This is a genomic window from Flavobacterium sp. TC780 (assembly GCF_056783245.1).
This window is the reverse complement of sequence record NZ_JBXBAV010000093.1, coordinates 1-42,876: the sequence shown is the minus strand read 5'-3', so window position 1 is coordinate 42,876 and position 42,876 is coordinate 1. Positions and strand designations below refer to the sequence as shown.

40 protein-coding genes and 6 pseudogenes are annotated in these 42,876 nt (G+C 31.9%); 24 read left to right on the top strand and 22 right to left on the bottom strand.

The annotated features are described in order from the left end of the window. From sppA to AC1RYN_RS09940, 4 genes are all read left to right on the top strand, one after another. The coding region (gene sppA / locus AC1RYN_RS09955; RefSeq protein WP_481806852.1) for a signal peptide peptidase SppA at positions 1 to 826 on the top strand (826 nt) is incomplete at its 5' end. Positions 827 to 1,461: 635 nt separating this feature from the next. Then, complete coding sequence (locus AC1RYN_RS09950) at positions 1,462 to 1,671, top strand: hypothetical protein (RefSeq protein WP_481806851.1); 210 nt, start codon at positions 1,462 to 1,464, stop codon at positions 1,669 to 1,671. A gap of 100 nt (positions 1,672 to 1,771) precedes the next feature. Continuing rightward, positions 1,772 to 2,080, top strand: a complete 309-nt coding sequence (locus tag AC1RYN_RS09945; RefSeq protein WP_481806850.1) for a hypothetical protein — start codon at positions 1,772 to 1,774, stop codon at positions 2,078 to 2,080. Positions 2,081 to 2,465: 385 nt separating this feature from the next. Continuing rightward, entirely contained in the window at positions 2,466 to 3,899 is a 1,434-nt protein-coding gene (locus AC1RYN_RS09940) for an AsmA family protein (protein WP_481806849.1), read from the top strand. A gap of 44 nt (positions 3,900 to 3,943) precedes the next feature. Here the strand turns inward: AC1RYN_RS09940 and AC1RYN_RS09935 are convergent, their stop codons facing one another. The 4 genes and pseudogenes from AC1RYN_RS09935 to AC1RYN_RS09920 all read right to left on the bottom strand — a co-directional run bounded on the left by AC1RYN_RS09935 (position 3,944) and on the right by AC1RYN_RS09920 (position 10,109). Next, on the bottom strand, positions 3,944 to 5,809 hold the full coding sequence (locus AC1RYN_RS09935; protein WP_481806848.1) for a trehalase family glycosidase: 1,866 nt from the start codon (positions 5,807 to 5,809) through the stop codon (positions 3,944 to 3,946). Continuing rightward, positions 5,799 to 7,018: pseudogene (locus AC1RYN_RS09930) on the bottom strand (MFS transporter). The gene AC1RYN_RS09935 and the pseudogene AC1RYN_RS09930 overlap by 11 nt, the downstream one beginning before the upstream one ends. Positions 7,019 to 7,462: 444 nt before the next feature. Further along, on the bottom strand, positions 7,463 to 8,857 hold the full coding sequence (locus AC1RYN_RS09925) for a TonB-dependent receptor domain-containing protein (RefSeq protein ID WP_481806847.1): 1,395 nt from the start codon (positions 8,855 to 8,857) through the stop codon (positions 7,463 to 7,465). Positions 8,858 to 8,936: 79 nt separating this feature from the next. After that, complete coding sequence (locus AC1RYN_RS09920) at positions 8,937 to 10,109, bottom strand: carboxypeptidase-like regulatory domain-containing protein (protein WP_481806846.1); 1,173 nt, start codon at positions 10,107 to 10,109, stop codon at positions 8,937 to 8,939. A gap of 157 nt (positions 10,110 to 10,266) precedes the next feature. Between AC1RYN_RS09920 and AC1RYN_RS09915 the strand changes: the two genes are divergently transcribed. Then, positions 10,267 to 11,295 carry a LacI family DNA-binding transcriptional regulator gene (locus AC1RYN_RS09915; RefSeq protein ID WP_481806845.1) on the top strand — a complete coding sequence of 343 codons (1,029 nt, stop codon included), beginning with the start codon at positions 10,267 to 10,269 and terminating at the stop codon, positions 11,293 to 11,295. A gap of 174 nt (positions 11,296 to 11,469) precedes the next feature. Here AC1RYN_RS09915 and AC1RYN_RS09910 read toward each other — a convergent pair whose 3' ends face one another. After that, a complete protein-coding gene (locus AC1RYN_RS09910) occupies positions 11,470 to 12,264 on the bottom strand; it encodes a DUF2797 domain-containing protein (RefSeq protein WP_481806844.1) in 795 nt (264 codons plus the stop codon). A 243-nt stretch (positions 12,265 to 12,507) separates the two neighbouring features. Between AC1RYN_RS09910 and AC1RYN_RS09905 the strand changes: the two are divergent. The 3 genes and pseudogenes from AC1RYN_RS09905 to AC1RYN_RS09895 all read left to right on the top strand — a co-directional run bounded on the left by AC1RYN_RS09905 (position 12,508) and on the right by AC1RYN_RS09895 (position 15,232). Beyond that, positions 12,508 to 14,017: pseudogene (locus AC1RYN_RS09905) on the top strand (GH3 auxin-responsive promoter family protein). Further along, entirely contained in the window at positions 14,017 to 14,742 is a 726-nt protein-coding gene (locus AC1RYN_RS09900) for an EF-Tu C-terminal domain-related protein (RefSeq protein WP_481806843.1), read from the top strand. Before AC1RYN_RS09905 ends, AC1RYN_RS09900 begins: the two are co-directional and overlap by 1 nt. Before the next feature lie 250 nt (positions 14,743 to 14,992). Beyond that, a complete protein-coding gene (locus AC1RYN_RS09895; protein ID WP_230604309.1) occupies positions 14,993 to 15,232 on the top strand; it encodes a hypothetical protein in 240 nt (79 codons plus the stop codon). A 174-nt stretch (positions 15,233 to 15,406) separates the two neighbouring features. Here the strand turns inward: AC1RYN_RS09895 and serB are convergent, their stop codons facing one another. From serB to AC1RYN_RS09865, 6 genes are all read right to left on the bottom strand, one after another. Beyond that, on the bottom strand, positions 15,407 to 16,636 hold the full coding sequence (serB, locus tag AC1RYN_RS09890; RefSeq protein WP_481806842.1) for a phosphoserine phosphatase SerB: 1,230 nt from the start codon (positions 16,634 to 16,636) through the stop codon (positions 15,407 to 15,409). A 269-nt stretch (positions 16,637 to 16,905) separates the two neighbouring features. Next, positions 16,906 to 17,349: a VOC family protein gene (locus tag AC1RYN_RS09885; RefSeq protein WP_481806841.1), complete on the bottom strand. Its 444-nt coding sequence runs from the start codon at positions 17,347 to 17,349 to the stop codon at positions 16,906 to 16,908. A 17-nt stretch (positions 17,350 to 17,366) separates the two neighbouring features. Further along, complete coding sequence (locus tag AC1RYN_RS09880; RefSeq protein WP_481806840.1) at positions 17,367 to 17,813, bottom strand: SRPBCC family protein; 447 nt, start codon at positions 17,811 to 17,813, stop codon at positions 17,367 to 17,369. Positions 17,814 to 17,823: 10 nt separating this feature from the next. After that, positions 17,824 to 18,231, bottom strand: a complete 408-nt coding sequence (locus tag AC1RYN_RS09875; RefSeq protein WP_481806839.1) for a VOC family protein — start codon at positions 18,229 to 18,231, stop codon at positions 17,824 to 17,826. A 163-nt stretch (positions 18,232 to 18,394) separates the two neighbouring features. Next, positions 18,395 to 18,799, bottom strand: a complete 405-nt coding sequence (locus tag AC1RYN_RS09870) for an SRPBCC family protein (protein WP_481806838.1) — start codon at positions 18,797 to 18,799, stop codon at positions 18,395 to 18,397. A 37-nt stretch (positions 18,800 to 18,836) separates the two neighbouring features. Continuing rightward, the gene (locus tag AC1RYN_RS09865; RefSeq protein WP_481806837.1) at positions 18,837 to 19,244 is read right to left on the bottom strand and encodes a VOC family protein; all 408 of its coding nucleotides are present in this window, start codon (positions 19,242 to 19,244) and stop codon (positions 18,837 to 18,839) included. Between the two features lie 159 nt (positions 19,245 to 19,403). Between AC1RYN_RS09865 and AC1RYN_RS09860 the strand changes: the two genes are divergently transcribed. Further along, positions 19,404 to 20,351 (top strand): GlxA family transcriptional regulator, encoded by a 948-nt coding sequence (locus AC1RYN_RS09860; protein WP_481806836.1) that lies wholly within the window; start codon positions 19,404 to 19,406, stop codon positions 20,349 to 20,351. A gap of 81 nt (positions 20,352 to 20,432) precedes the next feature. Here AC1RYN_RS09860 and clpX read toward each other — a convergent pair whose 3' ends face one another. From clpX to AC1RYN_RS09830, 6 genes and pseudogenes are all read right to left on the bottom strand, one after another. After that, the gene (gene clpX, locus AC1RYN_RS09855; protein ID WP_481806835.1) at positions 20,433 to 21,665 is read right to left on the bottom strand and encodes an ATP-dependent Clp protease ATP-binding subunit ClpX; all 1,233 of its coding nucleotides are present in this window, start codon (positions 21,663 to 21,665) and stop codon (positions 20,433 to 20,435) included. A 77-nt stretch (positions 21,666 to 21,742) separates the two neighbouring features. Continuing rightward, positions 21,743 to 22,417 (bottom strand): ATP-dependent Clp endopeptidase proteolytic subunit ClpP, encoded by a 675-nt coding sequence (gene clpP, locus AC1RYN_RS09850; RefSeq protein ID WP_035617906.1) that lies wholly within the window; start codon positions 22,415 to 22,417, stop codon positions 21,743 to 21,745. A 168-nt stretch (positions 22,418 to 22,585) separates the two neighbouring features. Then, positions 22,586 to 23,911: a trigger factor gene (locus AC1RYN_RS09845; protein ID WP_481806834.1), complete on the bottom strand. Its 1,326-nt coding sequence runs from the start codon at positions 23,909 to 23,911 to the stop codon at positions 22,586 to 22,588. 119 nt (positions 23,912 to 24,030) lie between these two features. After that, on the bottom strand, positions 24,031 to 24,375 hold the full coding sequence (locus tag AC1RYN_RS09840) for a phage holin family protein (RefSeq protein ID WP_481806833.1): 345 nt from the start codon (positions 24,373 to 24,375) through the stop codon (positions 24,031 to 24,033). Positions 24,376 to 24,549: 174 nt separating this feature from the next. Next, a pseudogene (locus AC1RYN_RS09835) lies at positions 24,550 to 25,315 on the bottom strand (alpha/beta fold hydrolase). Between the two features lie 2 nt (positions 25,316 to 25,317). After that, a pseudogene (locus AC1RYN_RS09830) lies at positions 25,318 to 26,029 on the bottom strand (pyridoxine 5'-phosphate synthase). A gap of 115 nt (positions 26,030 to 26,144) precedes the next feature. Here AC1RYN_RS09830 and AC1RYN_RS09825 point away from each other — a divergent pair. From AC1RYN_RS09825 to murI, 8 genes and pseudogenes are all read left to right on the top strand, one after another. Further along, positions 26,145 to 26,830: pseudogene (locus tag AC1RYN_RS09825) on the top strand (acetoin utilization protein acuB). Between the two features lie 57 nt (positions 26,831 to 26,887). Then, positions 26,888 to 27,772 (top strand): NAD kinase, encoded by an 885-nt coding sequence (locus tag AC1RYN_RS09820; protein WP_481806832.1) that lies wholly within the window; start codon positions 26,888 to 26,890, stop codon positions 27,770 to 27,772. 172 nt (positions 27,773 to 27,944) lie between these two features. Continuing rightward, the gene (porG, locus tag AC1RYN_RS09815; protein ID WP_481806831.1) at positions 27,945 to 28,628 is read left to right on the top strand and encodes a type IX secretion system protein PorG; all 684 of its coding nucleotides are present in this window, start codon (positions 27,945 to 27,947) and stop codon (positions 28,626 to 28,628) included. Positions 28,629 to 28,632: 4 nt separating this feature from the next. After that, a complete protein-coding gene (locus tag AC1RYN_RS09810) occupies positions 28,633 to 29,370 on the top strand; it encodes an isoprenyl transferase (protein WP_481806853.1) in 738 nt (245 codons plus the stop codon). After that, a pseudogene (locus AC1RYN_RS09805) lies at positions 29,303 to 32,034 on the top strand (BamA/OMP85 family outer membrane protein). Before AC1RYN_RS09810 ends, AC1RYN_RS09805 begins: the two are co-directional and overlap by 68 nt. A gap of 36 nt (positions 32,035 to 32,070) precedes the next feature. Next, entirely contained in the window at positions 32,071 to 33,084 is a 1,014-nt protein-coding gene (locus AC1RYN_RS09800) for an OmpH/Skp family outer membrane protein (protein WP_481806830.1), read from the top strand. Between the two features lie 19 nt (positions 33,085 to 33,103). Beyond that, positions 33,104 to 33,601: an OmpH/Skp family outer membrane protein gene (locus AC1RYN_RS09795; RefSeq protein WP_229991342.1), complete on the top strand. Its 498-nt coding sequence runs from the start codon at positions 33,104 to 33,106 to the stop codon at positions 33,599 to 33,601. A gap of 148 nt (positions 33,602 to 33,749) precedes the next feature. Beyond that, positions 33,750 to 34,526: a glutamate racemase gene (gene murI / locus AC1RYN_RS09790; protein WP_481806829.1), complete on the top strand. Its 777-nt coding sequence runs from the start codon at positions 33,750 to 33,752 to the stop codon at positions 34,524 to 34,526. Between the two features lie 3 nt (positions 34,527 to 34,529). Here murI and bamG read toward each other — a convergent pair whose 3' ends face one another. The 3 genes from bamG to AC1RYN_RS09775 form a co-directional block, all read right to left on the bottom strand. Next, entirely contained in the window at positions 34,530 to 35,768 is a 1,239-nt protein-coding gene (gene bamG, locus AC1RYN_RS09785; RefSeq protein ID WP_481806828.1) for a BamG family beta-barrel-assembly machinery protein, read from the bottom strand. Continuing rightward, on the bottom strand, positions 35,769 to 36,077 hold the full coding sequence (locus AC1RYN_RS09780; protein ID WP_481806827.1) for a hypothetical protein: 309 nt from the start codon (positions 36,075 to 36,077) through the stop codon (positions 35,769 to 35,771). 175 nt (positions 36,078 to 36,252) lie between these two features. Next, complete coding sequence (locus AC1RYN_RS09775) at positions 36,253 to 37,095, bottom strand: DUF4270 family protein (RefSeq protein ID WP_481806826.1); 843 nt, start codon at positions 37,093 to 37,095, stop codon at positions 36,253 to 36,255. A gap of 229 nt (positions 37,096 to 37,324) precedes the next feature. On the opposite strand from AC1RYN_RS09775, the gene AC1RYN_RS09770 reads away from it, so the two are divergent. The 7 genes from AC1RYN_RS09770 to AC1RYN_RS09740 all read left to right on the top strand — a co-directional run bounded on the left by AC1RYN_RS09770 (position 37,325) and on the right by AC1RYN_RS09740 (position 41,467). Continuing rightward, positions 37,325 to 38,158, top strand: a complete 834-nt coding sequence (locus tag AC1RYN_RS09770) for a DUF6268 family outer membrane beta-barrel protein (protein WP_481806825.1) — start codon at positions 37,325 to 37,327, stop codon at positions 38,156 to 38,158. A gap of 15 nt (positions 38,159 to 38,173) precedes the next feature. Beyond that, on the top strand, positions 38,174 to 38,476 hold the full coding sequence (locus tag AC1RYN_RS09765; protein WP_481806824.1) for a hypothetical protein: 303 nt from the start codon (positions 38,174 to 38,176) through the stop codon (positions 38,474 to 38,476). Beyond that, on the top strand, positions 38,448 to 39,170 hold the full coding sequence (locus AC1RYN_RS09760; RefSeq protein ID WP_481806823.1) for a Kelch repeat-containing protein: 723 nt from the start codon (positions 38,448 to 38,450) through the stop codon (positions 39,168 to 39,170). The genes AC1RYN_RS09765 and AC1RYN_RS09760 overlap by 29 nt, the downstream gene beginning before the upstream one ends. After that, positions 39,154 to 39,513 (top strand): DUF4907 domain-containing protein, encoded by a 360-nt coding sequence (locus AC1RYN_RS09755; protein WP_481806822.1) that lies wholly within the window; start codon positions 39,154 to 39,156, stop codon positions 39,511 to 39,513. The genes AC1RYN_RS09760 and AC1RYN_RS09755 overlap by 17 nt, the downstream gene beginning before the upstream one ends. Next, complete coding sequence (locus AC1RYN_RS09750; RefSeq protein WP_481806821.1) at positions 39,514 to 39,966, top strand: hypothetical protein; 453 nt, start codon at positions 39,514 to 39,516, stop codon at positions 39,964 to 39,966. 4 nt (positions 39,967 to 39,970) lie between these two features. Next, positions 39,971 to 40,501: a sensor histidine kinase gene (locus AC1RYN_RS09745; protein WP_481806820.1), complete on the top strand. Its 531-nt coding sequence runs from the start codon at positions 39,971 to 39,973 to the stop codon at positions 40,499 to 40,501. A 252-nt stretch (positions 40,502 to 40,753) separates the two neighbouring features. Next, positions 40,754 to 41,467 (top strand): LytR/AlgR family response regulator transcription factor, encoded by a 714-nt coding sequence (locus AC1RYN_RS09740; protein WP_481806819.1) that lies wholly within the window; start codon positions 40,754 to 40,756, stop codon positions 41,465 to 41,467. Here AC1RYN_RS09740 and AC1RYN_RS09735 read toward each other — a convergent pair whose 3' ends face one another. Next, positions 41,468 to 41,989, bottom strand: coding sequence for a gamma carbonic anhydrase family protein (locus tag AC1RYN_RS09735; protein WP_481806818.1), 522 nt, complete (start codon positions 41,987 to 41,989; stop codon positions 41,468 to 41,470). It lies immediately after the preceding gene. 28 nt (positions 41,990 to 42,017) lie between these two features. Further along, a partial coding sequence (locus tag AC1RYN_RS09730) for a PorP/SprF family type IX secretion system membrane protein (RefSeq protein WP_481806817.1) occupies positions 42,018 to 42,876 on the bottom strand: 859 nt, incomplete at its 5' end.

Genomic DNA, 42,876 nt, shown 5'->3' with positions numbered 1-42,876 from the left:
AGAAATTCAGAGTGGCGAAGGAGATGTAACCGTTATTGGTGAAGGATCTATGCGCCGTTCTTTACAGGAAGCCCGTAAAAACAAAGATGTAAAAGCAATTGTACTTAGAATTGATAGTCCAGGAGGAAGTGCTTTAACTTCTGATTTGATTTGGAGAGAAGTAGAATTAACTAAAAAAGTAAAACCTGTAATTGTTTCTATGGGTAACTATGCAGCATCTGGAGGATATTATATTGCATGTAATGCTAATAAAATATTTGCAGAAAGCAATACAATAACTGGTTCTATTGGAGTTTTTGGAGTACTACCAAATTTCACTCCTTTGGCAAACAAACTAGGAATTAATACTGAACAAGTAAAAACTCACGTAAATGCTGCCAACTATAGTCCGTTTGTACCTTTGGATGAAAACTTCAAAGCTGTAACCTTAGAAAGTGTTGAACATATTTACAAAACTTTTGTAACTCATGTTGCCGAAGGAAGAAAAATGACTTTTGATCAAGTTGATGCTATTGCACAAGGAAGAGTTTGGACTGGTTCTGAAGCCCTTAAAATTGGTCTTGTAGATAAAATTGGAGGCCTAAATGATGCGATAGCTGAAGCTGCAACTCTTGCCAAAATAAAAGACTACAGCACACAAAACTATCCTGAATACGAAAAGAAATTTAATGATATGTTGCAAGGTTTACCTTTTGCAAAATCAAAAGAGAATTTCATTAAAGAAGAAATAGGTGAAGAAAATTATTTTATTATCGAACAAGTAAAAAGATTACAAAATAAAAAAGGAGTACAAGCAATGATGCCCTTTCAAATTAATATTCAATAATTACAACTTCATCACATATTACAATCCGTTTGAGTCTAACTTAAACGGATTTTTTATTTTATATATAATCGCTTAAAGTTAACTCAGGTTTAATTTACTGGTAACACATCTTAAGCGCATCTTGTTGCTACTTTAGCAAAATATTGCAAGGTTAGTTATACAAGCTTTTAAGACATTTTACGCTAGTAGAATTTATAACAATATTACCCTGTTATTTTTTTGAATAGCTTACTCATCTCAGCCCCTCGATATGTAGTAGGCTATTTTTTTTAGATTAAACTGAAGACAAAGCTTACAAATGAATGTGCTTAAGTTTCTTTTTATGATAAAATTACAAAGAGAATCACGCATAAAAGTTTATTTTTGCAAGTAGCAGGTATAAAAACAACCTGAAATCTTGAACGTAAACAACTCAGTATATGAATGTAAAGAAAATTATAAAAATCGCAGGAATAGTAATCGTTTTACTAATTGCATCGTTGTTTGCAATTCCTTATTTTTTTAAAGACCAGATAAAAGCCAAAAATCTGAGGCTATCAATGAAAGTGTTGATGCTAAAGTTAGTTTTGTAGATGCTGATTTGAGTTTGTTTAAAAACTTCCCCGAATGCTAATGTTTCTATAGAGTAAAAACTAGTGATTATCAACAAAGCTCCTTTTGAAGGTGACACTTTAGTTTCATTAGGTGAATTGAATTTAAAAATGAGTATTAAAGAACTTTTCAAAGGAAAAGACGAACCTCTAAGCATTCAAGGTATTGATACCAAAAATGGATTAATCAATATTATATTCGATAAAAATGGTGTTGGGAATTTTGACATTGCTATAAAAAAAAGACAAATCTAAAAAAGACGAAACTGTTAGCAAACCACTTTCTTTAAAAATCCAAGGGTACAAAATTGAAAATTTTACTTTTAGATATTTTGATCAAAGATCCAAAATCAAAATGGTTATCGATAGTTTGAATCATGAAGGAAATGGGGATTTCACAGCTTCGCAGTTGGACTTAACAACTAAATCGACTGCCAAAGTCTCTTTGGATATGGACAAGATCAATTACATGAAAAATGTATCGTTGACTCTTGATGCAGTTTTAGGTATCGATTTAGAGAAAAGCAAATATACCTTTAAAGAAAACAAAGCGCTGATTAATCAATTACCATTAGAGTTTGATGGTTTTATCCAAATGGTTAAAGAGGGGCAACAATATGACTTAAGTTTAAACTCCAACCTCATCGTTTTACAAATTTCTTAGGATTAATTCCTTCTGCTTATGCATCTGGATTAGATGGTGTAAAAACTACTGGAGATTTTACTGTTGCTGGATTTGCCAAAGGATTATATTCAGATACTACAGTTCCTAAATTTAATATTGCAATTGCATCAAACAATGCTTCATTTAAATATCCGAACTTACCAAAATCGGTTCAAAACATTGTAATTGATACTAAGATTATAAATGAAACGGGGATTTTAAATGACACTTATGTAAATTTAGATAAACTTTCATTCAAAATTGATCAGGGATGTTTTAGTGCTAAAGCAAATATCAAGAACATTACTGTAAACCCTATTGTAATATGTAGCCTTGAAAGGAACGATTAATTGAGCTAACCTTTCTAAAGGCATATCCTATAAAGATGGATAAACCTTTATCTGGTATTTTAAAAGCCGATGTAACTACCAATTTTGATATGGCTTCAGTTGAAAAAAGTCAATATCAAAACATTAAAAATGCTGGTACTATGAGCTTATCTGGATTTAAATATACTGATGAGAACAACAAATCAATGAATATTAGCACTGCTTTGGTTCAGTTTACCCCAAGTACAATTAACTTAAAACAATTTGATGCTACAACTGGAAAAAGTGACCTTAGCATAAATGGTGTTCTCGAAAATTTCTATGGTTTTATGTTTAAAAAACAAGAGTTAAGAGGAAATTTCAATATGAATTCAAACCAATTGGCTGTTGATGATTTTATGACTACTGGAGAACCTGCACCAGCTAAAACAGAAACAGATTCTAAAGCAAAAGGCAAACCTGCTGAAGCAATGAAAATCCCAGCTTTCTTAAATTGTACATTAACTGCAAAAGCAAATACGGTTTTATATGACAATTTAAAACTAACCAATGTTGCTGGAAAAATAATTGTAAAAGATGAAAAAGCAACTTTAGAGAACTTTAAAACATCTATTTTTGGTGGAACTATTGGACTAAATGGAGCTATTTCTACAAAAGAAAAAGTTCCTACTTTTAATATGAATTTAGGCTTTAATCAAGTTGATATTGCGCAAACTTTTACGCAATTAGACATGATGAAAAAAATTGCTCCTATTGCAGGAATTATCAATGGTAAATTAAATTCGACTATAAAACTTAACGGAAATCTAAATGCTACCGAACTAACTCCTGATTTAAAATCAATTTCAGGAGATTTGATAGGACAATTACTTTCGACTACTGTAAATGCTAAAAATTCGACGGTATTAAATGCTTTGACTTCAAACATTAAATTCATTGATATGAATAAAGTAAATTTGAACGATATTAAAGCAGCCTTAACTTTTGACAACGGGAAAGTTAACGTAAAACCGTTTGACATTAAATATCAAGACATTAAAATTACTGTTGGTGGAACGCATGGTTTTGACCAAACAATGAACTACAACGTAAAACTTGATGTTCCAGCTAAATATCTAGGATCTGAAGCAAATGCTTTCTTAGCTAAAATGTCTCCTGCTGATGCTGCCAAATTGCAAAGCATTCCGATTAACGCATTAATTAGTGGGAATTTCTCTAACCCGAAAGTTTCTACCGATATGAAAAGTGCCGTTACAAATTTAACTACACAATTGGTTAATCAGCAAAAAGAGAAACTAACTAAACAAGGTACTACTGCTTTAACGGATTTGATTAATAAAAACACCAAATCAAAAGATACTACAAAAGCTGGCGCTGCTAATAAAGAAAAAACTACCGAACAGGTAAATAAAGCTGCCGATTTATTAAACGGTTTGTTTAAGAAAAGAAAAAGAAGAGCCTGCAACGACTCCATAAAGCCATATCATTAAATTTAAAAAGCCTAAAAATATTAATTTTTAGGCTTTTTTTATTACTAAAACAAGGTATCAGGATCTGTTAGTTTATCTAACTCCCCTTTTAATTCTGTTTTTAAAATACTCAATCCAAGCTGATATGAAGCATTCATCCAACCGAAACCTTCTTCGGTAATATAATCGAATGCCGTACCTACATTCCCATATTCGGCAAATATTTTAAGGGAACTGGTTTCTAAATTAAATTTCTCCGGAATAGTCCCATTATAGTCTACTGCATTTCGAGTAATAAGCCATAACCATTGATAAATCATTTCCTGAGCTTCATTTACATAATTATAGTTCAGTAATCCTTCCCATAAAAACATTTGATGTGGCGCCCATCCAAAAGGGTAATCCCATTGTCGCTGTGGTGAGTTTACATCTAGGTCATCTATTGCTTCTTTAGTACTTCCTGCAATTCCTCCTTTTAATTTAAATTTCGGCAATGCATTTTTAACTAAAACTTCTGCTTGTTCTTTGCTGCATAATTTTGCCCAAAGCGGATAAAATGTTGCTGCTGCATCAAATTGGTGTGGTTCATTCTTTATAAAATTATAATCGTAATAAATCCCTGCATCCTTATCCCAAAGCAATTCATTAATTTTTTCTTTTCTTAGAGCTGCTTTTTCTTTCCAATATTCACTAGAATATGTTGTGTGTTTTTCATCTACAAAATGATTATCGAACTCTGTTTCAATCAAGAAAGCAATATCGGTTTCATATTTATAAAGCAAACTATTTAAATCTATCGTGTTTAAATCAGCACAAACATTTACAAATCGATTTGTTGTATCATGACCACTTTCTCTCATACTACGATCATGCACAAAATAAGCATCTAGACTTGCATCAGTAATTTCTCTATCAAGGTATTTTTTCTCAAATTCCCTTAAAGGCAACTTATGTAACTGTGCATATTTTTCCAAAACATCATCAAAATGCCCTACCTCAACTTCAAACGGAAGTCCAATTCCTTCAGCTTTATATCGGTTTAATCCATTTGAGGTAAGTCGCTTTCCTTCTTCCATCCAAACCGATTGATATTCTTTTATCGCAGTATGAAGGTGTCTTGCTATCCAATCTTTTTTTGTTTTTTCTTGTTTTGCAATGGCGACAATTAAAGAAGTATATAAAGGTGGTTGCGTTCGAGTTAAATAATAACTTCTGTTTGCATTTAGAATTTTTCCGTAATGATCAATTTGATATTTAAAATTCTCCGCTATTCCAATAGCTAATTCTAGTTTATTATCTAACAAAAGTCCTATAGCAATAAAATAGCTATCCCAACCATACATTTCATTAAATCGACCGCCAGGAACCACAAATGGAATCCCTTTTATCTCATTATTTTCTTGTTGCAATGCCAATGCTAAAATCCCTGGCTTTTTGTTTAAAGTCAGCACATATTCTGATGAAATATCATTGGCTAGCTGAACCACTTTTAATTTAGGAATAGATTTCTCTAACTCTTTAAAATACTCAAAAGCTACAGCATCTGTAGCAGGAACATACAAATAAGAAATTGCATTTTCTATCTTTTCATCTTCTACAATTTTAGCAACTCCTTTGGCATCAATAGTCCTCGTTAATCCGTTCCAATACAAATCTTTTATTTTTCTAGAAATACGGCTTACTGGGTTCTCTATTATTTCGGAGCTATTTATTTCTGTAAATTCTGAATTGTTTTTTTTAGACAGTGCCAATTCCTGTAATAAATTAGACAGATAATAAGTTCCTTCAACATTTAAAGAATTTCCGTTTTCGTCTTCCAATAAAAAACTTTTAGGTCCTTTATCATCTACCGTAATTTTTTTATCACCATCCGTATCTTCTTGTGCCAATAACCGCTGTAACGTCTGATTTATGTTTAGTTTAAATTTCATTTTTAGTCGTTATTTTTTTTAATATAAAGAATGAGACCAATAATAATGACATTGGAATCAAGGTGTAATAAAATGCATTTTGTGGCCCTTGATTTTGGAATAACCATCCGATTATTCTTGAGCCTATTGTACCTCCCAGTGCTGAAAACACTACGATTAATCCTGTCATTGAGCTATGCAGTTTTTTAGGCAAAGCACTTAATATAACCGAATTGAGTAACGGATAAATAGGTGCAATAAATAATCCTACAAGCGGAAATGCGAAACCTATTAATGGGATTTCACTAAAGGAATGGATCGTTTTCACCTCTAGTCCTACTGCTTTTGGCAATACAAAAATTACAATAAGCATGGCACATATTATACAGAAACTCAGTACCCAAATCCAGTTTATTTTTTTGGTAATTTCACCTGCTAGAATTCGCCCAACTGCTAAAGAAATAGCTAGAATACTAGCCATCATTATGCTGTTATTTTCGGATAAGTGAAGTACTTTATCATTAAATGTTGGTAACCAAGACATGATTCCTTGTTCTATCATTACAAACAAAAAAGCACTAACTACAAAAACAATCACCAATGATTTTGCCATCAGCTTAATCATTTGTACAAAATCATCAGCAAGATTTGCTCCTTGAATTTCTACTGGTTTTTCTATTTTTATAAAAAACAAAAAACCAAATGATAGTGATGTTAACAATGCCAAAAACCAATACACATTAAGCCAAGAATCGGGATTAGCATCAGTATTAAATGCAGGAAATAAAAAATAGGCCAATGCAATTCCTATCATAAAAACACCTTCAACACTACTCATTAATGCATTATGCTCCTTTTGATTTTCCGTTACTGTGCCTATAAGCGAATAAACCGATACTTTTATTAGTGAAAAGAAACTCCAACGGTTGCAAAAAGCAATTTGGCATAATTAAACGAATTACCATAAAACATAGCAATGCAAGCAAAAGTCACCAATCCTAACCCCATAAGCATTGCTTTTTTATAACCTATTCTTGGTAAAAATGAAGCTATTAAAAATGAAACAATTGCGATTGGTAAATCCTTAAAAGCTTCTAGAATACTAGCTTGTAATTCGTTTACGCCATAATTTTTTTGCGCTTTTAAAATTACTATCCCAACGCTGTTCAGTAATATTGCAAATACAAAGTAATTGAGATATAATACTGCTGTTATTCCTGCTTTTTTCATCTTAACCTATTGATTTACTAACGAATGTAACAAAAAACCAAATGCTGTTATTAAAACAGCATTCGGCTGAACTAATTAATACTCGTCGAGTATAATAAAAAACACAATATTTTATTTATTTTAACCCGTTGGGTGTAATTATTTTAACACATAGAAACATAGTCTTTTTAGCTAAAAATAAGGCATTTCATTTATTTAAAGTGCGCAGAGTTAGCTATGCGAAAGAAATGTATTTCTTTTTGTATTCTTTTTTACACATAAAATCTATGTTTCTATGTGTTTGATTAAGCTTTTGTGACCCAGTAAAGCGAATAGACGAAGTAATTACACCCCAACGGATTTATTTTAATAAAAACTCTACATCTATATAATCTCGCAATGACGCTAAGTCGCAAAGTTTCTACAAATTATTTTCTTTGTGTCTCGGCTTCTTTACGAGAGAACCTAAAAGTTAATTGCTACAGAAAATCTAAATGCTCGTCCTAAAATTGGTCTTGCCAAAAATACATCTGTATCTGATGTTGATTGTCTAGGATTGCCTTCTGTCAAACCAATCTCGTTGAACAAATTAGTTCCATCAACAGCGAATCGTAAATTATTAACAGTGTAGCTTAAACCAGCTCCAACTTCTTTAAAGGCTGGCAAAACTTGTTTATTATCCTGATTTGTATATTTTTTATCAAAATAAGAATATTGAGCATACCCTGATAATCTTTTTGTTATATCAACCTCTGGTCTTATTACACAAAAGAATTTAGGAATTCTACGAGCAGTGTTTCCGTTAAAATTAAAAGTACTTCCATCAGTGTTTTGGCCTGTAAAATTATCATACTCTGGATTTTGAACTGTAAAATTGAAGTTCAATCTAGCAATACTATATCTTAGATTTGTTTCTACTTCTAATCCTAAATTGTTTACATCCGCAAATTTATTTTCAGATGACCCATCTGCTAATATATCTGTAAAAGCAACATTTTTTAAATTCATATGAAATAAGTTGGCATTTACCGAAAGGAAAGAATTAGTATATTTATACCCCAACTCTAATTGGTTTACAAAAGTATTTTCTAGTTTACTCAAATTTTTGGCATTGTCATAAAATGATTCTTCGATTGGTGATCTAAAACCATGGCTATATCTTAAATAAGAAGCCATATTTTCATTAAACTTATAATTCCCTGCTGCTGTATAAGAGAGTTCACTCACATCATATCTCCAATACGTATATGGATTGCCTTGTATTGTAGTTACTGCATCATCTGCTGTGTTATTATCCAAAACTCCTAAATTTTCAGCATCAAAACGTGCATTATCTCTGTATCCGGAATACACATTTTTATCGTATCTCACCCCAGCGTTAAACGTTAGTTTGTCTGTAGCTTGAATTTCGGCATCAACATAAAAATCATTTAACTTCCCTTTTGTTTGTGCATCTCTTTCTAACCACGTAATTCTTTCTATTCCATTCCATGTATGTGCTATTCCGCTTGCAGTATTGTTTACGTTTACTAATCTTGGATTATCAGTAACATCTACCAAGTAATTACTCCAATTCCAGTATTGATTTGATTTCCAATTGGAGTAATAATACCCAACTGTAAGATTCACTGGTTTTAAATCAAAATTAAAAGACAAGTTATTAGCAAAATTGTCCATTTGTTTATGAATGTACCAATGATCTGCTCTCATAATTAATGCATTTGGATCTAATGCTGCATTATTATCTACGTATGTATAACTTAAATCTCCTGTGTTTGCTGGGGCTAATTTTTGTATATCTGTTGCATAACCAGCTTGTGTCCAAGGTCCACCGCTACTATAAATTGCATTGTAATTCAAATCTATTTTAGTACTTCTGAATGGATTTTTCAGGGTAACTTTATCTGCTATTTTCTTTTTAAACTCAGCTCCAATAGCATCAACAACTGGATGAACTCCGTCTTTCTAAATCGGCTTTAAAAGTTCCTCCTCCATATTGTGGCACACTTAAACGAGAAAAGTTTGCTGAAGTCAACGTTCCATAATTTGGATCAAATCCTGCTACCCCCTCTATTTTTCCGTTATTGCTTTTTAATGGTATTGGCAAATAGAATGTATTTCTATCATCTAGTTTTTTGTAATTTAATCTCAAATATCCTCCATCATCAAACTTATACGCAAGATTCATTTTTACTTGTCCACCTTTATTTGCTGTAAAACCCGTTTTTCTTATTCCATCATCGGCTCTATAAAATCCTCCTACATTAAAAAACAGTTTATCTTTTACCAATGCTCCACCTAAATTAAGATCGGTACGAAACAATCCATAATCTCCAACAGTAAGTTTAGCTCTTCCCTGAAACTCATTTTGTCCTGTTTTCGAAATGAAATTGACAATTCCCCCTCGTGCATTCGAAGCAAAAATCGATGCTGAACCTCCACGAACGGCTTCCATTTTGCTTACTGTCTCATCAAGTCTGTACCAGTTATCTGCATTTGCAAATTGCAAAGCTCCATCTTCAAAAACGGGTAAACCATCTTCTTGGATTTGTACATATTCGTACGCTCCTGCCGATGGGATTCCTCTTGCAAAAAGGTTATTCCCTACTTCTCCTCCTGACGTTTCTACAACAAATCCTGGAATAGTCTGAAGAAGATCTGCTGTACTTATTGGTGCTCTATTTTCAATAGCTTTTGCTCCTAATGTCGTAATTGCAATGCTTGATTCTAATTTTGATCTTGGATTTGATGAACCTGTAACAACTACTTCTTTTAGACTTTGAGATTCGGCTTCTAAATGAAAATCAATTTTTATATTTTCTCCATCTTTAAGAGTAACATTCTTTTGAGTTGATTTGTATCCAATATTTGTAACAAGAATAATGTAAGTCCCACTTGAAAGATTAAAAAATGTATATCCTCCATCTGCATCTGTACTCACCGCTAGTGAAACGTCTCGGATAACGATATTCGCCCCTGGCGCTGATTGTCCGTTTTCATCGAATACTTGTCCAGAAATACTGCTTTTTTCTTGTGAAAAAATCATTGCTGGAAGAATGAATAGCAATAACATCCAGAACGAGGTTATTGTGCTAGAATTAAACTTTTTCATGATTTATTATTTGGTTAGGTTATTAGTTAGGGTAAAACTATTGCCTATTTATTTATATCAATGAAGTATTTTATCGAAAACGTTTTCGATTTAACCGAAAACGTTTTCGATTCAATAAATTTAATTAATTATCAATTAGTTTTATTACATTTATTCTATGAATGATACCAGACTTATAGACATTGCCGCTGCTTTAGGAATTTCTGTTACTACAGTTTCAAAAGCATTAAAAGGGTACACTGATATTAGCGATACTACCAGAGCAAGAGTTCTTGAAATGGTAGAAACTATGAATTACAAACCCAATGCCAATGCAGTAAATCTAAGAACTAACGAAACCAAAACTCTTGGTGTTGTTATCCCTACTATGGTACATCATTTCTTTTCGAGTGTCTTAAATGGAATTATCGACGAAGCAGAAAACAGAGGGTATCTTGTAATTATTTTACAATCTAATGAAAAGTATGAGCTGGAGAAAAAGCAGATTGCCTTGCTACAGCAAAAAAGAGTGGATGGAATTTTAATTTCATTATCCAATGAAACGGATGATTTCTCTCATATTAATGATGCGATAAAAAAGAATACTCCTGTAGTATTGTTTGATAAAATTGCCAAATTGGTAGATTGCTCTAAAGTCGTTATCAATGACCGAAAAGCTGCTTATGATGCTGTCACGTATTTAATAAATAAAGGATATAAAAAGATTGCTCATTTTAGAGGTTCTTATACTCCCCAAAATTCTATTGATCGTTTTCTTGGATATAAAAAAGCGTTGGAGGATCATAATATTCCTTACGATCCTACACTGGTTTATTTATGTGATCACAACTCCGATTTTGAAGATGGTTATGCCAATGCACAAAAACTAGTTGCTGAGCATAAAGACGTTGATGCTGTTTTTGCCATCACCGATTTGGTAGCTATTGGCATTATAAAATACCTCAACGATATGCATATTAAGATTCCAGAGCAAATTGCCGTTTTTGGTTTTAGCAATTGGTTTATGTCTACCGTAATTTCGCCAAAGCTTACCACGATTGACCAACCCGGTTACGATATTGGTCAACGTGCCGCTTCTATATTAATAAATGAAATTGCTCAAATTAAAGAACATCTTCCAGTTATACATCAAACTATCGAACTCCCAACGCTCATTATTGAGAGAGAATCAACGATAAAAAACTAATAAATACACACTTTCAATTATTCCAACACATAGAAACATAGCTTAACTTTCAAATTATAAAAAGACGTTTCACTCAAAATAAACCACATAGCACTATGTGAAAAAATCATGATTTTCTAGAAATTATTTAAATTTTAAATCTATGTTTCTATGTGTTAAATATCAATTTTAGAATTATACATTTATTGTTACTACATATCCTTCGGATCCACGGATATTAAAGACTGTACCGTCTGCAAATAATAAATACTGCCCTTTTATTCCTGTAAGTTTTCCTTGAAAAGTTGGTGTTTTATCTAAACTTAAACTCGCTACTTTCTTTGGATATTCAAGAACTGGATAATGCATTTCATACAAATCATTTTTCTCTGGAAAGAAATAATCACGAACTTCATCTGGAATCAAACTCTCGACTTTAGCTTTCTCTAAAATCAAATCAACGCTTTCGATATTATTCTGAAGCATCTTTCTCCAATTCGTTTTATCAGCATAATGGCTCTTTAATGCTACCTCAGTAATTCCTGCCAAATAACGATTCGGAACTTCTACGATTGCCAATGCTTGTGTTGCTCCTTGATCTATCCAACGTGTAGGTACTTGTGTCTTTCTGGTCACCCCGACTTTTACTTCGCTGGATAAAGCCAGATATACTATATGTGGTTGTAATTGAACTTTTTCTTCATATACCAAATCACGATCTTGGATTCCTAAATGTGCCGTACTTAATTCTGGTTTCATAATCCAATCACCAACAGCCGGACTTGAGTAAAAACAATCATAACAAAATCCCTGACGGAATATTTTTTTCTTCTTACCACAATTTAAACATTGGTAGCCTACAAAACTGATTTCAATGTCTTTATTCAATAATTGATTGACGTTAATAAAACTGTCTTCAAAAACCAAATAATATTGAATTGGGTTCCCCATTTCGGTTTGCATCTTTGTAAGTACACCTTGATATTGCATTAAATTTTAATTTTTAGATTGCTACTTTTAAATTTTAAACTCACCTCGAGGAATTTAAAGTTTTTATTGTTAAAATTCCATTTTTGAATTGGAATCTTTATCCTAAATAGAATTGTCGTTTGTAAAAAAACACTATTTTTGATACAACGACAAAGTTAGTATTTGTCTATCGATATTCAAATCTTAAATTCCTGACTTTTTGCGTTAGTAAAAAAATCAGGAATCTAAAATCTAAAATCATTCATGCCTCTATCAATAATCAATTCATTTGCCTCTTGGGTTCTTAAACAAAGAATTCATCAAATAGAGCTTTTCCTTAAATACCCAAATGAAGTTCAGGAAGAACTTCTTCATAATTTAATATTGGCAGCCGAGAATACTATTATCGGTAAACAATATGATTTTGCTTCAATTAATTCTTATAAAACTTTTTCTGAAAGGTTACCTATTGCAACTTACGAAGAGCTACAACCTTTAATTGAGCGCACGCGCCAAGGCGAGCAAAATGTTTTTTGGGAAACTCCTATAAAATGGTTTGCAAAATCTAGCGGAACTACCAACGCTAAAAGTAAATTTATCCCTGTAAGTAATGAAGCTTTAGAGGATTGTCATTATAAAGGAAGTAAAGACTTATTGTGTTTGTATCTGAATAATAATGAAGATTCAGAATTGTTTCTGGGTAAGAGCCTTCGCTTGGGCGGAAGTTCTCAAATTTATGAAAACAACAATACTTTCTTTGGGGATCTATCGGCTATATTAATTGAAAACATGCCTATTTGGGCAGAATTTAGCAGCACACCTAGCAATAAAACGTCGCTTATGAGCGAATGGGAAACTAAAATTGCTGCTATTATTAATGAAACTAAAAATGAAAATGTAACCAGTTTTGCTGGTGTCCCTTCATGGATGTTGGTTTTAATGAATCGTGTTCTTGAAGATTCTGGAAAAGGGAATTTATTTGAAATATGGCCTAATCTGGAAGTTTATTTTCATGGTGGCGTGAGTTTTTCTCCTTACAGAGAACAATACAAAAACATATTACCTAAAAAAGATTTTAAATACTACGAAATATACAATGCTTCTGAAGGTTTCTTTGCCATTCAGGATTTAAATAATTCTAGTGATCTATTACTAATGTTAGATTACGGAATTTTCTACGAATTTATTCCGATGGAGACTTTTGGGAAACCGGAACAAAAAGTAATCCGATTAGCCGATGTGGAATTGAATAAAAACTATGCGATAGTAATTACTACCAATTCTGGTTTATGGCGTTATTTAATTGGTGATACGGTTCGTTTTACTTCTTTAAATCCATACCGAATTCGTGTTACAGGAAGAACCAAACATCATATTAATGTTTTTGGTGAAGAGCTTATGGTCGAAAATACGGATCAGGCTATTGCCAAAGCATGCCAGTTAACAAATACTGAAGTTATAGATTACACTGTAGCTCCGATATTTATGCAAGACAAAGAAAAGGGCGCTCACGAATGGATGATTGAGTTTAAGAAAAAACCTGCTGATGTAGGACTTTTCCAAAAAGCACTTGATGAAACCTTGCAATCCCTAAACTCCGATTACGAAGCCAAACGTTATAATAATATGACGCTAAATCCTTTGGTGATTAATGTTGCCAGAGAAAATTTATTTTATGATTGGTTAAAAGAAAAAGACAAATTGGGCGGCCAACATAAAATACCTAAGACTTTCAAACCAAAGAGATTATTTGGAGCAGTTGAAGGGGATGTAATGAGCAATTCAAACAAATATAAACTTAGAGAACCTCAACTCGAAGCTGAAATTTATTACTTGACTGAACAAGAAGGAGGACGTAAAACCGCTGTTAACAATGGTTATCGCGGGCAATTTCACTATAATGGGAAAGACTGGGATGCTCCACAGCAATTCATAGACAAAGAAACTTGTAATCTAGGCGAGACAGTAAAAGTTTATTTACAAACATTAAGTCCTGACTTTCATATTGGACATTTTTTTGTTGGACAGGAATTTGAAACCAGAGAAGGCTCAAAAATAGTTGGCAAAGGAAAAATCACTCGCATAATAAGACCAGACTTCAATTACTGGAATGGTTCTACCTTTCTAAAGACACTTGATAAAAACATTAAGCCATATTCTGATACTAATGATTTTCTTAAGATTCGTACTGACCTTGAAAGTTGGTTAACTAACACATCAATAATTAAAAATATTGAGTTTGAAATAACAGGCAATTTAGAATGTATGATATTGATAAAATGTAAACTCATCAACAAAAACTTACAACCAAGAGAAGTTGCACATAAAATTATTGAAGGCTGGAAAACTAATTTAATTCCTTCTAATCAACTTTATAAAGTTGAAATGAACACAAGTTTTGACTGGAATAAAAATCAATTACAGACAGATAAGTTCATTTTATCGTTTGCAACTTGGCACTCAATCTTTCTAACTGGACAAATTATAGTAAAAAGATAAAAAATCAGATAGTACAATTCGTTCGCACTAGGAGGAAAAATCAAAATTAACTACTTTTTTATTGAAAGGGAAAATCCTTTGATTACAAGGGTTTTTTGCTATATTTGCTTTTCCTAAATTACAGAATCATGACATCTAAAAAACTTTTGCCCGTGCGGTATGGTGGCGGTATTGGAAACAACCGTAACACTTCTGTAAGTGTAGGACACCTTAGCTACACGGGTTTTATATTTCCTAAAATTACAGAGTTATGATTACAAACACAAACAACCTTTCAGAAGAAGCCAAAACAAGGCTTATGAATTTTTTCAGCCATATGATAGAACCAAAAGATATGGCTAAGGTAATTAGGCAAGCAAATTATCTTCTTGCTATAAGTGCTATTAGGGAAAATCAATGCCTTCAGAACGAAATGATCAACTTCGAAAACAGCTTTTATTGGCTCAATGAATTAGCCGAAGCTTTAAATCCTTATTTGAATGTAGAATAAGTTTTAATTCGCATATTTTTATTAAACCTCGATTTAAAAAAATCGAGGTTTTTTTGTTTAATTTCTAGGGTTAGCGTAAACATTCTACTTGTTTACGCGATTTTGTCAGGCTGAGCGGAGTTGAAGGGCATACGGAGCTTCGACTCCGCTCAGCCTGACATTATTGTAAATAAACTACATCATATCAATATATCGGTCATGATATCCTAATAGATATAAAACACCGTCGAGTCCTAAACTTGAAATCGAGGTTGATGCATTTTCTTTTACGGTAGGTTTTGCATGAAAGGCGATTCCTAGACCTGCTAAATTTAACATTGGCAAATCGTTGGCCCCATCTCCTACTGCTATAGTTTGATTGATGTGAATTCCTTCCTTTTCGGCAATTGCTTTTAAATATTCGGCTTTCTTCTGTCCATCGACGATGTCGCCTAAATATTTACCTGTTAGCTTACCATCTTTAATTTCTAATTGGTTGGCATGCACATAATCGATCCCTAACTCTTTTTGCAAATATTCTCCAAAATAGGTAAATCCTCCTGATAATATAGCAGTTTTATATCCGTAATATTTTAGGGCTTTCATTAAGCGATGTGCTCCTTTGGTTATTGGTAATTTTTCGGCAACGGATTGTAAAACGTCTTCGCTCAAACCTTCTAACAATGCCATACGTTGTTTGAAACTTTCGTTGAAATCTATTTCGCCATTCATAGCCGATTCTGTAATTGCTCTTACTTGCTCACCTACTCCATTCAGTTCCGCTAGCTCGTCAATTACTTCAGTTTGAATTAAGGTCGAATCCATATCAAAACAAACTAAACGTCGGTTTCTTCTATAAATATTATCTTCCTGAAATGAAATATCTACATTTAGGGTTCTGGAAATTTCCATGAAACTTGCTGTCATTGCAATCTTATCTACAACATCTCCTGTTAGTGATAGCTGTATGCATGAACGTGGATATTCTTCTGTTTCAACAACAGATGTTCTTCCTGTTAATCGTATTATAGATACAATATTTAAATTTTGATCGGATAATAATTTTGCAACTGCTGCTAATTGTGATGCTGCTAATTTTTCTCCTAGGATATTAACTATATAGCGTTGCTTAGATTGTGTTTTAACCCACTTTTCGTAATCTTCAATAGAAATTGGGATAAACTTTACCTTAACTTCTAATTCATAAGCTTTAAACAACAAGTCTTTTAGAACTGGTCCTGAAGTGGAACCTGCTTCAATTTCAAACAAAATCCCTAGAGAAAGTGTGTCATGAATATCGGCTTGTCCAATGTCTAAAATAACGGCATCATAGGTAGCCAATACTGCTGTTAATCCTGCTGTAACTCCTGGTTTATCATGACCTGAAACTTTTAATAAAATAATCTCTTTATCTTCTGTTGTCATTTTATCTTTATTGATTTAGAAGTGACAAAAATCGGCAATCTATTGTTGATAAAAAAGAATATGCTTTGTTTTCTTGTAAAGAAAAAACACAAATCAGCATGATTTATTTAAATAATTTAATCTTCTGCTCTAATGCTTAAAACAACTTGTATTGGGACAACTTTTAATAAAAAAGATTATTTAGAACAACTGAAGAAACAAGTAGGTCTTGTTCTAAAATCACCCTAAATAATCTCCTGAATTAATTACCTTTTAGTAATTATTTTAATTTAGCTACTTGGCATATTCTCATCAAAATTCACCATCCAGTTTACTCCAAACTTATCTGTAAACATTCCGAAATAAGCTCCCCAAAAGGTTTTACCCATTGGCATAAATGGATTCCCCCCTGCTGAGAGTCCGTTAAAAATTCTGTCACCTTCTTGTGCACTTTCAACATTGATTGAAACTGAAAAATTTCCTCCAAAGGTTACAGCACCTGATTGTTCGGTACTATCGCTTCCCATTAAAATAGTTTGACCGATAGGTAAACTGACGTGCATAATTCTTTCTGCTTCTTCACTGTCACTTGATACTTGAGAACAATTCTCATCTGCAGGCATATCTTTGAATTTTCCAATGTATGCAAATTCACCTCCAAAAACTGATTTGTAAAATAGAAATGCTTCTTCGCAATTTCCATTAAAAATTAAATAGGGATTTACTGTTGCCATGATATTTTTTTTTATTGTTAGTATTCTTTTTCTTCTGATAATTCTTTTGCCTTTTCTAATCCTTTCGGAAAAACATCTTTAAAATAATCTATATATTTTTCGAGCGTATCAACTTTAGCATCAAGAATAGTATAATCATTCTCTTGAGTCAATCGATACGTTTCCATTGCGCCTGTCCATGTTTTTGTTTCTTCGTCGATTGGCATTTCTTTAAAATCTTTTAATCCGCTTATATGCTTGAATGCCATATATTCGTTTGGTATTTTCTTTTCGATAATACTATTCATTCCTTCTCCATTTGGATTTAAAAAATGAATTTTATCTCCTTCGTTCCAATTGCTTACCACATAAGTACCTTCACAGAAAATACTTGTCCATTTTCGATAGGTTTCATCTGTCCATAAAATATTCCAAACTGTTTCTCTCGAAGCTTTAATCTTGATCTTAAATTCTAATGTTTCCATAATCTGTTTTTTATGATAATTTACTAAAATCCATAAATAAAGAATTCCAACGGTGTCCATCTAAATCTGCAAAACCACAACCGTACATCCAACCTTGATTCAAGCTTGGAGCTGCAAAAACATTCCCTCCTGCTTCCTGAACTTTTTTAGCAAGTGTATCTACTTCTTCTTTACTTTCAGCATCTATAGAAATTAATACCTCCGAGCTTATTTTTGTATCTGTTACTTTGTTTTGAGAGAAATCTGTAAACATATTCTCTTCAAAAAGCATTATCACAAATTTACCTTCACCAACAAGCATACAAGTTGATTTTGGCGTATCATGCTCTTCATTGAATGAAAAACCTATTTTCGAGAAAAAGGCTTTCGATTTTGCTACATCTTTTACTGGCAGATTGAGCCATATCTGTTTTGCCATTTTTTTGATATTTTAAGTTAATATTTTAAACCATATAAGTTATATAAGACAATTAAGGCTATGCTTATATTTTTACCTCAAAGGCATTAAGTCACGACGTTTTTTGCATATTTGAGAGAAGCCTTATAGTCTTTGTCTCTTTGAACCTTAGTCGCTTCCTTAATTAATTACTCTCGACATAACTTTTAAAATTATTTAGAATCGCTTGCCATCCACCACGTTGCATTTCTTCTGAATTTTCTGTCTCTGGATCAAAACTTTCTATTACTTCCACTCCGTTTGGAGTCTCTCTAAAAATAATTTCCACCTTTCTCCCATCTCCAATTACATATTCAATAGCTTCATTTTCTTTCACTAAGGTATACTCTCCTTCAAAATCAAAACTCATACTTCCATCTCTAGCTGCCATTGTAGATTTAAATTTACCTCCTGTTTTTAAATCATTCTCAGCGTATGGTGTATGCCATTCTGGTGATGCGCTATTCCATTCTTGTATGTGTTTTGGAGTTGTCCATATTTCCCAAACTTTAGCTATTGGTGCTTTTACTATACTCTTAACTGTTATCATATTTAATTAATTAAAATTATACTTTATAAATTGAACCTTAATTTTTCGGAGCTTGACTTTCATCCATGAAAAATATCTCCCAATGATGTCCATCTAAATCCAAAAAGGCTTTTTGATACATCCAACCATAATCTTTGGTTTCCATATATTCAATACCGCCAGCTTTTACAACTGCTGCAATTATTTCATCTACTTTTTCTCGACTATCAACAGATAATGCCATTAAGATTTCGGTTGTGGTTGCTGTATTGCAAATTTGTTTTTTAGTAAAAGTTTTAAAAAACTCTTCTGTCAAAAGCATTGCAAATATATTTTCTCCGATTTCTAAACAAGCTGCTTTATCATCTGTGAAATTCAAATTAAATGTAAAACCTAATTCCGTAAAAAAAGTCATACTGCGATTTAAATCTTTTACTGGAAGATTTAAGAAAATTTCTGTTTTCATTTTTATATAAATTTACAAATTATTTAAAGCAAATTTATAGTAATCACCTAGTCTTTAGACTATAATAAAAGTCATTTTTTAGGGTCATTTGAGACAAAAAAACTATTTTTGTATCAGCTATTTTAGTAAAAAAAGAGAAATAATCAGTAAAAAATTGGAATGATCGTTCCGCATGACTATAAATTATTAAGTATTGCAGCCATTCTTGAAGTCTTTGAAACTGCTAACAAATTACATCCTGAAGGTAAAAAACCGTTTGAAATATTCCTTTTTCAATCGTCTGAACAAATGGAGCAAGAAAAATTATTTAATTATAAAGTTAATTCTATCCAATCCTCTGATGAGAAACTTGGACTAGTTTTAATTCCTGCATTTACCACTGATGATATGAGAGGAATGATTGTGAAAAACAGCCATTTTATTCCTTGGCTAAAAAAACAACACTCGTTTGGGGCAGAAATAGCCAGTTTTTGTACTGGGGCTTTCTTTCTTGGTGCTTCGGGATTACTAGATGAAAAGTTAGCTACAACTCATGTTGATGCCTGTAGTGCTTTTAACCAATCGTTTCCTTTAGTAAATTTAAAACCCGAAGAAACATTAACCGCTGATGGAACTCTTTATACAAGTGGCGGATCAACTTCTTCTTTTCATTTATTGATTCTTTTAGTTCAGAAATATTGCGGAAATGAGGTTGCTGTACAAATTGCTAAAATTTTTGCCATTGATTTAAATCGCCACAAGCAAAGTTATTTTAGCACCTTTCGTCCTAATCATTTGCACAATGATGCTCTTGTTGCTCAATTGCAACACAAAATAGAAAACGAATACAGCACAATAGAAAAACTAGAAGAGATTACTAAAGACATTCCGACTAGTAATCGTAACATGACTCGAAGATTCAAACAAGTAGTTGGCATTCCTCCTATAGAATATTTGCAAAACATTCGTGTAGAAAGCTCTAAGAAGTACCTAGAGCAGACACAACTTTCTATATCTGAAATTATTGAAAAAACGGGTTATAACGATCCCAAATCTTTTAGAAAAGTTTTTCACAAAATGGTCGGAATGAAACCCATAGAATATAGAGAGAAGTTTAGAGTGAGATAAAAAAAAACCTGCTCAAATAAATGAACAGGTTAAGATGGATCTTTGATAAAGTTTTAAAATTTGTCAAAGATATTTCAAGATTTACGAAGCAATTTCTAATCGTTTCAGTAAATTTTTATTCAATGTTTCTTTGGCGTATTCTTTATCAATCTCTAATGTTTTAACATCTGAACTTGGTAAATCGTACATAGCGTCTGTTAAGATTGCTTCGCATAACGAACGCAGTCCACGTGCTCCTAATTTGTATTCTAAAGCTTTTTCTACAATAAAATCTAATGCTTCATCAGTAATCGTAAATTCTACTTCATCCATTAAAAACAATTTTTGATATTGTTTGATTAATGCATTTTTAGGCTGAGTAAGAATTGCACGCAATGTTTCTCTATCCAAAGGATCCATATGCGTTAAAACTGGTAAACGACCAATGATTTCTGGAATCAATCCAAAATCTTTGATATCTTTTGGGATGATATACTGCAATAGATTGTCTTTATCGATATTATCCACATTTTTAGATGTACTATAACCAACTGCCTGACGATTTAAACGTTTTGAAATAATACGTTCCACTCCATCAAAAGCACCTCCGGCAATAAACAAAATATTTTGTGTGTTTACCTCAACAAATTTTTGGTCTGGGTGCTTACGTCCTCCTTTTGGTGGTACATTTACAACCGTTCCTTCTAATAATTTCAATAATGCTTGTTGCACACCTTCTCCCGAAACATCGCGCGTTATTGATGGATTATCGCTTTTACGAGCAATTTTATCTATTTCATCAATAAAAACGATTCCTCTTTCGGCTTTAGCCACATCATAATCGGCAGCTTGAAGCAAACGTGTCAAAATACTCTCTACGTCTTCTCCAACATATCCTGCTTCAGTTAAAACGGTAGCATCAACAATTGCCAAAGGAACATCTAACATTTTTGCAATAGTTTTTGCCACTAATGTTTTTCCTGTTCCTGTTTGACCAACCATAATGATGTTACTTTTTTCGATCTCTACTTCGTCATCCAACTGTTGTTGCATTAAACGTTTGTAGTGATTGTAAACTGCAACCGACATTACTTTTTTGGTTTGATCCTGACCTATTACATATTGATCTAAAAATGCTCTAATTTCTTTTGGTTTCTTTAATATTAAATCACCAACTAATTTTGAGCTTCCGCTTGATTTTAATTCTTCTAAAACAATTCCGTGCGCTTGTTCGATACACTTATCACAAATATGTGCATTAATACCAGCAATTAATAAATTGGTTTCTGGCTTTTTTCTCCCACAAAACGAACATTCTAATACTACTTTTGCCATTTTTTATATCAAGTTTCAAGTTTAAGGTTCCAAGTTGCTAATGTTAACTTGAAACCTTAAATTTGAAACTATTTTTTTTATCCTCTTCTCAAAACTTCATCAATCATTCCGTACTCTTTAGCTTCATCAGCAATCATCCAGTAATCGCGTTCGCTATCTTTATGTACTTTATCAAAAGTTTGTCCTGAATGCTGAGAAATGATATTGTATAATTCATCTTTTAGTTTCAACATTTCACGTAAATTGATTTCCATATCTGTAGCAACTCCTTGTGCTCCTCCAGATGGCTGGTGAATCATTACTCTTGAATGTGGCAATGCCGAACGTTTTCCTGCTGCTCCTGCACATAATAAAACAGCTCCCATAGAAGCAGCCATTCCTGTACAAATTGTAGCTACATCTGGTTTAATATATTGCATTGTATCATAGATTCCTAATCCTGCATACACACTTCCTCCTGGAGAATTTAGATAAATCTGAATATCCTTAGATGCATCTGCACTTTCTAAAAATAATAATTGTGCCTGAACAATATTTGCGATTTGATCATCAATTCCTGTTCCAAGGAAAATAATTCTGTCCATCATTAATCTTGAAAAAACGTCTAACTGTGAAATATTCAACTGACGTTCTTCTATAATATATGGAGTCATATTAGTTGGAGTCATTGCACTTACGATTTTATCGTAATACATAGCATTCACTCCTTGGTGCTTTGTAGCAAATTTTTTAAATTCTTTACCGTAGTTCATATTTTTTTGTTCTAAGTTGTACGTTACTATATTATATATCTTATTTAATCAAAGGTCATACCTCTTTATAAACAATGCCAATATGTCTTATTTTAAATTTGAGACCTAAAAAAAGAGCGTCAAAGAAAATATTCTTTTGACGCTCAAATATACTTATTTTTTTAGAAATTATTCTCCGTAAGAAGCTGCAATAAATTCTTCGTAAGTTACTTCTTTAGTTGTTGGATTTGCTTTTTCTTTAAACAATACCAATAACTTCTCAGCTACAACTTGCTCTGAAAGTCTTTTTACTTCTTCTTGGTTTGACAATACTCTTGCAACAATTCCCTGAACTTCTTCGTCTGTTGGATTTGTTTGTCCAAATTGAGCCATTTGTTGTTTGATTGCAGTTGTTGTGAACGCTTTCAAATCTTCAAATGTAATTTGTATATTACTTTGAGCCATTGCTTTTCCTTCAATTAATTGAAAACGTAATCCTTTTTCTGATCTTGCGTATTCAACTTCAGCTTCTTCTGGAGATAATTTTTTCTCACCTACAGTTTGCAACCATTTTTTAAGGAATTCAGCTGGTAATTCAAATTTAGTGTTCTCAATTAAGAAATCTTGAACATCTGCTAATAATTTTTGATCTGCTTGTTGTGCAAATTGAAGCTCTGCATCTTCTTTAATTTTTGCTTTCAAATCTTCTAATGAAGCTACTTTTCCTTCACCAAAAAGTTTATCGAACAATTCTTGGTTTAATTCTGCCAATTCAGCTCCGTTGATAGCTTCGATAGTAAAGTTAACATCTACATCTAAACCGTGAACATCATCATGACTTACTTTTAAGTAATCCATTAATTGGTGATCATCTTCGAATAAACCTTTAGTATTTACAGTTACAACATCTCCAACTTTTTTACCGATGAATTTATCCGCAGTTTTTTTATCTTTAAAGATAGAAAGTGAAATTGTTGTAGTATTGTTGATTCCTTTTTCTTCATTTGTAAAAGTTCCTGTAATATCAGAATCAGCTACAACTACGTCTTGAGGAATTGCTTTTCCAAATTGTTTTTGGATACGCTCTACTTGACCATCGATTAATTTATCATCAGCAGTTACGATATATTTTACGATATCATTTTTAGCTTCAAGATCAATTTCGAAGTTTGGTACTAAACCAATTTCATATTCGAATACTAATTCTTCAGCATCCCAATCAAAATTTTCGTTTACTTTAGCAAGAGGAGTTCCAAGAAGATTTAATCTTTCAGATTGTACATAACGCTCCAAAGCCAAATCAACTACTTTTTTAACTTCTTCTTGTTTTATTCCTTTTCCGTATTGTTTTTCAACAAGGTCTTTAGGTACTTGTCCTTTTCTAAAACCTTTTACAGTTGCCAAAGGCATTTTTTCGTTTAATCTTTTTTGAACTTGACCTTTGTAATCCATATGAACAACGTTCAATACAATTGTCTCATTTACTGCGTTTATTGCTACTCTTTTAATATCCATCTTCTTCTTTAATTTACATAATAAAATTGGGTTGCAAAATTATAAAATTTTTGCAACCCAACCAAGCTTTTTAATATATTGATAAGAAGTGCTTTTTACAACCCTCCCACCTCATTATTTTATCTATCTTCTCCCAATATTTTATACGTAATAGACTGTAAAATAGACAGAACAATACTAAATAGTAGTGCCGTCCAAAACGAATCGACTGTAAATCCGCCAACAATTTTGGTACAGAACAAAATAATTATAGCATTAATAGCCAGCAAAAACAATCCAAACGTAATCAAAGTAACTGGCAATGTGAACAATACTAATATCGGCTTAACAAAAACATTAAGCAAACCCAATACCACTGCAACAATTAAAGCAATAGTAAAACTAGCTACATGAACGCCTGGCATAAAATGAGCAATTAGCAATACTAAGCCTGCGGTAATCAATATTCTGAGTAGTAATTTCATTTTTTTTAATTTAAAATTTTAATAAAAGTAATAAATTTTAATGATGTGAATTGAACTGCCTCTTGTTTTATCACCATAATGCACAGAGCTCTTAGGTAGCATTACAATACTACAAACAATTATCTATTCATTTTTAAAACAAATCAGAAGCAATAAATTTTACTTAATAAAATATTATTCTTTCAAAAAGGTAGTTGTTAATTCAAAAAACATTTTAGGATTTTCAGCATGAAGCCAATGTCCTGCATTTGGAATAGTTTCCAATTTTAAATTAGGAAAATACAGACGAATCGAATCAAGATCAGAATCCTGAATATAACCTGAATTTCCACCTCTTATAAATAAAGTCGGTTTATCAAAAAACCAAACCTTCCGCCAGAGGTTTTCCAATTGCATCCAAATTTTTATTAAAAGCCTCCAGATTAAATCTAAAAGCCAACTGTCCCGGCTCTTTCCAATACAAATTTTTCAGCAAAAATTGACGTGTTCCAAAATCAGAAACATATTGTGAAATAATTTCCTCAACATCATTCCTGCTTGGCTTCAAAGAAAAATCAACTGCATTCAAACCAGCCAAAATTTCCTGATGATGTTGTTTATAAAGTTTCGGACCAATATCTGCCACAATCAATTTGTCAACTATTTCTGGATGTGTTGTTGCAAAAAGCATAGCTACTTTTCCTCCCATTGAGTGTCCAAGAACATCAATTCGTTTAAGATTATTGTCCTGACAGTATTCAAACACGTCCTGAACCATGGCTTCATAACTCCATTCATCTGAATGAAAACTGCGCCCATGATTTCTTAAATCTAATACATGAACCTGAAATCCAGCTTCTACATACTGCCCTGCCAATGTTTTCCAGTTATCAGACATTCCCAGAAATCCATGCATAATAACGAATGGCTTTCCTTCGCCTTCTATTTTTGAGTACAACATATTTATTTTAATTTTCGCAAATACATATTAACCACATTATCTAAACCAAGATAAAGTGCTTCCGAAATTAAGGCATGCCCTATTGAAACTTCTAATAATCCTGGTATATTTTGTTTAAAAAATTCAATATTATCTAAACTTAAATCATGTCCTGCATTGATTCCTAAATCAAGCTCGTTAGCTAATTTTGCAGCTACTACATAAGGATCAATTCCATTTTTGTTACCTAAACCATATTGATGTGCAAAAGCCTCTGTATATAATTCGATTCTATCCGTTCCTGTCTTTTTAGCACCTTCAATAATTTCAAGGACTGGATCTACAAAAATCGAAGTTCTGATTCCATTACGCTGAAACTCCTGTATTACTTCTGTTAAATACGATTGGTTTTTTAGTATCCCAACCTGCTGAAGATGTAATAGCTCCAACTGCATCTGGAACTAATGTTACCTGATCTGGTTTACATTCTAAAACCAAATCGATAAAATTATGTTGTGGATTACCTTCAATATTATATTCGGTATATACAATTGCTTTTAAATCACGCGCATCTTGATAACGAATATGGCGTTCATCAGGACGAGGATGTATCGTTATTCCTTGCCCTCCAAATTTTTGAATATCAGTTGCAACTTTTAATAAATCTGGCACATTTCCGCCACGCGCATTACGTAACGTTGCAATTTTATTGATATTTACACTTAACTTTGTCATATAAATGGATATTAATTCTAGTAACACTATATTTGTTACGACAAAAATACAAAGTAAAGCTTAGGAGTTTTTGCTATTTTTTGATTATTTTGCATCAAATATTGCTAATTGAATTATGACAGATATTACTAATTACATTACCAATGACTTTAGAGCTATAAATAGCCAAGAAACCATCACTTCGGTGCAGGATTTCTTTGCTGACCTAAGCTTCTCTCATTTCCCTGTTTTGGAAGACGGAGTATACATTGGCTGTATAGCCTCTGACGATATTGAAACTTTTGATAGTGACAAAAAAGTAATTGATTACAAATATACTCTCGAACATTTTTTTGCTCGAAACAATATGATCTGGCTAGATGTATTGGAAGTTTTTGCTAAAAACCACACTAATTTAATTCCTGTTTTAGACGAAAACAATGTTTATCTTGGATTTTATGAAATAGGCGACATCATCAATTCTTTCATGAAACACCTTTTTTAAAAGAGCAAGGTGGAGTAATAATCGTAAAAAAAGGGCTTTTAGATTATTCCATGAGTGAAATTACACAAATTGTAGAGAGTAATAATGGCAGAATCTTAGGTGCATTCGTTTCTGATGCCAATACAGACAGTATCCAAATAACCATTAAAATTAGCTTAGGGGCAATGAATGAAATTATTCAAACCTTCCGAAGATACAATTACGAAATTATATCAGAACACCAAGAAGACACATATATCAATAATTTAAAGGAACGTTCTGATTATTTAGACAAGTACCTTAATATAAAAAAATTAGTCGATATGTCAATTAGATAATTTTCACATTATGCAATTGACAAATTATCTAATTGACACATTATTTAATCAAAAAGAATGAAAGTAGCTATCTACGGACAATACTATCTAAATAGTACAGACCCAATTATTAAAGACATATTTGTTTTTTTTACTTCGAATAATGTCGAAATGGTTATCGAAGCCAATTTCTTGAAGATGCTCCATGAAAAAAAAATAATCGAAAAAGAATACAAAACTTTTTCAACTCATACTGAATTAGATAGCAGCTTTGAAATGCTCATAAGCATTGGTGGAGATGGAACTATTTTAAGAGCCGCAACATTAATCCGTAATTCGGGCGTACCTATTTTAGGCATCAATGCAGGACGATTAGGATTTCTTGCCACTGTACAAAAAGAGAACATAGCAGCATTTATGCAATTTGTAATTGATAAAAAATACACTATATCTAAAAGGACTTTATTAACCTTAACAACAGAGCCAAAAAACGAAGCAATAGAAGATCTGAATTTTGCCATGAATGAAGTTACAGTAAGCCGAAAAGATACTACTTCGATGATAACAGTAGATACTTACCTAAATGGAGAATACTTAAATTCATATTGGGCAGATGGATTAATCATATCAACGCCAACAGGCTCAACAGGATACTCATTAAGTTGTGGCGGACCAATATTAACTCCAGATGTAAACAGCCTAGTAATTACACCAATTGCACCACATAATTTAACAGCCAGACCGCTTATAATACCAGACAATACCGAGATTAAACTTCGTGTATCAGGAAGAGAAGATCATTATCTTGTTTCATTAGATTCAAGAATAGCTTCAATAAAAAACGAATCTATTTTAACAATAAAAAAAACTGATTTTAAGATAAATATGGTTGAAATTCCCGGAGAAACTTTCCTAAAAACCTTACGCAATAAACTACTTTGGGGGGAAGACAAAAGAAATTAAACTTTTTTCAAGTATACTTTATACTATTTGTAATGTTTTTCTCGTTTTGCAAGTATCGAATATTCAGTAATTGTTGAGATATTTCGTCTATAATTCAAAAAAAGACAGTTTTAACTTATTCAGCATTGATTCGTATTGATTATTATTATATTTGCACGCAATTTTTAATTAAATGAACAAAATTTTTAATTTATTGTTATGTTTCTTTTCCTTTACAAGCATGAACGCTCAGATACATGAGGTTGGTGTTTTTTTAGGAGGCAGTAACTATATTGGAGATGTAGGAAGCACAACTTATATTTCACCAGACAAGCTTGCTTTTGGCGTATTGTACCGATGGAACAAAAGCCCAAGACATGCCTATCGCTTTTCATATACACAATCAACAATCACTGCAAATGATCTAGATTCAAGAGAAGGAGGTCGAAAACTAAGAGGATATCGTTTTGACAATACTATTAGAGAACTTTCTGCTGGTCTTGAATTTAATTTTTTTGACTTTAATCTACATGAAGACAAAAGAAAATTTACGCCCTATGTCTTTTCAGGTCTTAATTATTTCAGATATGATGAGCTATACATTCAATCTGGCGAGACAAAAAAACAAAAGAACACAGGTTCATTTGCAATTCCAATGATATTAGGTGTAAAAACAAATTTAACTAGTAATTTTGTTTTAGGATTAGAGGTTGGCGCACGATATACCTTTACGGATAATCTTGACGGCAGCAATCCAGAAAATGATAATTTAAAATCATTACGTTTTGGAGACTTAAATAATAATGACTGGTATGTTTTTTCAGGAGTAACTTTAACGTATACATTTGGAAACAAACCTTGCTATTGCCCATATTAAAAAAATGAATTTAGACACACTAGATAAAACAAACTTACCACGACATTTAGCCATCATAATGGATGGAAATGGGCGATGGGCTAAACAACAAGGTTTCTTAAGAGCTTTTGGTCATGAAAATGGAACAAAATCTGTAAAAGAAACCATCGAATCCTGTGCCAAGATAGGAATTGAATATTTAACTTTATATGCCTTTTCAACGGAGAACTGGAATAGGCCAAAATTAGAGATTGAAACTTTAATGAAGATACTTATAAATTCATTAAAGAAAGAACTTGACACATTACAGAAGAACAACATCAAACTTAATGCAATTGGAAATTTAGAAAAATTACCTAAATCCGCACAAAAAGAGCTAATGGATGTTATTGAAAAAACAAAAAATAACACAAGACTTACACTCACATTAGCTTTAAGTTACGGTTCTAGAGAAGAACTTGTAAACGCTGTTAGAATCATCAGTAATAAAGTTAAAAATAATATAATTTCAATAGACACTATTGACGATTCAATTATAAATGAGCATCTTTACACGCAAAATTTACCAGATGTAGATTTATTAATACGAACAAGTGGAGAACATAGAATAAGTAATTTTTTGTTATGGCAAATAGCCTATGCAGAACTATATTTTACTAATGTCTTATGGCCAGACTTTAAAGAAAAGGATTTATATGAGGCTATCATTAGTTATCAAAAAAGAGAACGTAGATTTGGAAAAACAAGTGAACAAATTAAATGATTTTTTAGTGTTACAAAAAAGAATAAAAATAGTACTTACCTTATTGGTTTTTGGTAGTTTTTCACAAATAAAAGCGCAAGAAAGAATTCCTTTTGACCAAGGGAGAAAATATATTCTTGCTGACGTATCTGTAATTGGTAAAATAAGCTTCAATGAGCAAACTGTTGTCACTTTTTCTGGCTTACAAAAAGGACAGGAAATAACAGTTCCTGGTGAAGAAATAAGTGGAGCCATCAAAAAGCTGGGAAAGCTTGGACTTTTTGACGAAATTTCATTCTATGTAAATAGAATTGAGAATGATAGTATCTATCTAGATTTAGACATTATAGAGCTTCCTAAATTAAACGAGGTAAAATTTGTTGGTATTAAAAAAGGTAAAATTGAAGGACTAATTAAAGACAACAGTTTAACAAAAAACAAAATTGTAAACGAAAATTTAATTACAACTACTAAGAATTATATCGAAAACAAATACAAAAAAGAAGGTTACTATAACACCAAAGTGACCATTACTACTACCGCTGACACCACCTCTACAAACCAAGTAAATATGCTGGTTCGTGTAGACAAAGGAGATAAGGTGAAAATTAGTAAAATAGAATTTGAAGGTAATAAACAATTGTCAGATGCTACTTTACGAAAAGCAATGAAGGACACCAAGCAAAAGAATCCTATTCGTATTTTTAAAGCTTCCAAGTTCATCAAAGATAAATACAAGGCCGATTTAGAAAAAGTTATCGCTAATTACAAAGAAAAAGGATATAGAGATGCTCGAATATTATCGGATACTATTGTTTACGATAAAAAGAAAAATACATTAGCCATAAAAGTAGATGTTGAAGAAGGAAATAAATACTACTTTGGTGATATCAAGTTTTTAGGAAACACTGTATATACAGACCAATTATTAAATCGTTATTTAGGTATTAAAAAAGGAGAAACATATAATGGTGTACTTCTAGAAAAAAGGATTGCTGACAAGACAAAACCTGACGCTGAAGACATTACCAATTTATATCAAAATAATGGTTATTTATTCTCTAACATTAATGCTGTAGAGGTAAGAACTGTAAATGACACTATTGATTTTGAAATTAGAGTTACAGAAGGTCCAATTGCATATTTTAATAAAATCTCTGTTGTAGGTAATGACAAAACAAATGATAAAGTAATTTACCGTGAATTAAGAACTAAACCTGGTGAAAAATATAGTAAAGATTTATTAGTAAGAACAATTCGTGAAATTGGACAATTAGGATTCTTTGATCCAGAAGCAATTGACCCAAAATTCAAGAATGTAGATGCTTCTGCTGGAACTGTAGATATTGAATATAATCTTGTAGAAAAAGGATCTAGCCAGATAGAACTTCAAGGAGGTTATGGAGGCGGTGGTTTCATTGGAACTTTAGGTCTTTCATTTAATAACTTCTCTGCTAGAAATTTATTTAACAAAAGTGCCTACAAACCATTACCAATGGGCGACGGGCAAAAAGTAGCACTTCGTTTACAAGGAAGTACTTATTTCCAAACCTATAGTGTATCGTTTTCTGAACCTTGGTTTGGAGGAAAAAAACCAGTACAATTTAGTACATCGATATCATACAGTACACAGTTTTTAAATAATTACATCACACAAAAAGTAGACAGAAGCAAAAGCTTTAACATCTTAACGTTATCGGTTGGTATAGCAAAAAGATTGTCGGTACCAGATGATTATTTCGTATTATCACAATCGATTAGTTACCAACACTATGATTTGCATAATTACAATACAGGATTGTTTACTTTTGGTAATGGAACTTCAAGAAACTTAGCATATACTATTGGATTAACCAGAAGCAATAAAGGGGTAAACCCAATATTCCCAACATACGGTTCAGAATTTAGTGTTTCTGCGAAATTGACTCCTCCATATTCATTATTTAATGGAATCAATTATGCCGATTTAGGTAATCAGAAAGAATACAAATTAAGAAATACTACAGATAGAGGAAATGTTCCTGATGCAAATGGAAAAATAGTACAAATTGGTGATTTCATTGATGCAAATGGAAACAAAGTTGAGCCAGATGATTACAAAAACGCCGCTACAGATCAAGGAAAAGTTGACCAAAAGAAATTTAATTGGCTAGAATACTACAAAATTAAGTTCAAAGCTGATTGGTATACGAAAGTTTATGGTAAATTAGTACTACGAACGCTAACTGAATTTGGTTTCTTAGGAGCATATGATCAATCTAGAGGTGTAGTTCCTTTTGAAAGATTTTATTTAGGAGGAGATGGTATGGCAAACTACTCTATGGATGGTAGAGAAACAATAGCATTAAGAGGATATGAAAATGGCTCATTAACGCCAATAAGAAATGGAGAACAAATTGGGGCAACGATTTACAACAAATTCTCATTAGAATTGCGTTATCCAATTACATTGAAACAATCGGCTTCGATTTATGTGCTTACATTTGCTGAAGCAGGTTCATCTTACCCAAGTTTCAAAGACTATAATCCTTTTGACTTAAATCGCTCTGTGGGAGCTGGTTTACGTGTATTCATGCCAGCATTTGGATTATTAGGAATTGATTTTGGTTACGGATTCGATACATTACAGGACAAACAAAACCAAGCGGTTTACGTACGCACTTTATTATTGGACAACAATTTTAATCGTATTGGTTAAAAATTTCAAATAAAATTAATGTTATGAGAAAACAATTTTTATTTATAATTTTGGCTTTGATAGTAGTAAATACAAGTCAAGCACAAACCAAATCGACAAAAATAGGATACATCGACATGGAGTATATTCTACAAAATGTCCCTGATTATAAAGAGGCTCAAACGCAATTAGAGCAGAAAGCCGAAAAGTGGAAGCAAGAAATTGAAACTAAGAAATTAGAAATCAATAAGCTTAAAGATGCTTTAAAAGCGGAGAAAGCATTATTAACGAATGAGTTAATTGATGAAAGAGAAACTGAAATTAAGTTTCTTGAAAAAGAAACATTAGATTATCAGCAACAGCGCTTTGGTGTTAACGGAGATTTAATTAGACAAAAATCAGCTTTAGCAAAACCAATACAAGATCAAGTTTTTACTGCTGTTCAGGATATAGCAGAAGCTAAAAGATATGATTTTATATTTGATAGATCATCTGACTTAACAATGCTTTTTGCAGCAAAAAGATACGATGTTAGTGACAAGGTTTTAAGAGTAATCACCAGAACCGACAAAAGAGAGCAGTTGACAAAAAAACAACTTGCCATAGAAGAAGAAAAAGAAAATAAAGAAAGTGCGATTGATGAAAGTCCTGCTTTACAAGAAAGACAAAAAATCCTAGACGAAAGAAAAGCTGCAAGAGACAAAATACTAGAAGACAGGAAAGCAGCTCAAGAGGAAAAAATAAGAATATACGAAGAAAACAAAAAAGCAATTCGTGACGCAAGGGAAGCTAAAAAAAATGGCACGGTTTCTGAAACAGTAAAAAAGGAAGGCACACCTGCAGTAACTACTCCAACCACAACAGCGGCAAAAACAACTGTAACTGATGATACAAGAGCTAAACAAGCAGAAGAAAGACAAAAGCTTTATGACGAACGTAAAAAGGCTTTAGAAGAAAGAAGAAATAAAATTTTAGAAGAAAGAGAAGCTGCCAAAAAAGCGAGAGAGCAAAAGGCAAAAGAGGACAAACAAAAACAAGGAAATACGACCAATAATTAATTAATATTTTAAAATGATGATGAAACAAATCAAAACTTTACTAATTGCTGCAATACTAGTTTTAGGAGCAAATCAAATGAATGCTCAAGCTAAGGTAGCTCACGTTGATGTAAGCGAAATTATGTCTAAAATGCCAGCAATGATAGATGCACAAAAACAACTTGAAAAACTAAGCGGTACATATGATGCAGATTACAAGAAAATGGTTGAAGAATACCAAGCAAAATTAAAAAAATACGAAGCTGAATCAGCTACAGTAACAGATGCAGTTAATGGAGAACGTTCAAAAGAAGTTCAAGATATGCAAAAAAGAATTGTAGACTATAGAGACAATGCTCAAAAAGAATTGCAACAAAAAGAATCTGATATTGTAAAACCGTTAATGGAAAAAGTGAGAGCTTCTATCCAAAAAGTTGGTAAAGCAAAAGGATACCAATATGTATTAGATGGTTCTACTCTTTTATTAGCTGACGGTCCAAACGTTACTGCTGATGTAAAAAAAGATTTAGGTTTCTAAAAAACTGCTCACCAATAAAATTAAAAAAACTGCTCACCAATAAAATGGTCGAGCAGTTTTTTTTATACATAAAAATTAATTTTATTCTACTCAAAAATCCTCGTTAAAGGCTTTTTTTTGATTCCAAAAAATACTTAACTTTGTTTTTATGACAAACAATAATCCCATAGGCGTTTTCGATTCTGGCATTGGTGGCACTTCAATTTGGAGCGCAATTCATCAATTACTTCCAAATGAAAAAACCATCTATTTAGCTGATAGTAAGAATGCCCCTTATGGCCAAAAAAACAAAGAGGAAATAGTAGCTTTAAGCAAAAAAAATGTGGATTTTTTACTCGGCATGGATTGTAAATTGATTGTTGTAGCGTGTAATACTGCAACCACAAATGCAATTAAGGAATTAAGAGAGCAATATTCTATTCCATTTATAGGAATTGAACCTGCAATAAAACCTGCAGCAATAAAATCAAACACGCACACTATTGGAATACTTGCTACTCAAGGTACTTTAAATAGTGAGTTATTTAATAAAGCAACCGAAATATATCAAGATACTAAAATCATTGAACAAGTTGGTCATGGCTTAGTACAATTAATTGAGAACGGAAATCTAAACTCTCCTGAGATGACACAACTTCTGGAATCTTATCTCAGACCAATGATTGAGGCCAATATTGACTATTTAGTACTAGGATGCAGTCATTATCCATATCTAATTCCGCAGATAAAAAAAATCCTTCCAAAACACATTCATATTATTGACTCAGGAGAAGCTGTTGCTAAGCAAACCCAAAACATACTACGTGAGAAAGTCGGATTTAATAATGAACCAGCAAATGAACCTGTGTTTTACAGCAATAGTAATCCAAAAGTTTTATCAGACATATTAGAAAATAAATATAAAGTTGAAGAAAAAGATTTCTAGTAATCATTCAAATTTCCTCCTAACAAACCATATTCCATCCAATGATAAATTGATTGATAATTTATGATAATTCTCTTTTATAAGACCATCCCCAATTTTACCTTTTTGCCCATAAGAATACGAAATATTTAGAGCCGAAAAAGTATTATACTCCAAAGGAAGGGTTAATCCTAACGAAAAAGACATATTATTGACTCTTCGGTTATCAACTTCAAGATATCCTGTATCATAATTTATTCCTGTTGCGTAACGAATACGGTCTATATATTTTCGGGCATTCTTATTACTTTTATAAGAGAGGCCTAATGCAAATCTATTTTGATTTACAAAACTTCCATATAACTCCGATTGTTTTGTATCATTCCATAAGCTCTTTTCATAATCAAAAGTCATATTCAAATTATTTTTAAAAAGCTTACTAACCCCTACTCCAATTTCTGAAGGTAAATAATAATCATCTGTATCTGAGTCAGCATTAGAATCTGTGGTTATCGTACCTGAATCCCCTACAATGGTGATAATTTGTACTTTAGAAGCCTTAACTCTCGATGGTGATTTGAAGGTTGAGCCAATTGTTAATGTTGAATCTACTTGATATTGCACTCCAAACGTAGGTCTGAATCCATTATAATTTGTCTTTTTATTACTATTAGTTATAGAATTATTAATAGTATAATATCTGTCATCGGTAGTATTCCCAAAAAGTACTGCTGCAGAAAGCCCTAAAGACAATCTTTTATTGATTTTGTAAGCATAGGAAAGATCAAAATTATTCAACCCTCCCGAACCTGTTACATCCAGATTATATAACTCTTGACTATTTTCTATTGGAATTTTTAAATTTGAAATCTTAAATGATGCACTTGAATAGGGGCGCAAAGCAATACTAAAAGCACTTTTTTGAGTAATTGGAAAAGCAAATGCTATATGAGAAAACTGAGCATTGTTTCGACTTTCTGATTTTGAACTGTTTTGATATGTACTACCTATAAACTTTCCTCCAATATCAAACAAAAAATGATTTTGTAACATAAATCCCAATGAAGCTGGATTAAGATTATTAATGAATTGATCAGATGGCAGAGCAATCCCCGAGGATCCAATTGAAGGAATCGAACCAAAATCTGAATCATACAAACTACCCAATCCATAAAGCGAATAAGGTGAACTGGAAATACTTTGAGAAAATGAAGATACTGACATTAAAACTAGTAGGCCTGCGAACGCAATTTTATTTTTCATTTAATAAGTAATATAATAAATTTTTAATTCCATTTTATTGTTTGGAAATTTCTGATTTGCCAAAACAAGCCGATTAACCGCTTTATTAATATTAGGAAACGTAAGGATTAATGAGGATTTAGAATCTGACTGCTTTAACATCTCTTTCTGCAAAAAACCTCCTATAGAGAGCTTGTATCCTACATTTTCATTAAACTCATCACTAGCTTTATTTAATAATGCATACATGGCAGCTCCTGAGGAATTATTAAGTGTACCACTAATTCTGTTTAAATTATCTCCAACATATACACGCAATGAATCTGCCAATGGATAAATCTTAGAATATGAATTCGCAACTGGCTTTATAATCAATACTGCATCAACGATTGCTCCTTTTTCGGCAATATATTTAAGCTTTTTTATGTTCGGAAAATCAATCCTACATGCGATTCCTGTTCCTGACTGAATGAAACCTTTATTTTCGGTTTGCGAACTAGGTAACTTACTCGAAAGAAATTGGTAAATTTTGAATGAGAGTGCCTGTCTTATCTAATGTAATCGCGTTAAACTGCTTGGTAGCATCTAAAATAGAGAAATCTTTTATTAATGATTTTTCACTTTCACTTGGGAATCTAGAATAGTAAAGCCTCATCACACTTGTAGTCTGATTAAAACCAAGTACACTTGATGAACTTGCTCCTGATGATGTAATGACCATTCCTTTCAGATATTCTGTAAACTCATCAAAATTGACAACTTCTCTTTTCTTTAACTTCTGAAAAAGTTCTGAACCAAAAGCATCACTCATTCTTATATTAATCGAATCTTTTTCTGTTGGCCGTGGCTTATACGAAATCACACCTAAACTTTCAGGAGTATAGGTTAAAGTCGAATTATTATAAAAGTTTTTATCTTCTTTATTTGGTTTTACTTTTTGAGTTAATCGATGAATATCAAATGACTGTATTTGAGTAGTATCCCCAAAAAAGTAATTATCATATCTTAAGATCATTGCTATTGAATCATAAACATAATTTGGCAAGTTCGTATCTGAATCTTCTTTATACAAATCATAATCACTTGCAAGAATCTGGAAATAGCTATCCGATTTTACTTTTCCAAAAATGGGATCATCATAATTCCCTAGCAAAATCCTACTTTGATTAGATGTAACCAATGAATCAAAATTAATAGTAGACATATCAACTGTTAACGTATCAATTAAAATTACTTTATTTCCGATTGACAAATAATCTGATCCAACAACAAACTCTCCTGCATCGGCATCCGAATTACAGGAAATCATAAAAACCCCTAGAAACAACAGCAACAATAATTTGTACATAAATATTTTTTGAACAAATATAAAATGCTGTTTTCTAGAGAACATCATAACATATACAACCTAGGCTTTTCTATCTATAAATACCACAAAATAATCTACAATCCCTCAGACAATGCAAATACTTCCTTCAGCGTTAAAATACCCCATTTAGTCTATTGGAAAGCCCCATACATATATCTTCTTTTTTTTAAAATAATAGCATAACTACTTTTGAACCAATAATGAAATAATGAAAATAAAACCTTTACTATCCTTACTTATTATGGCACCTATGTTTACAATTTATGCTCAAACTGGTTTTAGTATGGATTTAAATATAAAAACAGAACCCGCAGATAAAATCACTTTAAATCAAACTAGCATCGGAATCTCTGCATATAAAAACATCGATACCAAAAATAAGATCACAAATACGCTACAATACAAAAACATTGGAGCAAAGTATGATATAGAAAATTATGATTTTAAACACAATTATAATCCTTATAACAGTATCAAAAACACCTTAATATTAGAGCATCAATTAACAAAAAACACCACATTGAATCTAGAAATAGAACCATCATTAAACTTCCAGAAAAACATTAATCTTTCTGATTTGTCAATTTTAGGTGGTTTAGAAATTAATCATATTTTAAATAAAAATAACATTATATCTATTGGAGTAAAAAGAGCAAATACCTTAGGATTGCCTAAAATAACACCAACATTTTCTTTTTATCATAAAATAAATAATGAGGCTGCAATGTCTATTGGTTTTCCTAGTACAGCGATTACATACTCAAAAAATATGCAAAACGTTTTTAGCATTACTAACCGTTTTAATGGTGATTTTTTTAACCTAGATACCATTCATAATTCTGCCACAAAAGTTAGTTTATCTCAAATGACTACTGCATTTGAATATGAAAGGAATATGGATGGAAGTTGGTTTGTAAACTTTAAAGGTGGGTATAATTTTAATAAAAAATACCAACTATCAAATCATAGCAACGACACTGTTTATGATTTTAATATCGGTAATGGTTACATTTTTAACATTGGTATAAAATACAAACACTAATAAATATAATACATTATGAATAGCTTTAAAAAAGGAATATTATTCGCAACATTTATTATGAGCCTTACTTTAGTAGGCTGTAGTAATGATAATTCTGATGATGAATTAATAGGAAACTGGATTAAAAAGTCTGCCTTTGATGGTCCTGCAAGATCCAGTGCTACAAGTTTTGTAATCGGAACATATGCTTATGTGGTTACTGGATATACAGGAGATGGTTATCTGAAAGACCTTTGGGTATATAATTCAACAGGTGATTATTGGGAGCAGAAAGCAGATTTTAAAGGAGTTGCCAGAAGCTTCTGCTTCAGGATTTGAATTAAACGGAAAAGGCTATATCGGACTTGGCTATGATGGCACGAATAAGTTAAAAGATTTTTACGAGTACAACCCAGCAACCAATATTTGGGAACAAAAAGCAGATTTTGCAGGTACTGCACGCTATTCTGCAGTAGGATTTCAAGTTGGAGGAAAGGCTTATTTTGGCACAGGTTACGATGGGAATTATCTAAAAGACTTTTATCAATACAATCAAGATTCGAATACCTGGACTCAAGTAAATGGCTTTAGTGGAGACAAAAGAAGAAATGCAACTGTTTTTGTAATCAATAACAAAGCCTATTTAGGCACTGGTGTAAACAGCGGTATAAATCAAAATGATTTCTGGCAATTTGACCCAAGTACTGATCTCTGGACTAAAAAAAGAAATTTAGACGATAGCGAAAGTGATCATGATACTTATTATATAAAACGTACAAATGCTTCAAGTTTTGCTATGAATGGCTTAGGATATATACTATGCGGAGAAGGTTTAAAATCGGTTTGGGAATATAATCCTGTCACTGATTTATGGAAAGAAAGAACCGCTCTAGAAGGATCTTCAAGAACTGACGCTATAGGATTTGCAATTAATGACAGAGGATTTGTTTTATTAGGAAGATCTGGTTCTTCTTATTTTGATGATGTATGGGAATTTAAACCTCTTGAAGAACAAAATGATGATGACAATTAATACAAAAAAGGCATTCTTCTGGGCAAAAATCCAGAAGAATCATTCTTATTTATTTTCAAAAACAATTACAATAGTAACACTACTATTAATTGCAGCTTGCAATAAAAAAGAAAATTACCACGTAGAATCTATAAAAACCGCTACTGGCTGGGGATATACAATTGCTAATGATGAAAAAATCATAATTAAGCAAACCATAATTCCTGCCATCGATACCTACAAGGGCTTTAGAACTGAGAAAGATGCTATAAAAATAGCTAATCTAGTAATCAAAAAGCTAGAAGCTAATTTATCTCCAACGATAACTAAAAAAGATTTAATTTTATTAGATATAAATATTTAAATGAATATCGAAATAACCAAAAATACAAATACGAACAAAATTCTATTTCACAGTGTGATATGGACTTTTTTTATTTTAACTTCATTGATTCAGTTTTATGAAAGTCCATTTCAGATAAATCCAGATTTTTATGTACAGTGGATTACTGGAATAATATTATTTTATCTAAACTATTTTTATCTGGTTCCAGCATTACTTTTGCAAAAAAAATATTGGCTTTATTCCTCTTTTATAGCCGCGCTTATTATCACTTTTATGATTATTCGAGCCAGCTATTTTATCCCAGAGATTCAAATGGCAAAAAGAATTCTTCCTGCTAAGATGTTGCCTCTTGATGGACGTCCAATGCCTAAAGATTTTGGATTTAGAACTACAATAGCAGTACAGCCTTTGTTTTTTAAAATAGCACCTTCTTTTTTATATTCTAGTTGTTACAATAAGTGCTATTATTAAAACATTGTCAGAATTTTATAATAACCAACAAAACAAATTAATAGCTGAAACTCATAGAACAACTACTGAATTGATTTATTTACGAAAACAAACAAACCCACATTTCTTGTTCAATTCATTAAATAGTATTTATTCTTTGGCTCATAAAAAATCGGATTTGGTTCCTGATGCAATCGTCACTTTATCTGAATTAATGCGCTATATGCTGTATGAAACAGACAATAAAACAGTCGCCCTCGAAAAGGAAATAAACTACATTCAGAACTATATAGAATTACAAAAATTAAGATTAAATAATATCGAAAATATTACCATTAATGTCCATGGAGAACCCAAAAACAAATACATTGAGCCATTATTATTAATCTCATTTGTAGAAAATGCATTTAAGTATGGTACTGATTATAAAGGTGCTGCTCATGTAAAAATAAAGATAGTCATCGAAGAAAACAGCTTGGACTTTTGGGTCGAAAACAAGGTTGAAAACTACAAAAAGGATCTCAGAAAATTCTGGAATTGGATTAACCAATATTAAAAGCCGTTTAAGTCTTCTTTATCCTGAAGCACATGAACTTAAAATAACCGAAACTAAAAAGTTTTATAATGTACATCTCAACTTAAAACTAGACGAGATACAAACTCCATTACCTAAAACGTAATAAACAATGTTTGTTATAAGCGAAAAAAATTATAACAGCAAATTAACTATTGAAAATCTAATTTTAACTTGTCTTTAGTTGTCAAGTTATATTTTCGCATCATAAATTTTACCTAAAAAAAATAACTAATGAAATGTGTAATTATAGATGACGAGCCTCTAGCAGTTGAATTACTTAAAGATTTTGTTAGCAAAGTCGATTCCTTAGAATTAGTAAGCACCTTCAATAATGCTATTGATGCTATTTCTATCATAAATCAGACAAGTATTGATTTGATTTTTTTGGATATCGAAATGCCTCATTTTTCAGGAATAGATTTCCTAAATGCTATCGAAAAAAAACCTTTAGTTATTTTTACAACTGCCTATTCTGATTACGCCGTTGAAGGATTTAATCTTGGAGCTGTAGATTATCTCGTTAAACCAATTCCTTTTCATCGCTTTTTAAAGTCGGTTGTAAGAGCACAACAATTATTCAATCCCTTGCACATCCCTGCAAGTGTAAATCCTATTTCTGCTCCCGAAATTAATCAGGATTATATGTTTGTAAGAGCTGAATATGAGAATATAAAACTAAACTTTTCAGATATTTTATTCATCGAAGGATTAAAAGATTATGTAAAAATTTATACTACAGACAATAAATACACCTTAACCTTAATAAGTCTTATAAAACTTGAAAATTTACTTTCTAATAAAGGCTTCTCCAGAATTCACCGATCGTATATTATTAACATCAAACATGTGAAATCAATCCAAAAAAACAAAGCTTTGATTGGTGACAAAAGAATTCCTATTAGTGAAAGCTATAAAAATGCTTTCTTCGAAAAAATAAATTTATAATTACTCCTTCCCTTCTTTAAACCAGCTAGAATACATTACATAATTATTAGAAATACGTTCAATTTCGCCAGCAAAGTCAGATTGGTCAATATCTTTCACTTTCTTAGCAGGTATCCCTGCATAAATGCTGCCTGAAACTACTACTGTATTTTGAGTTACTACTGCTCCTGCTGCAACAATAGCATTACTTTCGACAACACAATTATCCATTACAATTGCTCCCATTCCTATCAATACATTATCATGAATTGTACAACCATGCACAATTGCATTATGTCCTATAGAAACATTGTTACCTATTATTGTTGGATGTTTTTGATAAGTACAATGAATAATTGCTCCATCTTGGATATTTACTTTGTTTCCTATTTTAATAAAATTTACATCTCCTCTAATTACAGCGTTGAACCAAACACTACATGAATCTCCAAAAGAAACATCTCCAACAATTGTTGCATTTTCGGCAACATAACAATCATTCGGAATATTCGGTGTTTTTCCGTTTACAGATTTTATCAGCATGAGTTTATTTTTTTAAAATGAATTATAATTAATTTATAGCAGGACAATCACAATCATATTTTTCACGCTTACAGAATAAATTAAGCCCCAAAGTAATTTGATGATATGCGCCATTATCAAATTTAACATTTCCAGTAACTTGCGAATAAGTGTAAGCAAACATAAAGTTTTTATAATTAACTCCTAAGATAGGTGTTATGTATTGCAGTTTTTGAGTAGAAACACTTGAACCATTATAATATTGTGCACCATCAAAACTTCTTCTATATGATAGTCCAGCCCAAAGACTACCAAAATCCATATTCTTGTATGCCTTTAAATTAAAATCGATTAGCTTCTCTTTGGTTTTATCAAATAATTGAAAAAGTACCGAAGGCTCCCACAATAACTTCCTTTTGTTTCCAAAAACATATCCTGCACTCAAGAGATATTTTCTGAGATTATCACTTTCAAATTCTGTATATATTTGTCGTCTTGTTTCTACTGCTCCTTGAACTGTTGCATGAGCGTAAAAATTAAGGAAATTATATGATGCTCCAAAATCAACATTAAAATAAGAATCCTTCTGAATGTTTCCAAAAACAATCGGGTCAAATTCTCCAAATGAAGTTTCGTCTAACTGATTCTGAATTACTCCAGCATTGATACCGAATGAAAGCTGATTCAAATCGATTTCATCTCTCGAAAAAAGAATATGATATGCATAAGTTAGTTTAATTCCTTTTTGAGAATGATATCCATTTTTATCATTAAAAAGTATAATTCCTGCTCCTGATCTATCACCTACACGACCATTAAAGCTTAATGTCTGAAGTGCTGCCTCCCTAACAACAGGAGCATGTATTAACCTTAGCAATACGTAACTCAACGAAGTAATTATACATAAC

Coding starts and splice junctions, on each gene's coding strand:
- AC1RYN_RS09945 (WP_481806850.1), top strand. CDS start 1,772: ATGGTTATCGATAGTTTGAATCATGAAGGAAATGGGGATTTCACAGCT.
- AC1RYN_RS09940 (WP_481806849.1), top strand. CDS start 2,466: ATGGATAAACCTTTATCTGGTATTTTAAAAGCCGATGTAACTACCAAT.
- AC1RYN_RS09935 (WP_481806848.1), bottom strand. CDS start 5,809: ATGAAATTTAAACTAAACATAAATCAGACGTTACAGCGGTTATTGGCA.
- AC1RYN_RS09920 (WP_481806846.1), bottom strand. CDS start 10,109: ATGAAAAAGTTTAATTCTAGCACAATAACCTCGTTCTGGATGTTATTG.
- AC1RYN_RS09915 (WP_481806845.1), top strand. CDS start 10,267: ATGAATGATACCAGACTTATAGACATTGCCGCTGCTTTAGGAATTTCT.
- AC1RYN_RS09910 (WP_481806844.1), bottom strand. CDS start 12,264: ATGCAATATCAAGGTGTACTTACAAAGATGCAAACCGAAATGGGGAAC.
- AC1RYN_RS09900 (WP_481806843.1), top strand. CDS start 14,017: ATGAGCAATTCAAACAAATATAAACTTAGAGAACCTCAACTCGAAGCT.
- AC1RYN_RS09895 (WP_230604309.1), top strand. CDS start 14,993: ATGATTACAAACACAAACAACCTTTCAGAAGAAGCCAAAACAAGGCTT.
- serB (WP_481806842.1), bottom strand. CDS start 16,636: ATGACAACAGAAGATAAAGAGATTATTTTATTAAAAGTTTCAGGTCAT.
- AC1RYN_RS09885 (WP_481806841.1), bottom strand. CDS start 17,349: ATGGCAACAGTAAATCCCTATTTAATTTTTAATGGAAATTGCGAAGAA.
- AC1RYN_RS09880 (WP_481806840.1), bottom strand. CDS start 17,813: ATGGAAACATTAGAATTTAAGATCAAGATTAAAGCTTCGAGAGAAACA.
- AC1RYN_RS09875 (WP_481806839.1), bottom strand. CDS start 18,231: ATGGCAAAACAGATATGGCTCAATCTGCCAGTAAAAGATGTAGCAAAA.
- AC1RYN_RS09870 (WP_481806838.1), bottom strand. CDS start 18,799: ATGATAACAGTTAAGAGTATAGTAAAAGCACCAATAGCTAAAGTTTGG.
- AC1RYN_RS09865 (WP_481806837.1), bottom strand. CDS start 19,244: ATGAAAACAGAAATTTTCTTAAATCTTCCAGTAAAAGATTTAAATCGC.
- AC1RYN_RS09860 (WP_481806836.1), top strand. CDS start 19,404: ATGATCGTTCCGCATGACTATAAATTATTAAGTATTGCAGCCATTCTT.
- clpX (WP_481806835.1), bottom strand. CDS start 21,665: ATGGCAAAAGTAGTATTAGAATGTTCGTTTTGTGGGAGAAAAAAGCCA.
- clpP (WP_035617906.1), bottom strand. CDS start 22,417: ATGAACTACGGTAAAGAATTTAAAAAATTTGCTACAAAGCACCAAGGA.
- AC1RYN_RS09845 (WP_481806834.1), bottom strand. CDS start 23,911: ATGGATATTAAAAGAGTAGCAATAAACGCAGTAAATGAGACAATTGTA.
- AC1RYN_RS09840 (WP_481806833.1), bottom strand. CDS start 24,375: ATGAAATTACTACTCAGAATATTGATTACCGCAGGCTTAGTATTGCTA.
- AC1RYN_RS09820 (WP_481806832.1), top strand. CDS start 26,888: ATGAAAGTAGCTATCTACGGACAATACTATCTAAATAGTACAGACCCA.
- porG (WP_481806831.1), top strand. CDS start 27,945: ATGAACAAAATTTTTAATTTATTGTTATGTTTCTTTTCCTTTACAAGC.
- AC1RYN_RS09810 (WP_481806853.1), top strand. CDS start 28,633: ATGAATTTAGACACACTAGATAAAACAAACTTACCACGACATTTAGCC.
- AC1RYN_RS09800 (WP_481806830.1), top strand. CDS start 32,071: ATGAGAAAACAATTTTTATTTATAATTTTGGCTTTGATAGTAGTAAAT.
- AC1RYN_RS09795 (WP_229991342.1), top strand. CDS start 33,104: ATGAAACAAATCAAAACTTTACTAATTGCTGCAATACTAGTTTTAGGA.
- murI (WP_481806829.1), top strand. CDS start 33,750: ATGACAAACAATAATCCCATAGGCGTTTTCGATTCTGGCATTGGTGGC.
- bamG (WP_481806828.1), bottom strand. CDS start 35,768: ATGAAAAATAAAATTGCGTTCGCAGGCCTACTAGTTTTAATGTCAGTA.
- AC1RYN_RS09775 (WP_481806826.1), bottom strand. CDS start 37,095: ATGTACAAATTATTGTTGCTGTTGTTTCTAGGGGTTTTTATGATTTCC.
- AC1RYN_RS09770 (WP_481806825.1), top strand. CDS start 37,325: ATGAAAATAAAACCTTTACTATCCTTACTTATTATGGCACCTATGTTT.
- AC1RYN_RS09765 (WP_481806824.1), top strand. CDS start 38,174: ATGAATAGCTTTAAAAAAGGAATATTATTCGCAACATTTATTATGAGC.
- AC1RYN_RS09755 (WP_481806822.1), top strand. CDS start 39,154: ATGATGATGACAATTAATACAAAAAAGGCATTCTTCTGGGCAAAAATC.
- AC1RYN_RS09750 (WP_481806821.1), top strand. CDS start 39,514: ATGAATATCGAAATAACCAAAAATACAAATACGAACAAAATTCTATTT.
- AC1RYN_RS09740 (WP_481806819.1), top strand. CDS start 40,754: ATGAAATGTGTAATTATAGATGACGAGCCTCTAGCAGTTGAATTACTT.
- AC1RYN_RS09735 (WP_481806818.1), bottom strand. CDS start 41,989: ATGCTGATAAAATCTGTAAACGGAAAAACACCGAATATTCCGAATGAT.